Raw genomic sequence first — 56,148 nt, 5'->3', positions numbered from 1 at the left:
CGCCGGATGCTTCACCACACCGGTGCTGATGCCGCAGCTGCGCAGCGACAGCCCGGACACCGGTCTGCTCACCCGCTGCTGGGACTTCGTGGAGCGCATCGTGGACCACCCCTCGCAGCACGTCGGCGGCGCCGTCTACTTCGAGGTGCTGGATCAGCTCCTGATCGACAGCGGCCTGGTGGAGGCCGCCTGGCCCTACATGAAGGAACGGACCCGGGCCCGCACGCTGCTGATGCTCGACGACTTCGACGTCCGCCTGCCCGGGATCAACCGGCGCTAGCCGGACCGCGTCCCTCCCGCGCCCCCGCCGACCCGGCGGGGGCGCTTTCTCATTCCATCAAGAAGGCGCACAAACAAACATTCTCCATAGGGAACTGTGTTGACGGCGAACAGTCAAGTGTCTCGGTAGACATCCTATGTGTGGGGCGGTGATCGTGCGCGAACCCTTGACTGCCCTGGGTGATGAGTGCAAGCTCTCCCTCGGTTCTTCGAGGATTCGTCCTATCTATCCAGTCACTGCTTGCTTGTTCGCTGCCCTCTTCCGGAGCGTTCCGGCGGCACATAAGTCAACACGGCAAGGAGAACTCGTGAACGGCACGAAAAGGAAACCGCTTCGGCGTCTGGTCGCCGGCATGGCGGTCGCCGCCCTGGCGCTGCTGGGACTGCTGACCGGCGGCACCGCCCAGGCCGCGACCCCGACGCCCAAGGCCGCCTCGGGCACCGGCCAGTTCCGCGGAGTGAACTGGGCGGACCCCCGCGACAACTTCATCACCGGCCCGAACATCCCCGTCGGCCTGTCGGAGTCGGACGACTACGCCACCGTGTACACGAAGTCCACGGCCATCCTCAAGGGCTTCCAGGGCCTGGGCGCCAACACCGTCCGCATGGGGTTCAACGCGGCGACCACCTCGGGAAGCTGGTGGGGCAGCTACACCGCGACGCTGGACGCGGCCACCGCGCTGGGCATGAAGGTCATCGTCGCGCCCTGGCTGCAGAACGGGAAGGTCGGTGACACCGCGTCCTTCTACCGGATGTGGGACACGATGATCGGCAAGTACGGCTCGAAGAGCAACTTCTACTTCGACATCATGAACGAGCCGTGGGCGTACAGCGCCACCGACCTCACCGACTTCGAGGCCGACTGGCTGGCGCACTACCCCGGGCTGCCCCGCGACCACGTGATCGTCCCCGGCCTGTGGGGCGACGCGAGCCTGTGCTCCGTGGGCTCCGACTCACGGCTGTCCGGCACCCTGCTCTCCCTCCACGCGTACAGCATGTTCGGGGTCTCCCACGACACCGAGGCCGACTGGGTCAAGGAGTTCACCGGCAACCTGTGCGGCTACGCCGACCGTGCCGTGGTGACCGAGTTCGGCGCCCCGATGACCACCGGCGTCGACTACAACGGCCCCAAGGACGGCACCAACAACATCTCCTTCCTCTACGCCGTCACCGACACCGCGCGCAGCCTCGGGATCGGCACCGTCCTGTGGACCGGCGTCAAGGAGACCGACCAGACCCAGGGCCCCGGGCCCTGCGACAACGCCTCCTGCGCCATCACCTCCCTGAAGGGCAGCGGCACCAACCTGTCCCTGACCCTCACCAGCCAGTCCGGCCTCGACCGCCTCCAGTGGGGCTGGGGCACCGGCAGCAACCCGGGCGGCGGAAGCGGCGCCGGCGCCGTCCTGCGCGGCGCCGCCTCCAACCGCTGCCTGGACGTGCCCGGCGTGAGCACCACCAACGGTGTGCAGACCCAGATCTGGGACTGCACCGGCGGCACCAACCAGCAGTGGAACCTCACCTCCGCCAAGGAGCTGCGCGTCTACGGCAACAAGTGCCTGGACGCCGACGGCTGGGGGAGCACCCCGGGGACGAAGGTCGTCATCTGGGACTGCACCGGTGGCGCCAACCAGCAGTGGAACCTCAACAGCGACGGCACCGTCACCAGCGTCCAGTCCGGGCTGTGCCTGGACGTCAAGAACGCCTCCACCGCCAACAGCGCCCTCGTCCAGCTGTGGACCTGCAACGGCGGCGGCAACCAGAAGTGGACCCGTAAGTAACCCGCAAGCAGTCCGAGAACTCGGGGAGTCGGCAACGTGGAAGAAGGGTTCATGCGGAGACGAGTGAACAGGGCGGCCGCCACCGGAGCCGCGGCCCTCGCCGGCCTCGGGATGTCGCTCGTCCCGATCACCCCGGCGGCCGCCGCCACCGGACCGCGGGACGGTCATGTGTACGCGCTGACCGCGGCGCACAGCGGCAAGAACGCGCAGGTCGCGTCGGGCTCCCAGGCCGACGCGGCCGAGGTGGTGCAGCAGACCGCCTCCGGCGGCCCGAGCCAGCTGTGGCAGGCCGTCGCCCGCGCGGACGGGTCCTTCTCGCTGGTGAACGTCAACAGCGGCAAGTGCATGGACGTGAAGGGCGCCTCCACCGCCGCGGAGGCGCACGTCATCCAGTGGCCGTGCACCGGCGGCGACAACCAGCGCTGGACCTTCAGCGGTTCGGCGATGGTCTCCGTGCACAGCGGGATGTGCCTCGACGTCCCCGGCGCCTCCACGGCGGACGGCACCTCCCTCATCCAGTGGCCGTGCGGCAGCAGCCCCAACCAGCAGTGGGGTCTCACCGAGCGCCCCCGGGTCGCGGCCTTCGGCCCCGGGATGACCGCCGGCGGCGACACCTTCTCCGAGCAGACCCTGCGGATGGTCGTCCACACCAGCGTCGCCGGTGCCGGTGTGCGGATTCGCGTGTCCAACCTGCGCGGCACCACCGCGCTGTCCGTCGGCGCCGTCGACGTGGCCGTGCGGGCCGGCGGCGCGGCCGCGGTACCCGGCACCCACCACACCGTGACCTTCGGCGGATCCGGCAGCCCGACCGTCGCCGCCGGAGCGGAACTCACCAGCGATGTCATCCCGATGTCGGTGACGGCGGGGCAGGACCTCCTGGTGAGTCTGTACCTGCCGGGCACGACCGGCGCCTCCACCTTCCACCGTGACGCCTTCCAGACGTCGTACCGCTCGGCGGCGGGCTCCGGCAACCACGCCGGAGAGGACGGGGCCGGCAACTTCGGCACCTCGATGTGGAGTTGGTACTACGTCTCGGGCGTGGACGTCGTACCGGCCGCCGTGACCACCGGGACCGTGGTGGCCTTCGGCGACTCCATAACCGACGGGTCGACCACCACGACCGACGCCAACCGGCGCTGGCCGGACTACCTGGCCGCGCGGCTGCGGTCGGAGAGCGGCGGCCAACGGCTCGCCGTCGCGGACGCGGGCATCGGGGGCAACATGGTGCTCCGCCCGACCGGCTGGGACCCGCAGGGGCCGGCCGCCGTGGACCGGTTCGCGCACGACGCCCTCGGCCAGCCGGGCGTACGGGACGTGATCTTCATGGAGGGGATCAACGACATCAACAACGGTTCCTCCGTCACCGCCGACCAGCTGATCGGCGGCTACCGGAACATCATCGCGCAGGCCCACGCGGCCGGCGTGCGGATCATCGGCGGCACCATGCTGCCCAACTCCACGCAGGACGGCACCAGGGCCGGCATCCGCGCCGCGGTGAACAACTGGATCCGCACCAGCGGGGCGTTCGACGCGGTCGTCGACTTCGACGCGGTCGTGCGGGACCCGGACAACCCCGCCCGGCTGCTCCCGGCCTACGACAGCGGTGACCACCTGCACCCCAACGACGCCGGAATGCAGGTCATGGCGAACGCCGTCGACCTGTCCGCGCTGCGGTAGGCACCCTTCCCCCTGCCCGCCCGGTCAGCCGTCAGCCGTCGACCGCGGCCACCGGATCGTCGCAGAGGCTGGCGGCCAGCCACTGCTCCACCGCCGTGATGTGGACGGTCGCCGCGGCGGTGGCCAGCAGGGCGTCGCGGGACTGGAGCGCGTGGAGGATCTGCTCGTGGTCCTCGTGTGCGCTGCTCAGGGCGTCGCCGGTCTGGCTGCCGCGGACGATGCGGACACGCTGGGTGCGGGTGGAGAGAACCTGGAGCAGCATCGACAGCACGGGGTTGCCGACCGCTTCGACGATCCGGAGGTGGAAGGCGATGTCGTGGGCGACGAACTCCTCCACGGTGGCGACGGTACGGGACCGCTTGAGGATGTCGCGCAGCTCCCGCAGGTCCTCCGGCGTGAGCAGGGCGGCGGCCAGCCCGGTCGCCTGCGGTTCCAGCAGCCGTCGCACCTGGAGCAGTTGCAGGGCCGTGTGGCCCTGGGAGACGTCGGCGGCGAAGGAGAGGCTCTCCAGCAGGAGGTGGGGCTCCAGGCTGGAGACGTACGTGCCGTCGCCCTGCCGGGTGATCAGGATGTGCATGGCGGTCAGCGCCCGGACCGCCTCGCGCAGGGAGTTGCGGGACAGCCCGAGCTGTCCGGCGAGGACCTCCTCCCTCGGGAGCCGGGAGCCGGGGGCGAGTTCGCCGGCGACGATCATCGCCTTGATCTTGTCGATCGCCTCGTCCGTCAGGGCCACGGGGGTGCCTCTATTCCTGCTTCTCGCCGGACGCGAAGCGGGAGATGACCAGGGCGACGATGATGATGGCCCCGTTGAGGAACTGGTTCCACAACGGGGGAACGCCCGCCAGGGTCATGACGTTCACGACGAGCTGGAGGGTGAGGACGCCGGTGAGGGCGCCGAAGACGGAGCCCTTGCCGCCGTTGAGGCTGACGCCGCCGATGACGGTCGCGGCGAAGACCTGGAAGATCCAGCCGCTGCCCTGGGTGGCGGAGATCGAGCCGTAGTGGCCGCTGTAGAGGATGCCGGCGAACGCGGCGAGGACGCTGCCGAGGACGAGGACGGTCCACACGATGCGGTCGACGCGGATGCCCGCCGTACGGGCGGCCTCCGCGTTGCCGCCGATCGCGTACAGCGCCCGGCCGTGCCTGAGCCAGGCCAGAGCGCTGCCGCCGAGGGCGAAGAGCACGGCGCACACCCAGATGGCGGCGGGCATGCCCAGCCAGGACGCCTTGCCCAGGTAGGTGAAGGAGGACGGCAGTTCCACGATGGACTGCCCCTGCGAGAGCGCGACCTGGAGGCCGCGGAGCATGGTCAGGGCGCCGAGGGTGACGATGAAGCCGTTGAGGCGCAGCTTGAGGATGAGGAAGCCGTTGACGGCACCGATGACCGCGCCGACCAGCAGGCAGAGGGGGATCGCCGTCCACTCGGGCAGGAGACCGAGCCCGTTGAACCGGCCGCCGCTGCTGGGCAGGACGATCCATACGGCGATGACGGGAGCCACGCCGATGGTGGACTCCAGCGACAGGTCCATCCGCCCGCAGACCAGGATGAACGTGGTGGCGAGCACCAGCAGGCTCAGTTCGGTGGACTGCTGGGCCACGCCGATGAGGTTGTCGGCGGTCAGGAAGGCCGGGGAGACGATGAACCCGATCAGGCCGAGGACCAGGATCGCCGGAACCAGGGACAGTTCACGCAGGCGTCCGAGGTCGACCCGGCGGCGCGTGGCGTCCGCGGCGGCCGGCTCGGCCTTGCTCACTGCGGGCTCGGTGAGATCTGAGGTGGCGGACATGACTACCTTCCGTGCTCGTCTGCGCCGGTCGGGGCGGGTACGGCGGGTACGGCGGATGCGGGGGGCGCGGTGGCGGGGGACGCGCCGGCGGGAGCCGTGTCGCCGCTGACGCCCTCGATGGCGGCGACGACGGCCTCGTCCTTCCAGCCGCCGGCGAACTCGGCGACCACGCGCCCGTGGAACATGACGACGACCCGGTCGCAGGCCTTCAGGTCGTCCAGTTCGTCGGAGACGATCAGCGCGGCCCTGCCGCCTTCCGCGACCTGCCGGATGCGGCCCAGCAGGAACTCCTTGGACTTGACGTCCACCCCGTTGGTGGGGCGGATGGCCACCAGGACGTGCGGGTCGGTGGCCAGGGCCCGGGCGACGACGACCTTCTGCTGGTTGCCGCCGGAGAGGGCGGAGACCGGGGTGGCCGGTCCCGGGGTCTTGATGTCGAGGTCCCGGATCATGCGCCCGGCGAACGCCCTGGTGCGGGCCGGCAGCACCGTGCCGAACGGACCGAGCTGGTCGGTGACGGTGAGCGTGGCGTTCTCCGCCACGCTGCGGTTGTTCACCAGTCCCTGGAGGTGGCGGTCCTCGGGCACCAGGCCGACGCCGGCGGTGAGCGCCGACGGCACACTGCCGGTGCGTACGTTCCTGCCGCCGACCGTGATCCGGCCGGCCCCGGCCCGGTGCAGACCGGCGATCGCCTCGCCCACCTGCACGTTGCCGCTGGCGGTGGCGCCCGCGAGCCCGACGACCTCTCCGGAGCGCACCGAGAGGGAGACGTCCTGGCAGACGCCGGGCAGGGTCAGGCCGTCGACCGCGAGCAGTTCCGTGGCCCCGGCCCGCGACGGCGGAGGAGCGCCGGTGGTGGCGTCGGCCGTGGCGGCCGACTCGCCGGTCATGGCCTCCACCAGCGCGCGGTGGCCGAGTTCGGCGACGGGCGCGGTGAGGATGTGGCCCGCGTCGCGGTAGACGGTGACCGTGGTGCACAGGTCGTACACCTCTTGCAGGTGGTGCGAGATGAACAGGAAGGCCACGCCCTGGCGTTGGAGGTCGCGGAGCTTGCCGAAGAGCCGGGTGATGCCGCGGGCGTCGAGTTTCGCGGTCGGCTCGTCGAGGATGATGAACCGCGCGCCGAACGACAGGGCCCGGGCGATCTCCACGAACTGCCGCTGCTCGACGGTGAGTTCCCGGGCCCGGACGGCGGGGTCGACGGCCACGCCGTACTCGCCGAGCAACTCCTCCGCCCGGCGGCGCAGTTGCCGCCAGCGGATGGGTCGTACCGTCCCGGCGCTCTGCCGGTTCAGGAAGAGGTTCTCGGCGACGGTCAGTTCGCCGATGATGGTGGAGCGCTGGTAGACGCAGGCGACCTTGGAGCGCCAGGCGTCGATGTCGCCGACGGCGGGCGCCGGTTCGCCGGAGAAGCGCAGGGTTCCGGTGTCGGGCTGCTGGAGGCCGGTGAGGATGGACACCAGCGTCGACTTGCCGGCGCCGTTGCGCCCGACCAGGGCGTGCGACTCGCCGGAGGCGACGGTGATACGGGCGTCGCGCAGGGCGACGGTCGCGCCGAATCGCTTGCTGATGCCGGTCGCCTCGGCCACGGGGGCCGCGCTGCCGGGACCGGTCGCCGGGGCGGTCGCGGTGTCCGCCATGGTGGTTACCGTCCTTCGGGTACGGAGACTGGAGACGGGGGCCGCGGGCGGGTGCCCGCGTCGCAGGGGCGGTGCGGCCCCCGGTGCGGCGGGCCGGACCTGCGGCTCGTCAGCCGACGTTGTTGCCCCACAGGGTCTTGTCGTCCACGTTGGCCTTGGTCACCAGGGGTGCGGGGAGCTGGTCCTCCAGGCCGTTGGGCAGCTTGATGATGGTGGAGTCGTGGTCGGTCGCGCCCGGCTTGAAGGTCCGGCCCTCGGTCGCGGCCTTGGCGTAGTACAGCGCGTACTTGGCGTAGAGGTCGGCGGGCTGGGAGACGGTGGCGTCGATCTGGCCCTTGCGGATCGCGTCGAACTCCTGCGGGATGCCGTCGTTGGAGACGATCGAGATGTGCCCCTTCTGGCCGACGGGCTTGAGCAGGCCCTTCTGCTGGAGCAGCGCCAGGGTCGGCTGCAGGAACACGCCGCCGGCCTGCATGTAGAGGCCGTTCAGGTCGGGGTGCTGGGCGAGCAGCGACTGCAGCTTGGCGGAGGCCACGTCGCCCTTCCAGTCGGTGGGCAGCTCGAAGACCCTGATGTTCGGGTACTTCTGCTTCATGCACCGCGCGAACGCCTCCGAGCGGTCGCGTCCGTTGATGGAGTCCAGCGAGCCCTGGAACTCGGCGACCTTGCCCTTGCCGCCGAGCTGCTTGCCGAGGAACTCGCAGGCCTTGGTGCCGTACGCCCGGTTGTCGGCGCGGACGACCATGTAGACGTCGCCCTTCTCGGGCCGGGTGTCGACGCTGACCACGGGGATCTTCTTCGACGCGAGCGTGTCGAGCGTGGAGGCGATGGCGCCGGTGTCCTGGGGGGCCATGACCACGGCCTTGGCGCCGGTGTTCTGGAACACCTGGACGTTGGCGACCAGCTTGCCGACGTCGTTCTGCGAGTTGCTCACCGGCAGGGCGTTGATGCCGTCCGACTTGATGTCCTTGTCCAGGTACTGGGCGTAGGAGTTCCAGAAGTCGGAGTCGGAGCGCGGCAGGTCGATGCCGATGGCGGGCTTGTCGCCGCCGGAGGCGACCGAGGTGGTGCTCTGGCGGTTGCAGGCGGTGGCGAGGGCCAGGACGGCGAGGACGGCGGTGGCGGCCGCGGCGGTGGAGCGGGTGCGAGCGAGGTTCATGGCCGGGTTCTCTCCTTAGCCAGGGGCGCGGGGCCGCAGGGCGACGGTGGGGAGGGCGTACCCGCCTGCGGGGGAGGGGCGAGGTCGCCGGGCGGGCAGTCGCCGGTCCGGCGCGCGGGACGCGCGGACCGTGCCCTGGGAGGTGGGTGTGCGGGCAGCCGGAGACCGAGGATGCGAGGCGGAGCGACCGCACGGACGGGTCCCGAACGGCCCACGGGAGGGTGCAATCATTCCTCCGATGTATCTCGGACGACGAGGACGTTACGACGGTGTTGCCGCCGTTGACAAGAGTGTGGGGCGGGGGATTTCCCGGTCAGCGCCTGACCTCGGAGCGGTGCTGGAGTCGTCCTCAAGCCGTCCCTGGATCGGGCGAAGGGCCGGGCGGGCAAATACGTCCGAGGAATCCATTGCCAGGCGCGACCTCTGCCTCTAAGGTCGCCATGCCGCCATTCATCCGATGACTGGCCGGACCGTTCGGAGGCCTCACTCGTGCGCATCGGGCGCGTCCCAGGCGGCCCGGCCCTCCCGGCGGCCACCTCCCAGACGAAACCCGTACGGCAAGGGAGCCCCAGTGAAACTGCTACGAGTCGGCGCCCCCGGTGAGGAGCGGCCGGCGGTCCGCACCGACGACGGCCGACTGCTGGACCTGTCCTCCGTGACCCCGGACATCGACGGCGTCTTCCTCGCCTCCGGGGGAGTCGACCGGGCCCGCGCGGCCGTCACGGCCGGCGAGCTGCCCGAACTCGACCCGGACGGGCTGCGGTTGGGCCCACCCGTCACACGCCCCGGGAAGATCGTCTGCGTCGGGCTGAACTACCGCGACCACGCGGCCGAGACGGGCGCGGCGATCCCCACGCGCCCGGTGGTGTTCCTGAAGGACCCGGGCACGGTCGTCGGCCCCTACGACGACGTCCTGATCCCACGGGGATCGGTGAAGACCGACTGGGAGGTCGAACTCGCGGTCGTCATCGGACAGCGGGCCCGCTACCTCGACGGACCCCGCGCCGCGCGGGACGTGATCGCCGGGTACGCCATCAGCCACGACGTCTCCGAACGCGAGTTCCAGCTGGAGTACTCCGCGCAGTGGGACCTGGGCAAGTCCTGCGAGACCTTCAACCCGCTCGGCCCCTGGCTGGTCACCGCCGACGAGGTCGGCGACCCGCAGGACCTCGGCCTGCACCTGAGCGTCAACGGCGTGAAGCGGCAGGACGGCCACACCGGCGACATGGTCTTCCCGGTCGACCACCTCGTGTCCTACCTGAGCCGGTACATGGTCCTGGAACCGGGCGACCTGATCAACACCGGTACGCCCGCGGGCGTCGCCCTGGGTCTGCCCGGCACCCCCTACCTGCGCTGCGGCGACACCGTCGAGCTCTCCGTCGACGGTCTCGGCAGCCAGCGCCAGACCTTCGCCCAAGCGTGAAAGGCAGTACGACCTTGACTGCTACACCGCCCCGGATCACCACCGTCGACACCTGCGACATCCGCTTCCCCACCTCGCGGGAACTGGACGGCTCCGACGCGATGAACCCGGACCCCGACTACTCCGCCGCCTACGTCGTGCTGGGCACCGACGCCGGCGACGGACACGAGGGCCACGGCTTCACCTTCACCATCGGACGCGGGAACGACGTCCAGGTCGCCGCGATCGACGCACTGCGGCCGCACCTCGTCGGCCGCTCCCTGGAGGAGCTGTGCGCCGACCCGGGCTCGGTCCACCGCGACCTGATCGGGGACAGCCAACTGCGCTGGCTGGGACCCGAGAAGGGCGTGATGCACATGGCCATCGGTGCCGTCGTCAACGCGGTCTGGGACCTCGCCGCCAAGCGGGCCGGACAACCCCTGTGGCGGCTGCTCGCCCACGCCGACCCCGAATGGCTGGTCTCCCAGGTCGACTTCCGCTACATCGCCGACGTCCTCACCCCCGAGGACGCCCTCCGGCTGCTGCGCGAGGGCCGCGCGGGACTCGCGGAGCGCGAGGCCGTCCTGCTGGAGCGCGGCTACCCCGGGTACACCACCTCGCCGGGCTGGCTCGGCTACTCCGACGAGAAGCTGACCCGGCTGGCCGAGCAGGCCGTCGCCGACGGCTTCACCCAGATCAAGCTCAAGGTCGGCGCCGACCTCGCCGACGACGTCCGCCGTCTGCGCACCGCCCGCATCGCCGTCGGCGAGGACATCCGCATCGCCATCGACGCCAACCAGCGCTGGAACGTGGACGAGGCCGTCGAGTGGACCAACGCGCTCGCCGAGTTCGACCCGTACTGGATCGAGGAACCCACCAGCCCCGACGACGTGCTCGGCCACGCCGCCGTCCGCCGGGGCGTCGCCCCCGTGCGGGTCGCCACCGGCGAACACGTGCAGAACCGCGTCGTCTTCAAGCAGCTCCTCCAGGCCGGCGCCATCGACGTCCTCCAGATCGACGCGGCCCGGGTCGGCGGCGTCAACGAGAACCTCGCGATCCTGCTGCTTGCCGCCAAGTTCGGGGTGCCGGTGTGCCCGCACGCCGGCGGCGTGGGCCTGTGCGAGCTGGTGCAGCACCTGTCGATGTTCGACTACCTGGCGCTGTCCGGCACCACCGAGAACCGCGTCATCGAGTACGTCGACCACCTCCACCAGCACTTCGTCACGCCCGTGGTGATCCGCGACGGCCACTACGCCGCGCCGCTCGCACCCGGCTTCTCCGCCACCATGCGGGAGGAGTCCATCGCCGAGTACCGCTACCCGGACGGCAAGTTCTGGGTGGCCGACCGCACCGCAGAGGAGGACGTGGCATGACCGGGCTGTCGGGACTCAGGGCCGTCGTCACCGGGGGCGCGTCCGGCATCGGGCTGGCCACGGCCCGCGCACTGGCCGCCCAGGGCACGAAGGTGGCCGTCCTCGACCTCGATCCGGGCGCCGCGACCGAGCCGCTGCTCGGCCTGCGGGCCGACGTCACGGACGACACCTCGGTACGGGCCGCCGTGGCAGCGGCCGCCGAGCGGTTCGGCGGACTGGACATCGTCGTGAACAACGCGGGCATCGGCGCCGTCGGCACCGTCGAGGACAACCCCGACGAGCAGTGGCACCGCGTGCTGGACGTCAACGTCCTCGGCATGGTGCGCACCACCAGGGCCGCCCTGCCCCACCTGCGGCGCTCGGCCCACGCCGCGGTCGTCAACACCTGCTCCATCGCGGCCACCGCGGGCCTGCCGCAGCGCGCCCTGTACAGCGCCAGCAAGGGCGCCGTGTACTCCCTGACCCTCGCCATGGCCGCCGACCACGTCCGCGAGGGCATCCGCGTCAACTGCGTCACCCCCGGTACGGCCGACACCCCGTGGGTCTCCCGGCTGCTGGACGCGGCGGACGACCCCGAGGCCGAACGCGCCGCCCTCAACGCGCGGCAACCGCAGGGACGCCTGGTCACCGCGGACGAGGTCGCCGCGGCCATCGTCTACCTGGCGAGCCCGGCCGCGGCGTCCGTCACCGGCACCGCCCTCGCGGTGGACGGAGGCATGCAGGGCCTGCGGCTGCGTCCGGTGGACCGGTCGTGAGGACCGTGAACCCGGGCGGGAGCGCCGTACCGGTCTCCCGGCTGGCGCTGGGCTGCGCCGCCCTCGGCAACCTCTTCCACCCGGTCACCGACGAGGCCGCCCACGCCACGGTGGAGGCCGCCTGGGAGGCGGGCGTCCGCACCTTCGACACCGCGCCCCACTACGGTCTCGGCCTGTCCGAACGGCGGCTCGGCGCCGCGCTGCGCGACCGCCCGCGCGAGTCCTACACCCTCTCCACCAAGGTGGGCCGGCTCCTCGCCCCGGACCCGGACGGCGGGGCCGGGGACGACCTCGCCCACGGCTTCGCCGTCCCGGCCACCCACCGCCGCGTCTGGGACTTCAGCGCCGACGGCGTGCTGCGCTCCCTGGAGGCCAGCCTGGACCGCCTCGGCCTCGACCGCGTCGACGTGGCCCTGCTGCACGACCCGGACGACCATGCCGAGCAGGCGCTGCGCGAGGCCTACCCGGCGCTGGAGCGGCTGCGCGCCGAAGGCGTGGTCGGGGCGATCGGCGTAGGGATGAACCAGTCCGCGCTGCCCGCCCGGTTCCTGCGCGAGACCGACATCGACGTGGTCCTGCTGGCCGGCCGCTACACCCTCCTGGAGCAGGACGGGCTCACCGAACTGCTCCCCGAGGCGGCCACCCGCGGCCGGAGCGTGGTCATCGGAGGGGTGTTCAACTCCGGCCTGCTGACGGCCCCGAGCCCCGACGCCACCTACGACTACGCGCCCGCCCCGCGGCCGGTCCTCGACCGGGCGCTGCGGCTGCGGGCGGTCTGCGAACGCCACGGTGTCCCGCTGCGCGCCGCCGCGCTGCGCTTCCCGTTCGGCCATCCCGCGGTCGCGAGCGTCCTGACCGGCGCGCGGTCCCCCGAGGAGGTACGCGACACGGTGGCCCAGCTGCGGCGCCCGATCCCGGACGCCCTGTGGGCCGAGCTGCGCGCCGAAGGCCTGCTGGCCGCGGACACGCCCACCCCCACCCCCACCCCCGCCGCACCGGCCGGAGCGGCCCCGCCGTCGAAGGAACCGTCATGAGAGTCGCCCTGCACACCCGGGTTCGCGCCGACCGCGTCGAGGAGTACGAGGCCGCGCACCGTGAGGTGCCCGAGGAACTCACCGCCGCCATCCGCGCCGCCGGGGTGACGCGGTGGACGATCTGGCGCAGCGGCACCGACCTGTTCCACCTGCTGGAGGTCGAGGACTACCAGGCGATGATCGCCGAACTCGGCAGGCTGCCCGTCAACATCGCCTGGCAGGCCCGGATGGCCGACCTGCTCGACGTCGTCCACGACTACTCCGCGCAGGGCGGGGACGCGTCGCTGCCGGTGGTGTGGGAACTGTGACCGCGGCCGAGGCCGGCCCCGGCATCGTGGACGCCCACCACCACGTGTGGGAGCTGTCCGTCCGCGACCAGGACTGGATCAGCGGACACGAACTCGCGCCGCTGCGGCGTGACTTCACCCTCGCCGACCTGGAACCCGAGGCCCGCGCGGCCGGTGTCACCGCCACCGTGCTGGTGCAGACGATCACCGTGCCGGAGGAGACGCCGGAGTTCCTGGCCCTGGCCGCGCGCAGCGACCTGGTCGCCGGCGTCGTCGGCTGGACCGACCTGACCGCCCCCGACGTCGCGGAGACCCTCGCCGGGCTGCGCGCGGGCCCCGGAGGGGAGCACCTGGTGGGCATCCGCCACCAGGTACAGGGCGAGCCGGACCCCCGCTGGATCGTGCGCCCCGAGGTCCTGCGCGGCCTGAGCGCGGTCGCCGAGGCGGGACTCGTCTACGACCTCGTGGTGAAGCCCCGCCAACTCGCCGCCGCCGTCGAGGCCGCACAGCGCCTGCCCGGCCTCACCTTCGTCCTCGACCACCTCGGCAAGCCGCCCATCGCGTCCGGTGAGCTCGCCCCCTGGGCGGGGCTGGTCCGGCGCCTGGCCGCCCTCCCCAACACCGTGTGCAAGCTCTCCGGCATGGTCACCGAAGCCGACTGGGACTTCTGGACCGTCGCGGCCCTCGCACCGTACGCCGACACCGTGCTCGACGCCTTCGGCCCCGGGCGGCTGATGTTCGGCTCGGACTGGCCCGTCTGCCGGCTCGCCGCCGGCTACGCCGAAGTCGTGTCCGTGGCACGCGCGTTGACGGCCGGGCTCGACGCGGCCGAGTGCCACGACCTCTTCACCGGCACGGCCGTGCGCACGTACGGCCTGCCCGTCACCGCACGGGCGGCCCCGTCGAGGCACTCGTCGTGAACGCCCCGGCCCGTGACGGCCGGATCGGTACCCCGCACTGACCCCGGCCACCGCCCCTTGGACGTGGCACCGCCGGAGCCCGCCCCCGAAGGGAGAGGGCCCCGGCGGTGCTCACCGGGTCGGAGGGTTACGGCAGGGGCGGGTAGGCGTTCTGCATCAGCTGCTGGAACTGGGCGGAGAACCAGTGCCCGGCCAGCGGCGCGTTCGGCAGGGCGCCGGTGGGGTTGTTGCCGTTGCGGGCGTTGCCACCGTAGGTGGGGTCGCACATGCGGTCGAAGCCCTTGCCCTCGTCGTTGGAGACGGCGGAGCTGGAACCGTCGGACTCACCCGGGGGCTTGACCCAGACGTAGGCGTCGATACCGGCGGCCGGGGCCGCGGTGGGACGTTCACCGAGACCGGCGCCGCTCTGGTTGCACCAGTTGCCGGCGTGGATGCGCCGGTCGATACGGCTGCCGTTGACGTAGTCGTCGACGGAGGTCAGGGGGCCCGGCTTGGTGGGCCGGGCGGAGCCGCCCCAGCCGTCGCGGGAGGTGTCGATCAGCATGCCGAGACCGGAGTTGAACCCGGCCGCGACCAGCTTGTCCCGCAGCGCGAGGGCGAAGGACTGCTCGTCCACGTACTGGTTCCAGTCCACCCACTTCGACTGGCGCACGGTCTGGCCGTTGACGGTGTCGGTGATCTTGAAGTTCGGTTCCTTGACGGGGCTGTAGTTGGCGGTGTTGACGATGAACCCGGCCACGTCGTTCACGCTCGCGCCGTTGGTCGTGGCGACCTTGGCGAACTCCTGGACGGCCGGGGCGAAGTTGCTGTCCCAGCCGAGCCAGCCGTGGTGGCCGGCGTCGATGTAGTTGTAGACGTTGGGGATGGCGCCGAGCTTGTCCAGGGCGTAGGAGACGCCCTTCTCGTAGTTGCCGTTGCTCTTCATGGTCACGCAGGCGTCGGTGGTGGTGTTGGTGCCGCCGGCGTTGGTGACCAGGTTGGGCAGCGAGTCCGGCTCGATGACGGTGGCGATCCGCAGGCCCGCGTACTTGGGGTCGGAGATGATCGAGGCGATCGGGTCGATGTACTGGCTCTTGTACTTGTCGAGGTCGTTGGGGCCGAGTTCGCCGTTGGAGGCGAGCGCGGCGCAGTCACGCCCGGGCAGGTCGTAGATGACGAGCTGCACGACCAGGTCGCCGGAGCCCTTCTGCTTCAGGGCCTCGTCGAGGTGGGCGCGCAGCCCCATGCCACCGCTCACGCCGTTGATCGCGGCGATGCGGTCGAGCCAGACGGCGGTGGGCTGGTTGGAGATGCGGCTGCCGCCCGGTTCGGCGGCGGCCTTCGCCGACCACTCGGGGTTCACGTACACCTTGGCGCCGACGTAGGGGTTGTCGACCCGGCTGCCGTCGCCGCCGCCCGTGCCACCGCCGGTGCTGCCTCCCGTACCGCCGCCGGTGCTGCCGCCCGTGCCGCCACCGGTATCGCCGCCGGTGCTACCACCGGTGCCACCGCCCGTGCCCCCGCCGGTTCCGCCGCCCGTGCCGCCGCCGTCGACGTTGCAGGTGACGCCGTCGAGGGTGAAGGTCGCCGGGACGGCGTTGGTCCCGCTGTAGGAGCCGTTGAAGCCGAAGCTGACCGAACCGCCGGACGGCAGGGAGCCGTTGTAGCTCTCGTTGGTCGCCGTGACGGCGGCACCGCTCTGCGCGATCTTGGCGTTCCAGCCGTTGGTGACCTGCTGGTTGCCGGCGAACGACCACTTCAGCGACCAAGCCGACTTGGCGGCGCCGTTGTTGGTGATCGTGACGGCCGTGGTGAAGCCGGTGTCCCACTGGTTCTGCACCTTGTAGTCCACCGAGCAGGGGACCGAGGCGGTCGCGGCGCCGGCCGGGGACGTCAGGAGCGCTGTCCCCGAGGTGCCGGCGACCAGCGCCAGCGCGGCCACGAGTGACAATCTGGTACGACTCATGAGTGCGGGTTCCTTCTCCTTCGGAGGGTGATCAGGGGATGCGGGCGCGCAGACGGTCGCGCGGGCCCGTGCCGTAAGCGGCGGATGTGCCGTCGTAGGCGGGGATCGGGGACGGCCCCGAGGAGCAGTCCCGGGTGTTCCGGGTCCGGCCCGGACCGGACGGGTCCCGGTCGCCGGACCACTTCACGACAGGCCGACGGCACCGTGCGGGCAGGGGTTCCGCCCGCCTCTCCGACGACGCGCGTGGCGACCGGGGGGAGGGGTGCGTTCCGGCAGCCCGCGCCCAAGAGGAGCGCGAGCGCTTCGGCATCGCCTGGAAGTACTGAACGCGGGGGGTGTCGCATGAGCGAGTCCTTGCAGCGTGGCGCGCCGTGACGGACGCGTCGACTGATGGAACCGCTCCCACTGGTGCGAACGAAGCTAGCGCCAACCCGGGTGGTTTCCCAGGGGCGTTGCATAACTTTCTTCGACAGGTTCGGCTCGCATCGATTCAAGTTCTCAACTGTCTTGACGTAAACACCGCCCATCCCCACTATGGGAGCGCTCCCACTGGTTCAAGCCTTGTCCCCCACCGAGCCGCACGTCGCAAGGAGGACCAGCACCATGGATCCCGGACGCAAGCGCAGAGCCGTTCGGCGGCTGTGGACCGCCGTCGCGGCCACGTTCGCGCTACCCCTGTCGATGCTCGCCGCAAGTCCAACTCCCGCACAGGCGGCGGGCGTTCAGTGCAGTGTCGACTACAAGACCAATGACTGGGGCTCCGGCTTCACCGCCGACCTCACGATCACCAACCGCGGTACCGACACGATCAACGGCTGGACGCTGACGTACGCCTACAGCGGCAACCAGAAGCTGAGCAACGGGTGGAACGGCACCTGGTCGCAGTCGGGGCAGACGGTCACCGTGAAGGACGCCGGCTACAACGGCACGATCGCGGCGGGCGCCGCGGTCTCCACCGGCGCCCAGTTCGGCTACAGCGGGACCAACACCGCCCCCACGAGCTTCGCGATCAACGGCACCCCCTGCACGGGCGCGCACCAGCCGCCGGTGGCGGTGCTGACCAGTCCGAAGCCGGGCGCGGTGTACTCGCAGGGTGACGCGGTGCCGCTGGCGGCGACGGCGGCGGCCGCCGACAACGCCTCGATCAGCAAGGTGGAGTTCTACGACGACACCACCCTGCTCGGCACCGACACCAGCGCGCCCTACTCGCTGTCGGCCTCCAGCCTGTCCGTGGGGAGTCATTCGCTGGTGGCGAAGGCGTACGACAGCCTGGGCGCGTCCGCCACCTCCACCCCGGTCGGCATCACGGTGGCCTCCGGTCCCGCGCTGGTCGCCTCACCGAGTCAACTGGGCGTGCAGCAGGGAAAGTCGGGCACCTTCACGGTGAAGCTGTCGACACAGCCGAGCGCGAACGTGACGGTGAGCACGGCCCGTACGGACGGCAACACCGGCCTGACGGTCACGGGCGGCTCCTCGCTGACGTTCAGCCCGTCGAACTGGAACACCCCGCAGACGGTGACCGTGACAGCCGACTCCTCGGGGACGGGGGCGGCGACGTTCACCGCGACGGCCACGGGCTACGCGAAGGCCGCCGTGACGGTGACGGAGCTGGCCGCGCAGAAGGCGTACGACGCGCGGTTCCTGGACCTGTACGGGAAGATCACCGACCCGGCGAACGGCTACTTCTCTCCCGAGGGGATTCCGTACCACTCGGTGGAGACGCTGATCGTGGAGGCGCCGGACCAGGGGCATGAGACGACGTCGGAGGCGTACAGCTATCTGCTGTGGCTGCAGGCGATGTACGGCAAGGTCACCGGTGACTGGTCGAAGTTCAACGGTGCGTGGGCGCTGATGGAGAAGTACATGATCCCCACGCATGCCGACCAGCCGACGAACTCCTTCTACAACGCCTCCAAGCCGGCCACCTACGCCCCCGAGGCGGACACGCCGAACGAGTACCCCACCAAGCTCGACCCCTCCGTACCGGTGGGTTCGGACCCGCTCGCGGGTGAGCTGAAGTCGACGTACAACACCGACGACGTCTACGGCATGCACTGGCTGGAGGACGTCGACAACGTCTACGGCTACGGTGACACCCCCGGCGGCACCTGCGAGGGCGGGCCGAGCGCGAAGGGCCCGTCGTACATCAACACCTTCCAGCGCGGCCCGCAGGAATCGGTGTGGGAGACCGTCCCGCAGCCGACCTGTGACGCCTTCAAGTACGGCGGGAAGAACGGCTACCTGGACCTGTTCACCGGCGACAACTCCTACGCCAAGCAGTGGAAGTACACCGACGCCCCCGACGCCGACGCCCGCGCCATCCAGGCCGCCTACTGGGCCGACCTGTGGGCGAAGCAGCAGGGCAAGAGCGCGGACGTGTCCGCGACGGTGGGCAAGGCCGCGAAGATGGGCGACTACCTGCGCTACGCCATGTACGACAAGTACTTCAAGAAGATCGGCAACTGCGTGGGTGCCTCCGCGTGCCCGGCCGGTACCGGCAAGGACGCCTCGCACTACCTGCTGTCCTGGTACTACGCCTGGGGCGGCTCCAACGACACCAGCGGCGGCTGGGCCTGGCGGATCGGCTCCAGCTACGCCCACAGCGGCTACCAGAACCCCCTCACCGCCTACGCCCTGTCCTCCTCCGCCGACCTCAAGCCCAAGTCGGCCAGCGGCGCGACGGACTGGAGCACGTCGCTGCAGCGGCAACTGGAGTTCTACCAGTGGCTGCAGTCCTCCGAAGGTGCGATCGCGGGCGGCGCGACCAACAGCTGGGCCGGCCGCTACGCCACCCCGCCCGCCGGTACGCCGACGTTCTACGGCATGTACTACGACGAGGCCCCCGTCTACCACGACCCGCCCTCCAACCAGTGGTTCGGGTTCCAGGCGTGGTCGATGGAGCGCGTCGCCGAGCTGTACCAGCAGACCGGCAACGCGCAGGCCAAGGCGGTGCTCGACAAGTGGGTGAAGTGGGCGCTGTCCAAGACCACGATCAACCCCGACGGCACCTACCAGATCCCCTCCACCCTGAAGTGGTCCGGAAAGCCCGACACCTGGAACCCCACCAGCCCCGGCACCAACAGCGGGCTCCACGTGACGGTCGCCGACTACACCAACGACGTCGGCGTGGCCGCCGCCTACGCCAAGACCCTCACCTACTACGCCGCCAAGTCCGGTGACGCGACGGCGAAGTCCACGGCGAAGGCGCTGCTGGACGGCATGTGGAACAACTACCGGGACAGCCTGGGCATCGCCGTCCCCGAGACCCGCACCGACTACAGCCGGTTCGGCGACAGCGTCTACGTCCCCAGCGGCTGGAGCGGCACCATGCCCAACGGCGACACCATCAACTCCTCCTCCACCTTCTCCTCCCTGCGCTCCTTCTATAAGAGCGACCCCAACTGGTCCAAGGTCGAGGCCTATCTGAAGGGTGGCGCGGCCCCCGTGTTCACCTACCACCGCTTCTGGGCGGAGGCCGACATCGCCCTCGCCATGGGCTCGTACGCGGAGCTACTCGAATAGGCCCCCGCTGAGGCCCGCGTACGTGACCCCGTCGCAGGGAGACGGGGTCACCCGCCGGGCGGTCCCGAGGCCGCTCAGGGACCGCCCGGCGCCTGGCAGGGGCGCGAGCGTCACGCCCCTGCGGAACCCACCGGTTTGGGAGCGCTCCCAAAACGATCGCTCCCCTCACCGTCCCCCACATCCCCAGCAGAGGAACCCATGCAACAGTCGAAGCGAAGGGGCGGGGTGCGAGTGCTGCTCGGCGCCCTGCTCGCACCACTCGTCGCGCTGGCGGCACTGCTCACCGCCGCCCCGGCCTCGCACGCCGACACGACCATCTGCGAGGAGTTCGGCTCGACCACGATCCAGGGCCGGTACGTCGTCCAGAACAACCGCTGGGGCACCAGCGCCAACCAGTGCATCTCGGTCAACGACTCCGGCTTCCGGATCGTCCAGGCCGACGGCTCGGTGCCGACCAGCGGCGCCCCGAAGTCCTACCCGTCCGTCTTCAACGGGTGCCACTACACGAACTGTTCGCCGGGCACCAACCTGCCGGCGCGGCTGAGTTCGATCTCCAGCGCGCCCACCGGCATCTCCTACAGCTATGTGAGCGGCGCGGTCTACGACGCCGCGTACGACATCTGGCTGGACCCGACGCCCCGCACCGACGGCGTGAACCGCACCGAGATCATGATCTGGTTCAACCACGTCGGAGGCGTGCAGCCGGTCGGCTCGCCCACCGGCAACGCCACGGTGGCCGGGCGCTCCTGGCAGGTGTGGTCCGGCAACAACGGCACCAACGACGTGCTGTCCTTCGTGGCGCCGTCGACCATCGACAGCTGGAACTTCGACGTGATGGACTTCGCCCGCGTGGCCGTCTCCCGGGGGCTGGCGCAGAACGACTGGTACCTGACGAGTGTTCAGGCGGGCTTCGAACCCTGGCAGAACGGCGTGGGGCTGGCGGTGACGTCCTTCTCCTCGTCCGTCAACCTCGGTGGCGGCACCCCGGGCAACCCGGGCGGCGGCTCGGGCGGTCCGTCGGCGTGCAAGGTGGCCTACGGCACGAACGTGTGGCAGGGCGGCTTCACCGCCGACGTCACCGTGACCAACGCCAGTTCGTCGCCCGTCGACGGCTGGAAGCTGGGGTTCACCCTGCCCGCCGGGCAGAAGATCACCAGTGCCTGGAGCGCGAACGTCTCTCCCTCGTCGGGCGCGGTGACGGCCGGCGGGATGCCGTACAACGCGTCCATCGCACCGGGCGGTCAGGTGTCCTTCGGGTTCCAGGGCACCTACGACGGCACCTTCGCCAAGCCGTCCGGGTTCAGCCTGAACGGTACGGCCTGCGCCACCGCGTGACCGCGTGGACACCGGCGGTCTGACCCCGGGTGTCCACGCTCCGGACCCACCCGACTGACTGGCTGTTCAGTCGGGTGGGTCCGGCCTCTTCCCGGGTGCGGCCGGCCGAACAGGCGCGGAAGCCGAGTGCCCCGTGCCCCGGGCCCGTAAGATCGGTGATCTCACGGGTGGGGGAGGTGGTCATGGCCAGGCGACGTCCTGGGGCGCCGACGCTGGAAGAGGTGGCCGCGCACGCCGGGGTGGGGCGGGGCACGGTCTCCCGGGTCATCAACAACGCGGCCGGTGTGAAGGAGTCGACACGCCGGGCCGTGCAGCGGGCCATCGAGGAGCTGGGGTACGTGCCCAACCTCGCCGCCCGCTCCCTGGCCGGCCGACGGGGCGACGCCGTGGCCCTCGTCCTGACCGAGCCGGACTGGAGGCAGTTCGCGGAGCCGTTCTTCTCGGAGATCGTCCGCTCCCTCGGCGACGCGCTCGCGGACACCGGCATGCAGCTGATGCTGACCCTGGTCCCCTCGGAGACCGAACGGCAGCGCTTCCTGGAGTACGCGCGCGGCGGCCGGGTCGACGGGGTCCTGCTCATGTCCGTCCACGCGGACGACCGGCTGCCGGACATGCTCGCCGAGGCCCGGTTGCCGACCGTCATGCTGGGCCGCCGCTCGGGCGACGAGTACGTCAGCTACGTGGACGCGGACAACCTGGGCGGCGCCCGGAGCGCCGTGTCCCACCTGCTGCGGCAGGGGCGCCGGACGATCGCCACCATCACCGGGCCGCTGGACATGTACGTCGCGCAGTGCCGGCTGCGCGGCTACCAGGACGCCCTGGAACTGGCCGGCCTGAAGGGCGCACGGTCCCTGGTCGCCGAGAGCGACTTCACGGGGGAGGGCGGGCGCCGCGCCATGCTGGAACTCCTCGAGCGGCACCCGGAGATCGACGGCGTCCTGGCCGCGTCGGACACCTCGGCGGCGGGCGCGCTGAAGGCGCTGCGCGCGGCGGGGCGGCGGGTGCCGCAGGACGTCGCCGTGATCGGCTTCGACGACTTCCCGCTGGCCCAGCAGACCGAGCCGCACCTGACCACCGTGCGCCAACCGGTGGAGGAGATGGGGCGGGCCATGGTCAGACTCCTGCTGGAGGAGATGGAGGAACCGTCCGTGGCCTGGCGCCATGTCATCCTCCGCACGGAACTGGTGGTCCGCGAGTCGTCCTGACGTTTCCCGCGGGGATTGCTCTTCAGTGGCCCTTGCCGAAGAGCCAGCGGTCCTACCCCCTCGTCGCGCCGGGGTCCGGTGCCAGAATGGCGGCGGCAGCAGGCTAGGGGGGAAGGCGACCGGTGCCGGACGGGGAAGCGGGGTTCCGCGTCGGGCGCTCGGATGAGGCAGACACAACAACGGCCAGAGGAGTGAGCGGTGGGCAAGGCTCTGATCATCTGTGTGTCGGTGTCGCACGGGAACACGCGCAGGGTCGCCGAGACGATGGGGGAGGTGCTGGGGGCACCCGTGGTCGAGCCGGAAGAGGTCCGGGACCTGGCGGGCTACGACCTCGTCGGCTTCGGCTCGGGGATCTTCCTGCAGAGGTTCCACCCGCGCCTGCGCGCGTTCGCCTCCGCCCTCCCGCACCAGCGGGGCCGGGCGTTCGTGTTCGCGACAAGCGGTCTTCCCGCCCCTCGTACCGGTCCGATGGCGCGACTGCTGCGGGACAAGGGCTTCGAGGTGGCGGACACGTTCTCCTGCCGCGGCTTCGACACCTGGGCCCCGTTCAAGCTCGTCGGCGGGATCCGCAGGGGCCGCCCCGACCACACGGACCTCGCAGCGGCGCGGGCCTTCGCCGAGAAGCTCCAAGGCACCCCCTGAGCTGACTGCCGGTCAGGGGGCCGCGGGGATCCGCCGCGCTCACCGGTCGAACAGTGCCTCCTGTTCGCCCTCCCGTTGTCGCCGTACGCGCCGGTTGCGTGCGCCCACCACCACGGCTGTCGCCGCCGCCGTCGCGCCGAGGGCGGCCGGGACCATCCAGCCTCGGTCGAGGACGTGCCCGAGGGCGTGGTCGAGGGAGAGGCGGCCGGGGCCGGTGACGGCGAGGCCGGCCGCGGCCAGGCCCAGGCTCGCCGCGTGCTCGTAGCCGCCCTCCTGGGCGAAGAAGCCGTTCGGCGTGTGCACCGCGGCGGCCCCCGTCATCGCGCCGGCCGCCGCCGCGCCCGCGCCCGGGGTGGCCAGGCCCAGGGCCAGCAGCAGGCCGCCGCCCGCCTCCGCGAGGCCCGCGGCCGTCGCGCTCGCCTTGCCCGGCGTGTAGCCGACGGACTCCATGAACCGGCCGGTGCCCTCGATGCCGTGCCCGCCGAACCAGCCGAACAGCTTCTGCGCGCCGTGCGCCGCCAGCACCCCGCCGGTGCCCAGCCGGAGCAGCAGCAGGCCGAGATCGCGTCGGTCGTAACAGGTCACGGTGACTCCCCAGCGGACAGGCGGACAGGCGGACGGGTCCCCCCGGAGTTCCCACCCTCGCACCGCCGACGCCACCCGGCCCCTCGTGGCTGCCGTTCGAGTGGCGGGACCGACGAGCGGAGCGGCTCATCGGATTTTCATGGAGCGGCAAATTCCGTGCCGTATCGGCCTCCGCTCGCGAAACCCCTGCTCGAAGCGGTGTACGGTCCCCGGGTGCGCGAATGTTCCCGGCTCAGCCGGCGTGCCGTCCTCGGGCTGACGGCCGCCGCCCTTCCCCTGTCCACGGCCACAAAGGCCGCCGCGGCGACCGTCATCGGCGGCGAGCGGCTGGCCCGCACCGGCGTCCAGGCGCGCGGTGCCTCCGGTCTGCCCAGGAAGCTCACCGCCCGCTCGTGGCTGGTCGCCGACTGCGTGACCGGGGAGGTGCTGGCGTCGTTCAACGCGCACCAGCGCCTCGCGCCGGCGTCCACCCTGAAGATGCTGTTCGCGGACACCGTGCTGAAGAAGTTCGACCGCGCCGAGCGGTACACGGTCACCGACGCCGACCTCGCCGACGTCCCGGCCGGCTCCAGCCTCGTCGGCGTCAAGCCCGGCATCACCTACACCGTCGAGCAGCTGTGGCAGGGCGTGTTCCTGCGCTCCGGCAACGACGCCGTGCACGTGCTGTCCCACATGAACGGCGGCATCGCGAAGACCGTCGCCGAGATGCAGGCCAAGGCCCAGGACCTGCAGGCCCTGGACACCCATGTGGTCAGCCCCGACGGCTTCGACCACAAGGGGCAGCTCTCCTCGGCGTACGACCTCTCGCTCTTCGGCCGCCAGGGCCTGAAGGACGCCGACTTCCGCGGTTACTGCGGCACGCGGACCGCCGACTTCCCGGCGGGCGGCAAGAAGACCTTCCAGATCCAGAACACCGACCGCCTGCTGACCGGGGCGTGGGGGCTGAAGACATACGACGGCCTGATCGGTGTCAAGAACGGCTACACCAGCCACGCCGGCAACACCTTCACCGGCGCGGCCACCCGGGGCGGCCGCACCCTGCTGGTCACCGTGATGCACCCCGAATCCGGCGGCAACGCGGTCTACGAGCACACCGCCGCGCTGCTCGACTGGGGCTTCACCCACGGGCGTACGGCGCAGCCCGTGGGCCTGCTGGTCGAACCGCTCAGCGAGGGCGGCGCGAGCGCGAGCCCGGCACCCGGGCACAAGCCCGTCCAGGCGGCGGCCGGCGCACCGGGCCCGGCGGCGTCCGGTGACGGCCCGGCCTGGGAGGTCGCGGCGGGCGCCACCGGTGCCCTCGCGGCACTGGGCCTGGGCGCCTGGACCCTGCGCCGCCGCCGCACCCGAACGACCCCGGCCCCGGAAGCCCCCGAACCGAAGCCCCGCGCCCCCCGGAGCACCGGCGGCCGGCACCGCCCCTGAGCGAGGCCGCGGCGCCGGACCTGTGCGCACCGCCGTGCCGGCCGGTGCGATGCCGTACGGCCCCGGGCCCCCGGCCCCGGTACCGGCTCCACCCCCGGCCCCCCGCTACCCCCGCCCGATATACGGCATCGTCGTAGCCAGCACCGTCGCGAACTGCACGTTCGCCTCCAGGGGCAGCTCCGCCATGTGCCGTACGGTGCGGGCCACGTCGGCCGCGTTCATCACCGGTTCCGGGATCACCTCGCCGTTCGGCTGGAGGGCGCCGGCGCGCATGCGGGCCGTCATGTCGGTGGCCGCGTTGCCGATGTCCAGCTGTCCGACCGCGATCCGGTACGGCCGGCCGTCCAGCGAGAGCGACTTGGTCAGGCCGGTCAGCGCGTGCTTGGTGACGGTGTAGGCGACCGAGTGCGGGCGGGGCGTGTGCGCCGAGATCGAACCGTTGTTGATGATCCGGCCGCCCTGCGGGTCCTGCTCCTTCATCCGCCGGTACGCCGCCCGCGCGCACAGGAACGCCCCGTTGAGGTTGACGTCCACCACGTGCCGCCAGTCCTCGTACGACAGCTCCTCGACCGGGACCTCGCGGGGACCGTTGATCCCCGCGTTGTTGAACAGCAGGTCCACCCGCCCGAACCGCTCCACGGTCGCCGCGAACAGCGCGTCCACGTCCTCCGGGCGGGACACGTCGGTGGGCACGGCGAGCGAGGCCGCCCCCGGCACCAGTGCCGCGGTCCCGGCGAGCGGCTCGGCGCGCCGGCCGGCCAGCGCCACCGACCAGCCGGCCCGCAGCAGCTCCACTGAGACGGCCCGCCCGATGCCGGAGCCCGCGCCCGTCACCACCGCGATCTTCGAGTTCCTGTCGTTCATGGCACCGCAGCGTAGGCGGAACCTCCGCCATGCGGAACACGATGTCCGCCATACGGCTACACGGGCCTACGGCTACACGGGCATACGGTTACACGGCGGCCGGGACCGCCTCCCCGGGATAGCGCACCCCGATCCGCTCCCGCACCGCGTCCAGCGTGCGCATCACCGCGAGCGTCCCCTCCAGCGGCACCAGCGGCGACTCCTTCTCACCCGCCCGCACCGCCCGCATGACCTCCACCGCCTCGTGCCGCAGGCTGGTGCGCGGCCCGTCGGCGGGGTCGGCGGCGAACTCCTCGGGGTCACGGCCGTCGCGGTGCAGCACGAACCGGTCCGGGTGGAAGAACCCGGCCGGCAGATCGATCCGCCCGCGCGTGCCGGTCACCGACGCGGTGACCGGCGTACCGCCGACGATCGAGCAGTGCAGCGAGGCCAGCGCCCCGCCGTCCCAGGACAACAGCGCGCCCGTCTGCACGTCCACGCCCTCCGCCGACAGCACCGCGCGCGCGGCGATACCGTCCGGCTCGCCCAGCAGCAGGTGCGCGAACGACACCGGGTACACCCCGAGGTCCAGCAGCGCCCCGCCGCCCAGTGCCGGATCCCGCAGCCGGTGCGCGGCCGGGAAGGGACCCGCCAGCCCGAAGTCGGCCTGGACGGTGCGCACCTCGCCGATCGCCCCGTCGTCCACCAGCGCCTTCAGCCGCCGTACCAGCGGGTTGCAGTACATCCACATCGCCTCCATCAGGAAGCGGTCGTGCTCCCGCGCCAGCGCGACGAGTTCCGCCGCCTCGCGCAGGTTCAGCGTGAACGGCTTCTCGCACAGCACGTTCCGGCCCGCCTCCAGGCACAGCCCGGCCACCGCCCGGTGCGCCGAGTGCGGGGTGGCGACGTACACGACATCGATGTCCGGGTCGGCGGCCAGCGACTCCCAGTCGCCGTACGCCCGCCGCACCCCGAACCGCTCCGCGAACGCCTCCGCCGACTCCCGCCGGCGCGAGGCCACCGCCACGATCTCCGCGTCCGGGAGATCGACCAGGTCCGCCGCGAACGCCGCCGCGATCCCGCCGGTCGCCAGGATCCCCCACCGCACGTTCCGCTCCGCCATCCCGCCCCGCCCTCGCTCGTGTGTGCCTCGGCAGTGTGTACGAGCTGAGAGCATAGGTGCCGGTCGGGTCGGCGACACCGATGTCCGACCCCGAGGTCCGACACCGATGTCCGAGAGGGCAGGAGCAGCAGGGAGGGGCACATGCCGGAGCACACGGCGGTACCGACACCGGATCAGCACCACCCGTCACCCTCCGCACCGCCCCCGGCCCGCGTCCCGCGCCGCACCGGCCCGCTCGTCACCTTCCTGCTGGGCGGCCTCACCGCGACGACCCCGCTGGCCATGGACATGTACCTCCCGTCCCTGCCCGGGGTCACCCGCTCGCTGGACGCCCCCGCCGTCACCGTCCAGCTCACCCTCACCGCCTGCATGGCCGGACTCGCGCTCGGCCAGCTGGTCGTGGGCCCCATGAGCGACCGCTGGGGCCGGCGCCGGCCGCTGCTCACCGGACTCGCCGTCTACCTCGTCGCCACCGCCCTGTGCGCCCTCGCGCCCACCGTCGAGACGCTGATGGCCTTCCGGCTGGTGCAGGGCCTCGCCGGCGCGGCCGGAGTGGTCATCGCCCGGGCCGTCGTACGCGACCTGTACGACGGGGTCGCCATGGCCCGCTTCTTCTCCACCCTGATGCTGATATCCGGCGCCGCGCCCATCGTCGCGCCGCTCGTCGGCGGGCAGATCCTGCGGGTGACGGACTGGCGGGGCGTCTTCGTCGTCCTCACGGCGGTCGGCGTGCTGCTCGCCGCCCTGGTCTGGGCCCGGCTGCCCGAGACCCTGCCGCCCGAGCGGAGGCACCGCGGGGGAGTGGGCGAGGCCCTGCGCGCGATGCGCGGCCTGCTCGGCGACCGGCCCTTCGCCGGCTACACCCTCGCCGGCGGCTTCGCCTTCGCCGCGCTGTTCGCCTACGTCAGCGCCTCCCCGTTCGTGATCCAGGAGATCTACGGCGCCTCCCCGCAGACCTTCAGCCTGCTGTTCGGACTCAACTCCGTCGGCCTGGTGGTCGCAGGCCAGATCAACGGCAAGGTGCTGGTCGGCCGGGTCAGCCTGGACAAGGTGCTCGCCGCCGGGCTCACCGTGATCGTGCTGGCCGCGACCGCCCTGCTGCTGATGGCCACCGGCGCCCTCGGCGACACCGGGCTGGTGCCCGTCGCCGCCGCCCTGTTCGTCCTGATGTCCGCCATGGGCGTCACCCTGCCCAACGCCCAGTCCCTCGCCCTGCTGCGCACCCGGCACGCGGCCGGCTCCGCCTCCGCGCTGCTCGGCACCTCCTCCTTCCTCGTCGGCGCGGTCGCGTCCCCGCTCGTCGGCGTCGCCGGGGAGCACACCGCCGTCCCGATGGCCGTCGTCCAACTGACGGGAGCACTGGTAGCGGTGGCCTGCTTCGTGGGACTGTGCCGTCCCTGGACGGCACGGGAGACCCCCCGTGCCGGGTCGGAGGGAGACGCGAGCTGACCGCACCGAGACTGCGCACCGGCACACCGCAGCGGGCCGGACTCGACCCCGTCGCGCTCGGGCACCTGGTCGAGGAGGCGCACACCCTCACCGCCGGCGACCACCCCTGGGCGCCCGGAGCCGTCGTGCTGGCCGGCCGCGGCCCGGTGATCGCCGTCGTCGAGGCCACGGGCTGGGCGGTGCGCTACGCCTCCTACGACCCCGAGACCGGCACCGGTGTCGAACTGCCGCCCGCCGCCCGCGTCCCGGCCACCCTCGCCACCCCCTTCGACCTGGCCTCCCTCACCAAGCTGTTCACGTCCGTCGCCGCCGTGCAGCAGATCGAGCGCGGCACCCTCGGCATGGACGCCCAGGTCGGCGACTACCTGCCCGACTTCCACGCCGCCGCCGAGCACGGCGTCACCGTGCGGCAGCTGCTCACCCACACCTCCGGGCTGCGCCCCGAACTCCCCCTGTACGACTGCCCCGACGACGCCACCCGCCTGGACCTGCTGCGCGCCGAGGCCCCGTCCGCCGAGCCCGGCCGGCACCGCTACTCCGACCTCAACATGCTGCTGCTCCAGGCCGTCCTGGAACGCGTCACCGGCCGCACCCTCGACGTCCTCGTCCGGGACGGCATCACCCGGCCGCTCGGCATGACCGCCACCGCGTTCGGGCCCTGCCCCGGCGCCGCGGCCACCGAGGACCAGCGGCGGCCCTGGGCCAAGGCCGACCGGGGCATGCTGCGGGGCGTGGTCCACGACGAGAACGCCTGGGCGCTCGGCGGGGTCGCCGGCCACGCCGGCCTGTTCTCCACCGCGCCCGACCTGGCCGTCTTCTGCCGGGCCCTGCTCGCAGGCGGCTCCTACGGCCCCGCGCGCATCCTCGGCCCCGACTTCGTGGAGCTGATGTTCACCCCGCCGGGGCTGGGCTTCGCCGTGGACCAGCCCTGGTTCATGGGCGAGCTGGCGGGCCGCGGCGCGGCCGGCCACACCGGGTTCACCGGCACCTCCCTGGTCCTCGACCCGGCCACGGACACCTTCCTGATCCTGCTGGCCAACACGGTCCACCCCCGGCGCCGCCCCCCGGACAGCACCCCCAGGGCGGCCCTGGCCACCCACCTGTCCAAGGCGGTCGTCTGATCCCGCCCAGGACCCGGCGCCGGCGCCGGGCGCCATAGAATCAGCGGGTGAACGACCCCCTGCGCACCGCCCTGGCCGAGCTGCTGGACGGTCTGCCGCCCACGGAGGTGACCGCCGCCGTGGACCGCCTGATCGGCCACTACCGCGGCGAGACCCCGACCCACGCCCCGATCCTGCGCGACCGCGCCGACGTCGCCGCGTACGCCGCCTACCGCATGCCGGCCACCTTCGCGGCGGTCCGCTCCGCGCTGGAGGCGTTCGCCGCGACCGTCCCCGACTGGGCCCCCGTCAGCCACGTCGACGTCGGCGGCGGCACCGGCGCCGCCACCTGGGCCGTGGCGCAGACCTGGCCCGGCGAGCGCGGCGTCACCGTGCTGGACTGGGCCGAGCCCGCCCTCACCCTCGGCCGGCAGCTCGCCGCCGGCCACCCGGACCTGGCCGGCGCCCGCTGGCAGCGCGCCCGGATCGGGGCGGACCTGGCCCTGGAGGACACCGACCTGGTCACGGTGTCGTACGTCCTCAACGAACTGGCCGAGCCCGACCGCGCCGCCCTCGTCGACGCCGCCGCCGGCGCCGCGCGGACCGTCGTGCTCGTCGAGGCCGGCACCCCGGCCGGCTACCAGCGGATCATCGAGGCCCGCGACCGGCTGATCCGGGCCGGTTTCCGGGTCGCCGCCCCCTGCCCGCACAGCGCCGCCTGCCCCATCGCGCCCGGCACCGACTGGTGCCACTTCTCCGCCCGGGTCGGCCGCTCCTCCCTGCACCGCCAGGTCAAGGGCGGCTCGCTGGCGTACGAGGACGAGAAGTTCAGCTACGTCGCCGCGACCCGGCTGCCCGCCGAACCGGCCCCCGCCCGGGTGGTCCGCCGCCCGCAGATCCGCAAGGGCCAGGTGCTGCTCGACCTGTGCGAGAGCGAGGAGCGACTGCACCGCACGACGGTCACCAAGCGCCACGGCGACCTGTACAAGGCGGCCCGGGACGCCGACTGGGGCGACGCCTGGCCGCCGTACGACTCCGTGTCGTAGCCCACGACTCCGTGTCGTGGCCCACGGCCGCGGCTTGTTACTTTCGACCCCATGGTCGACAAGCCCGCCCCCGACGCCACCCGCCGCAGCGAGAAGTCCCGCAGGGCGATCTACGCCGCCGCCCTCGCCCTGGTCGGCGAGGTCGGCTATCCGAAGACCACCGTCGAGGCGATCGCCGCCCGCGCCGGCGTCGGCAAGCAGACCATCTACCGCTGGTGGTCCTCCAAGGCGGACGTCCTGCTGGAGGCGTTCCAGGACCTCGCCGAGCAGGCGGCCCAGGCGGCGGGACACGCGCCGGGCGCTATCCCGGACACCGGCGACCTCGCCGCCGACCTCAAGGCGGTGCTGCGGGCCACGGTGGACGAGCTGCTCGACCCGCGCTTCGAGGCGCCGTCGCGGGCACTGGCCGCCGAGGGGCTCGTCAACGACCAGCTCGGCCGCGAGTTCGTGAGCACCCTCCTCGAACCCCAGCTCCAGCTGTACGTGGCCCGGCTGCGCTCCGCACAGGACGCCGGGCACGTACGGCCCGACATCGACCCCCGGATCGCCCTGGAGCTGTTCGTCTCGCCGCTCGCCCAGCGCTGGCTGCAAGGGACCGGACCGATCTCGTACGACTACACGGACACCCTGGTCGAGTACGCCCTGCACGGAATCGCGCCCCGCTGACCACCGCCCGCCCCCCCGTTCCGTCGGTTTTCGGACCCCCGAAGCACGTGAAGATGGGACGATAGGGCATGCTGTCCGCACCACAGCGAGGCGAGGGGATAGATGAGCGCGACGTTCGGCGGCCGGTCCGGCCGGCAGGGCAAACTCTCCCAGTGGCTGCTCGGACGCCGCCCGAAGGAGGCCGCCGCCGACGACAGCCGTGAGGACCTGCTGCTCGCCGCCGCCGGCGCGGGACTGCCCCTCGCCCCCGCCGCCCACCCCACCGACGGCTACCGCTGTTCCTGCGACCGCGTGGGCTGTCCCACCCCGGCCCGGCACCCGGTGTCGTTCGCCTGGCAGACGCAGTCCACCACCGACCCCGCCCAGATCGAGCGCTGGGCCAGGCACCAGCCGCAGGCCAACTTCATCACCGCCACCGGCATGGTCCACGACGTGCTGGACGTGCCCTTGGCGGCCGGCCGGGAGGCCATGGAGCGGCTGCTCGGCTCCGGCGTCGAGGTCGGACCGGTCGCCGAGAGCGACGACGGACGCATGCTGTTCTTCACCCTCACCCGGGGCACCCCCGAGGACGAGGACGAGTGGTGGCCGTGCGAACTGGACTGCCACCCCGAGACGATGGACGAGCACCCCGGCCTGCGCTGGCACTGCCGGGGCTCCTACGTGCTCGTACCGCCCGCCCGGCTGCCCGGCGACGAGGGGCAGCGGGTGCGCTGGCTGCGCGGCCCGGAGCACGCGCTGCCCGACCCGCTCAGCCTGCTGGAGGTGCTCACCGACGCCTGCGCCCGGCACGTGGGCACCGAGGCCGGCCCCCAGGGCGCGGCCTGGCCCCTGCACCGCTGACGGCCCTGCACCGCTGACGCCCCTGCACCGCTGACGGACCCGGCGCCGCTGACGGACCCGGCACCACTGGCGCACCCGGCGCCACCGGCCGGCCCCGCCTGCTACTCGCCCTGCGCGGCCGTCAGGCCCTGCACCCGCCCGAGCATCCGCACCGGACCGCTGCCGGCCGGGTCGAGCACGGCCTCGTTGGCGACCGACTCCAGCGTCAGGGACTGCTTCACCTCGCCCTTGACCAGGGCCTGCACGTCCTTGCTCGGGACGGACACGGTGCCACCGGTGTAGGCGGTCCGCTTCTCGTAGTGGTGCGTGGTGAAGAACACCAGCGCCCCGCCGTCCGCCGTGCGCAGCGCGAGCGGCGCGTAGGCGCCGTGGGTGAGGGGTTCGTCGATGAACTGCCGGACCAGGCCCGGCTTCCTGGCCGCCTTCCCGCGGTCCGCGCGCAGTCCGCTGGTGTCGGGGCCGTCCGCGAAGGTCTGCCCGCCGTTCTTCAGGTACGTGGCGTACGCCCGGCTCAACTCGTCGGGCCGGACGGCCTGCCGGGCGCTGTCGGCCGGTACGGCCTCGGCCCAGCCGTCCGCGTCCTTGGCGAACTCCGGTACGGTGCCGGGCGCCATCAGCGTCAGATAGCCCACCCGCCACCGCTCGCCGAGGTCGGCGCGGGTGAACACCAGCACCCAGCGGAAGTTGCCGCCCTTGTTGCCCCGCCCGTCGGCGACGAACCAGCGCGGCCAGCCGGCCTTCGCCGGGATCGTGTACTTCACGTCCGTCAGCTTCAGCGGGGTGTGGTCCCGGTTCCCGGAGGGGCTGTTGACGTGCCCGGCCCGCAGCCGGGCGGAGTCGATGTCGGCGACGGCACCGGTGACGTAGGGCGCGTCCAGGGAGCTGTCGTAGGCCTTGTCGGCCCTGTTGTACGCGGTCGTGAACGCGGTGAGTGCCTTGGCGGCCTCGGCACGGGTGGTCGCGGGGAGCACGACACGCTCCCCGTGCACCACCACGCATCCGCTCGCGGTCAGCGACAAAGCGGTCAGCGAGGCCGCTATGAGTGCGTTCCGGTCACGCCTGCGAGGCCGTCGAGGGCCGCGTTCCCTGGTCATCGGGCTCCTTCACCTTCCCCTTTCCGGAGGCGAACCCTACCGGGGAGAGGAACAGCGCGAGCACCGGGACCAGATACAGCGCCCACACCCAGACCTGGACGACCGTCGGATCGGGCTGGAAGTTGAAGACGCCCTTGAGCAGGGTGCCGTACCAGCTGTCCGGCGCGACGGTGTCGCTGATGTCGAAGGCCAGTTTGTTGATGCCCGGGATCCAGCCGGCCTCCTGCAGGTCGTGGAAGCCGTACGCGAGCACGCCGGCGGCGACCACGACCAGCATGCCGCCGGTCCAGGTGAAGAACTTGGCCAGGTTGATCTTCAGGGCGCCCCGGTAGAACAGCCAGCCCAGGAACACCGCGGTGGCGATGCCGAGGACGACCCCGACCAGCGGGCGCGGGGTGCCGTCGGAGGCCGCGTGCACCGACGCCCACACGAACAGCGCGGTCTCCAGGCCCTCCCGGCCGACCGCGAGGAACGCGGTGGCGACCAGCGCGCCCGTGCCGAGCGCGAGGGCCGCGTCCAGCCTGCCGTGCAGCTCCGCCTTCAGGTGCCGGGCGGTGCGCCGCATCCAGAACACCATCCAGGTCACCAGGCCCACGGCGATGATCGACAGGGAGCCGCCGAGGGCCTCCTGCGCCTCGAACGTCATCTCCTGCGAGCCGAACTCCAGGGCGCAGCCGAAGCCGAGCGCCAGCGCGATGGCGCCGGCGATACCGATCCAGATCGGCCTGATGGCGTCCCTGCGGCCGGTCTTGACCAGGTAGGCGATCAGGATGCAGACGACGAGCGACGCCTCCAGGCCCTCGCGCAGACCGATCAGGTAGTTGGAGAACACGGACTACGCCTCCTTCGAGAACAGCGTCCGGCCCCACCAGTCGCCGGTGTCCCGGACGCCGGGCGGGATCGCGAAGACCGCCGAACCCACGTGCTGGATGTACTCGTTGAGCGCGTCGTGCGCGGAGAGGCTGCGCTGGAGCGGGATGAACCCCTTGCGTACGTCCCGCTGGTAGGCGAGGAAGAACAGTCCCGCGTCCAGCCGGCCGAGGCCGTCGGTGCCGTCGGTGAAGGAGTAGCCCCGGCGCAGGATGGTGATCCCGTTGTTGGAGTCGGGGTGCGCGAGCCGCACGTGCGCGTCCGGCTTCATCGCCTTCAGGAACGGCGCGTCGTGCTCCTTGGCCTTGCCGACCGGGGCGCCCTCGCGCTTGTCCCGGCCGAACACGTCCTCCTGCTCCTGCAGGGAGGCGCGGTCCCAGGTCTCGATGTTCATCCGGATGCGCCGGGCGACCAGGTACGACCCTCCGGTCATCCAGTCCGGTCCGTCCTCGCCGCCGACCCACACGAACTTCCTCAGCCGGTCGGTCTCGGTGCCCGCGATGTTGCGGGTGCCGTCCTTGAAGCCCATCAGGTTGCGCGGGGTCTGCGCGCCCGGGGTGGTGGAGGAGGTCTTGCCGAAGCCGAGCTGGGACCAGCGGACGGCGACCTTGCCGAAGCCGATGCGGGCGAGGTTGCGGATGGCGTGCACGGCGACCTGCGGGTCGTCGGAGCAGGCCTGGACGCACAGGTCGCCGCCGGTGCGGGAACCGTCCAGGTTGTCGCCGGGGAACGCGGGCAGGTCGACCAGGGCCGCGGGCCGCCGGTCGGCGAGCCCGAACCGGTCGAACAGCGACGGCCCGAACCCGATGGTCAGGGTCAGCCGGGACGGCTTGAGCCCGAGCGCCTCGCCGGTGTCGTCCGGCGGGGCCTCGGCGAGCCCGCCGTAGGCGCCCTCGCCGACCGGCTTGCCCGCGGTCATCCGGCGGGCCGCCGCGGTCCAGTCCTTCAGCATCTGCACGAAGGCGTCGCGGTCCTCGGTCTTCACGTCGAACGCGGCGAAGTGCAGTCGGTCCTGCACCGGGGTCGCGATGCCGGCCTGGTGGGCGCCGTGGAACTCCACCGCGCCACCGGTGTCGGCGGCGGCCGGGTCCATGTCGTCGCCCGCCTGGGTCATCGCCACGGCCCCGCCGGCCACGGCGGCCCCGAGCGCGAGCCCGGCACCGCCCCAGCCGATCAGCGCGCGACGCGACGGGGCGGCCTGGGTCCCCTGGGCCTGCTGGGTCTCGGTCATCAGCTTGTCCCCCCTGCTCACTTCACGACCGCGGCGGCGAGCTTGGACAGCGGCTCGGCGAGCGCGTTCACCGCGTCCGACAGCTCCTTGCGCTGGTCCTTGGTGACCTTGTCGTAGGAGACGAAGTCGTACGAGGACTTGTCCGAGCGGTAGCCGTCCAGCAGCGTGTTCAGGGCGGTGAACTGCTTGTCCAGCTCCTTGGTCAGCGCCGGGTCGTTCTTCGCGGCGACCGGCTTCAGCAGCTCGTACGCCTTCTGGGCGCCCTCGACGTTGCCCTTGAAGTCGATCAGGTCGCTGTGGGCGTAGCGGTCCTCCTCGCCGGTGACCTTGCCGGTGGCGACCTCGTCCAGCAGCTCCTTGGCACCGTTGGCCATGGAGGTCGGGGTGATCTCGGCCTTGCCGACCCGGCCCTGCCAGTCCTTGAGGTCCGTCAGCAGCCGACCGGCGAGGGCCTTCTCCTGGGCGCCGATCTTCTTGTCCTGCCACAGGGCCTTCTCCAGCCGGTGCCAGCCGGTCCACTTCTGGCCGGCCTCCAGGCCGTCGGCGCGGGCGTCGACCTTCGGGTCGATGTCACCGAAGGACTCGGCGACCGGCTCGGTGCGCTCCCAGCCGAGGCGGGAGAGGCCGTAGGCCTTCTTCGCGGCGTCCAGGTCGCCGGCCTGGACCGCCTTCACGAAGGTCTCGGCCTTCGGCAGGGTCTGGTCGGCCTGGTCCTGGGCGTACTGGCGGTACTGGGCGACGGCCTGGTCCAGCCTCGGGTCGCGCTTGGCCGTGCCGCCGGCGCCGGTCACGGTGAGCTTCTGCCGGACGCCGTGGCCCTTCATGCCGGGCCGGCAGGCGATCTCGTAGGAGCCGGCCTTCACCTCGGCGGTGAGCGTGTACTTGGTGCCGGGGCCGATGTTCTCCTTCTCGGAGACGATCCGGTCGTCCGGGAACAGGATCTCGACCTCGGTGGCCTTCGAGCCCTTGTTCTCGATCTTCAGGGTGACCTGGCCGGCCGGCACGGAGGTGCCGGAGGTCTCGCACCGGGAGTCGGCGGCCGTGACCTGGATGGCGTCGCCGTCCTTGGCGTCGCTCTTCGCGGTGCAGGCCGAGAGGGCGGTCAGAGCCGCCGCCGTGGCGGCGGCGGTGACGGTCAGTCGGGCGGCGCGCATGCAGGCTCCAAGCGGATTCCGGTCTGGTGAGGCTGCCCTAACTTACATGAGGCTAACCTCACCCTTATCCCCGGGTGCCGTGATTCAGCTCTCACGGGAAGCGCACAGGCACGGCTTGATCGCGATGTCCCAAAAGAGACGGCGACACACGGCAAAGGCGCTGCCAGGCAGCGGCCGGACGTGCGGGCGGGCCCCGTCCGGCCGCGGTGCTTCAATGTGCCCGTGACTGACTACGACGTACTCCGCGTCTTCTGCGGGCCGGACGGCGGCTACGGCAACGAGCTGGGCGTCGTCCGCGACGGCTCGGTGCTGCCCGAGCGGAGCGACCGCCAGGAGCTGGCGGCCAAACTCGGCTTCAGCGAGACCGTGTTCGTGGACGACCCCGAGCGCGGAGTGATCGACATCTACACGCCCACCCTGCGCCTGCCCTTCGCCGGCCACCCCTGCGTGGGCGCGGCCTGGCTGCTGGACGTGCCCGAACTGGTCACCCCCGCCGGGACGGTGGGAACCCGGCTGGACGGCGAGTTCAGCTGGATCGAGGCCCGCGCCGAGTGGGCGCCGCCGCGCACCCTGCGCCGGTACCCGAGCGCCGCCGAGGTGGACGCGCTGGAGGTGCCGCCGCCCGGGGAGTGGCTCTACGCCTGGGCCTGGGAGGACGAGGCCGCCGGACGGGTGCGGGCCCGCGCCTTCCCCGGCCGCGGCGACGGGATCGACGAGGACGAGGCCACCGGCGCGGCCGCCCTGCTCCTCACCGACCGGCTGGGCCGGGCCCTGAACATCACCCAGGGCCGGGGCTCGCAGATCCTCACCGCGCCCCAGCCGCACGGCTGGATCGAGGTCGGCGGCCGGGTCCACCTGGAGCGCTGAGACGCCCGCACGTCCGGGTGAGGACCCGCGCCCCCGTTCGAGTGGATCCGCGTGTGCGTGCGAAGGCGAACGGGGACCTCTGCGCATGACCACTCCGCCTCCCTGAGAGGAGCACCATGCGCATCAGATCAGTCCTGGCAGCGACGGTCCTCGGCGCCGCCCTCGTCGCCACCGGCGCGACGACGGCCGGCGCGGCCGGCTACGACGTCCGCGGCGGCAACGACGGCGGCGACGAAGGCGCCGTCTGCAGCCCGTACGCCGGCGACCTCACCTCGCTGGAGAACCACATCTCCTGGTCCGGCGCCCACTGCAGCGACTACCTGCGCTGACGCGAACCGGGTCCCCGGCGCCCGGGCGGCGCGGGGGACCCGGTCGTCAGGACCGGGTCAGGGCAGGGTGAGGATGTCCGCGCCGGTGTCCGTGACCACCAGGGTGTGCTCGAACTGCGCGGTCCGCTTGCGGTCCTTCGTCACGACCGTCCAGCCGTCGTCCCACATGTCGTACTCGTGGGTGCCGAGCGTCAGCATCGGCTCGATCGTGAACGTCATCCCCGGCTGCATCACCGTCGTCGCGTGCGGGCTGTCGTAGTGCGGGACGATCAGGCCGGAGTGGAACGAGGTGCTGATGCCGTGCCCGGTGAAGTCCCGGACGACGCCGTAGCCGAAGCGCTTGGCGTACGACTCGATGACCCGCCCGATGATGTTGATCTGCCGGCCCGGCTTCACGGCCTTGATCGCCCGGTTCAGCGCCTCCCGCGTGCGCTCCACCAGCAGCCGCGACTCCTCGTCCACGTCGCCGACCAGGTAGGTGGCGTTGTTGTCGCCGTGCACCCCGCCGATGTACGCCGTCACGTCCAGGTTGACGATGTCGCCGTCCCTGAGGACCGTCGAGTCCGGGATGCCGTGGCAGATGACCTCGTTGACCGACGTGCACAGCGACTTCGGGAAGCCGCGGTAGCCCAGCGTGGACGGGTACGCCCCGTGGTCGCACATGTAGTCGTGGGCGACCTTGTCCAGCTGGTCCGTGGTGACCCCGGGCGCGATGATCTTCGCGGCCTCCGCCATCGCCCGCGCGGCGATACGGCCGGCGGTCCGCATCGCCTCGATCGTCTCGGGGGTCTGCACCTCCGGCCCGGTGTACGGCGCCGGCGCGGGCCTGCCGACGTACTCGGGGCGGCGGATGTTTCCGGGGACCGGACGGGTGGGGGACAGCTCCCCTGGTACGAGCAGCGACTGGCCAGACATGCCAGCGAGTCTAACCAGCGGACATGGGGGAACATGTCGGTGGCGAGAGGAGCTGCCCATGGCCCTGTTCAAGAAGCGCACCGCCGGCAAACCGGGGGAGTGGTACTACTGCCTGGAGCACCAGAAGGTCGAGGAGGGCCCGGACTGCCCGGGCAAGGACCGCTTCGGGCCGTACGCCTCCCGCGAGGAGGCCCGGCACGCGATGGAGACCGCCGCCGAGCGCAACCTCCAGTGGGAGAACGACCCGCGCTGGCACGACGCGCCGTCCGGCGGCGGCACCGACGAGGGCTGATCACCAAGGCGCCGGCGGGGGCGCCGTCAGGGTCTCCGTCAGGCGGGCCAGCCTGTCCCGGAAGCCCCGGCGCGCCCTCGGGGAGCCCCCGTTCTCCCCGGCCGCCGCGCTGACCAGGTGCTGGACGGTGTCCAGGTCCAGCTCCGCCCCCGCCGGCACGGCCAGCGTGTCGTGCGCCATCGCCGCCAGCTCGCCGCCGCCCGCGCCCAGCGCCAGCACCGTCACCCCGGCCCGCCGGGCGTCGTGCACCCGCTCCAGCAGCGCGGCGGGTTCCTCCGGTGCCACCACCAGCAGGGTCTCGCCTCGCCGCGCCGCCGCGAGCCGGCCCGGACCGACGGCCAGGTGGGGCGGGTCGCAGCGGCGCGCGTGATGCCGTACCAGCGTCGGCGCCAGCTCGGGCGTGCCCGACCACGCGGCCTCGTCCACCAGGTGCGCGGCCAGGTGCCAGGGCTCGTGCTGCGGAGTGCCCACCAGCAGCAGCCCGCCCCCGTGCGCCACCACCGACCCGCGCAGCACCCCCGCGAACCTCCGGGTGGCCCCCAGCCACTCGGTCCCGGCGAGCACTTCGCGCAGCAACGCGACCCGTACGGCGTCCATGGGACCGGATGCTGCCGCACCCCGTCTCCCGTGGCCCGCGGTTCCCCCCGGATTCGCCCGACGGGGGGACGGCGACCCGACGACCGACCGGGCCGGCGCCCCCCGCGCCGGGCGCCCGCGCACCGGCCGCCTGAGCCCGTACGCGCGCGGCGGCGGACGTAGAGTCGGGCCATGACCTCTAGCGACAGCGCACAGAAGGCCCCCGCCAAGGACCCCTGGGACCTGCCCGACGTCTCCGGGTACGTCGTCGGCGTGCTCGGCGGCACCGGGCCGCAGGGCAAGGGCCTCGCCTACCGGCTCGCCCGGGCCGGCCAGAAGGTGATCATCGGCTCCCGTGCCGCCGAGCGCGCGCGGGCCGCCGCCGACGAGCTCGGCCACGGCGTCGAGGGCGCCGACAACGCCGAGACCGCGCGCCGCAGCGACATCGTGATCGTCGCCGTACCGTGGGAGGGCCACGGCGCCACCCTGGAGTCCCTGCGCGACGAACTGGCCGGCAAGCTCGTCGTGGACTGCGTCAACCCGCTCGGCTTCGACAAGAAGGGCGCCTACGCGCTCAAGCCGGAGGAGGGCAGCGCCGCCGAGCAGGCCGCCGCCCTGCTGCCGGACTCCCGGGTCGCCGCCGCCTTCCACCACCTGTCGGCCGTCCTGCTCCAGGACCCGGAGACCGAGCGGATCGACACCGACGTGATGGTCCTCGGCGAGGAGCGCGCCGACGTGGAGATCGTGCAGGCCCTCGCCGGGCGTATCCCCGGCATGCGCGGCGTCTTCGCGGGCCGGCTGCGCAACGCCCACCAGGTCGAGTCCCTGGTCGCCAACCTGATCTCCGTCAACCGCCGGTACAAGGCACACGCCGGGCTGCGCGTCACCGACGTGTGAGCCGGGGCCCGGCCATGGGGGACACTGGAGACCCACAGCAGTGTCCCCCGTCCCATCCCGACAGGATCCGGAGCCGACCGCATGCCCCGCATCGCCCTCTACACCCTCGTCGTCTGCGTCCTCGCCGTGGCCGCCGCCGTCGTCTCCTTCGTGCAGGGCAGCTGGCTGGGGATCGTCTGGGTGCTGCTGGCCGGCCTGTCCTCCAACATGACCTGGTACTACGTCAAGCGCGACCGGGCCGCCGGCGGGCCGGACCGCTCCGTCACGAGCTGAGCGAGCAGATCTCCGGGGTGTCCTGCCAGAAGCGGTACTCCGCCTGGCCGCAGTAGCGCGCGTAGTCGTCGACGTGCAGCGCCCGCAGGACCGCGTCGATCACGTCGAAGAACACGCCGTTCACCGACGGCAGCCACAGCAGCGCGAACACGAACAGCAGCCCGAACGGCGCGAACGGCTCCACCTGCCGCTTCACCTTGTACGACAGCCACGGCTCGATCACCCCGTAGCCGTCCAGGCCCGGCACCGGCAGGAAGTTCAGCAGCGCCGCCGTCACCTGGAGCAGCGCCAGGAACGCCAGCGCGAACCGGAAGTCCGCCGGCACACCGTCCAGCGCGCCCAGCCAGAACGGGGCCGTGCACACCGCCGCGAACAGCACGTTCGTCAGCGGGCCCGCCGCCGAGATCAGGCTGTGCCGCCAGCGGCCCCGGATCCGGTCGCGCTCGATGAACACCGCACCGCCCGGCAGACCGATCCCACCCATGATCACGAACAGCACGGGGAGCACGATGCTCAGCAGCGCGTGCGTGTACTTCAGCGGGTTCAGCGTGAGATAGCCCTTCGCGCCCACCGTGATGTCCCCGCTGTGCAGGGCGGTGCGCGCGTGCGCGTACTCGTGCAGGCACAGGGAGACGATCCAGGCCGCGGTCACGAACAGGAACACCGCGATGCCCGGCCGCGCGGCGAACCCGGACCAGGTCGCCCAGCCGGTCACCGCCGTCACGGCCAGGATGCCGACGAACACGGGGCTGATCTGCCGGTCGCCGTGGCGGGTGGTGGCGGTGGTCATGGGCTGGCTCCTGTACGGCCGGGATGGTCGAGGACTGCGACCGTACCGGCCGCCGACGCGAGGGGAAAACGTCTCGCGGTGGCCGTCCGGTTCCAGCAGGGTGGGGGAGTGGCACGGATGAGGGTGTTCTACGAGGACTGGCAGATGGAGTGCTGCGGCACGCCGTTCGCCGTCGGGGACGAGGTCGGCTGGCGGCTGGTGGCCGTCGACGCCGGGGCCCCGCAGGGCGAGTACTACGGCGCCGGGACGTGGGTGGAGAACCACGGCGGACCCGGCCACGAGACCACCGGGCGGGTCCGCGGCATCCACCTGGTGCACCAGGAGTACCTGGCCCACCACGATCCGCGCGCCGTCGAGCCGCCCCCCGCGCGGCCGGGCGAGGTGGTCCTCATGGCCGCCGGGCGCCGTTTGGAGGCGGTGCCCGGCGCGCATACCCTGGAGCCCGTCGACGGCTGCCCGAAGTGGTTCGACCCGTTCGAGGACGAGGAGCAGCCGCCGCGGCAGGTGCCCTTCCGGGTCCGCCGTGCCGTCGGCGTCCTCGTCACCCTGGACGTCCCGGACGATCCGGATGTCCCGGATGTTCCCGACGGCACACCGCGGCAGCCCCGCGACCCCCGCTGACCGCTCCGGAGACAATGACCCCCGTGCGATACCGGCTGCTCGGCACCACCCAGGCCATCCGCCCCGACGGCACGCCCGTCCCCGTCGGCGGGGCGCGGCTGCGTGCCCTGCTGAGCGTTCTCGCCCTCCGGGCCGGACGCACCGTGCCGGCGGGTGTGCTGGTGGACGAGGTGTGGGGCGCCGACCCGCCCGCCGACGCCACCGGTGCGCTCCAGGCACTCGTCGGCCGGCTCCGCCGGGCCCTCGGCGCCGACGCCGTCGCCTCCGCCGACGGCGGCTACCGGCTCACCGCCGCACCCGACGACATCGACCTCACCCGTTTCGACCGGCTGACCGGCGACGGCCTCACCGCCCTCGCCGACGGCGACCCGGCCAAGGCCGCCGCCGTCCTCGACGAGGCCCTCGCCCTGTGGCACGGCCCCGCCCTCGCCGACCTGCCCGACCGCACCGCCGAGGCGGCCCGCTGGGAGACCCGCCGCCTCGACGCCCGGCGCGCCCGGCACACCGCCGCCCTCGCCCTCGGCCAGGCCGAACGGGCGCTGCCCGAGCTGACCGCCCTGTGCGACGACCACCCGCTGGACGAACCCCTCCAGGCGCTGCGGCTGCGCGCCCTGCGCGACACCGGCCGCCCCGCCCAGGCGCTCGCCGCCTACGAGGACGTACGGCGCCTGCTCGCGGACCGGCTCGGCGCCGACCCCGGCCCCGAACTGCGCGCCCTGCACGCCGAGCTGCTGCGCGAGGAAAGCGCCGAGCAGCCGCCCGCGGCCCGCACCGGCAACCTGCCCGCCCGGCTGACCTCCTTCGTCGGCCGGGAAGCCGACATCCGGGCCATCGGCGCCGACCTCGCCGCGGCCCGCCTGGTCACCCTGCTCGGACCCGGCGGCGCCGGCAAGACCCGGCTGTCCCAGGAGGCCGCCGAGGCGGTACGGCACACCGCCCGGGACGGCGTCTGGCTCGCCGAGCTGGCCCCCGTGGACGACCCCGACGCCGTACCGCAGGCCGTGCTCACCGCGATCGGCGCCCGCGAGACCGTGCTGCACGGCGCCGGCGTGGAGGGCATGCGCGCCGTCACCGACCGGCACGACAACCCCCTCGAACGGCTCGTGGAGCACTGCGCTCGGCGCCGCATGCTGATCATCCTCGACAACTGCGAGCACGTCGTGGACGCCGCCGCCCACCTCACCGAGCGGCTGCTGGCCCGCTGCCCCGAGCTGACCGTCCTCGCCACCAGCCGCGAACCCCTCGGCGTGCCGGGCGAGTTGGTGCGGCCCGTGGAGCCGCTGCCCGAACCGGTCGCGCTGCGGCTGCTCGCCGACCGGGGCGCGGCGGCCCGGCCCGGCTTCCGGACCGAGGACGACCCCGAGGCGTGCGCCGAGATCTGCCGCCGGCTGGACGGACTGCCCCTCGCCATCGAGCTGGCGGCGGCCCGGCTGCGCATGCTGACGCCCCGCCAGATAGCGGACCGGCTGGACGACCGCTTCCGGCTGCTCACCTCCGGCAGCCGCACCGTGCTGCCCCGCCAGCAGACCCTCAGGGCCGTCGTGGACTGGTCCTGGGACCTGCTGGACGCCGGTGAACGGGACGTCCTCGCCCGGCTGTCGGTGTTCGCCGGCGGCTGCGACCTGGCCGCCGCCGAGGCCGTGTGCGGGCCGGCCGCCCTGGACGCGCTCGGCTCCCTGGTCGACAAGTCCCTGGTGGTGGCCGCCCCCACCGCCGACGGCGGCATGCGCTACCGGTTGCTGGAGACCGTCGCCGAGTACGCCGGCGAACGCCTCGCCGAGTCCGGCCGGCGTACCGAGGCCGAGCGCGCCCACCTGACCCACTACCGCGAACTCGCCCGCACCACCGACCCGTTGCTGCGCGGCGCCGGGCAGCTCGCCGCCATCGACCGGTTCCAGCTGGAGTACGAGAACCTGCGCACCGCCCTGCGGCACGCCGTCGCCGAACGCGACGAACAGGAGGCGCTCTGCCTGGTCCTCTCCCTGCTCTGGTTCTGGCAGATACGCGACCAGCGCATCGAGACCCGCACCTGGTGCCGGGAGGTCATGGCCCTCGGCCCCGACCCGTTCCGCGAGCCGGTCCGCCCCGCCGCACCGGTGTGGCAGCGCTGCACCGACACCCCGCCGCCGTACACCGGCGAGATCCTCGCCGAGGCCCGGCGCGGGGTCCACCTGGCCCATCTGGCCTGCATGGACACCGAGATCGACCGCTGGCAGACGCCCGAGGCACAGGCGAAGCTCCGCGCGGTCGCCGCGACCTACGAGCCCGGCCTGCCGCAGATCTGCCGGCCACCGGGCATCCTGTGGTTCTTCGCCGCGCTGCTCACCGGCGGCGCCGACCGGCTGCGCACCATCGCCGACGCCTGCGTGCGCACCTGCCGGGACACCCCCGGCTACGAGTGGGAGCTGGCCGGCGCCCTCCAACTGCGCGCCAACCTGCTCGCCAACCGCGCCGACTGGGCCGGCGACGCCACCCGCGACGCCGACGAGGCCCTGGGGATCTACCGCCGCCTCGGCGACGTCTGGGGCGCCACCGAGGCCCTGTCCGCGCGCGGTGAGGCCCGGGAACGCAAGGGCGACCACCACGGGGCCGCCGCCGACTACCGGGCCGCCATCGAACACGCCGAGCGCCTCGGCGCCCGCGCCCAGGTCGCCGTGCTGCACTCCCGGCTCGGCGGCACCCTGCTGGAGGCGGGCGAGAGCGAACACGGCGAACGGATGCTGCGGGACGTCATCGCCGGCCAGGACAACACCCACACCGAGGCCATGCCCGCCGCCCGGCTCTTCCTCGCCGGCTGGCTCAGCCTGACCGGCCGGGTCGGGGAGGCCCGCGAACACCTGCGGCTGCTGCGCGAGGAGGCCCGCATCGCGCACTTCGTCGTCTTCGACGCCGTGATCCTGTGCCAGGAGGCCTGGCTCAGCGCCGTGGAGGAGCGCACCGAGGAGGCCCTCGACCAGGCCCGCGAGGCGCTGCGCCTCGCCGCCGACCCGCTGAGCCAGGCCATCGCCCCGCACCTGCACTCCGTCGTCCTCGCCGTCGCCGCGATGGCCCTCGCCCGGGTCGACGGCCGCGCCGCCGACGCCGCCCGCTGCCTGGGCGCCGCCGCCGCGCTGCTGCCGGCCGGCCATGTGCCCTCCGGGGTGGAGCTGCGGGCCCGCGACCTGACCGAGGCGCGGATCCGGGAGGGGCTGGACGCGCGGTCGTACCAGGCCGCGTACGCCGAGGGCGGCGGCCTCTCCCTCGCGGAGGCCGCCGCCCTGTTCTGACCGTCCTGTTCTGCATCGGCCTGTTCTGACCGTCCTGCTCTGACCGGCCTGGCGTCAGCTCTTGGTGCGGAACTTGTGGATCGCCACCGGCGCCATGACCGCGGTCAGGCCCACCGACCAGATCAGCGTCACCCACAGGTCGTGCGCGACCGGGCCGCCCTGCATCAGACCGCGCGCGGTGTCGGCCAGCGCGGAGAGCGGGTTGTAGTCGGTGAACGACTGCAGCCAGCCCGGCATCGACGCGGTCGGCGCGAAGATCGACGAGCCGAACTGCAGCGGCATCAGCACCAGGAAGCCCATCGCCTGCACCGACTGCGCGTTCTTCATGATCACGCCGAGGGTCAGGAACACCCACATCAGCGCCGAGCCGAACACCGCGGACAGGCCCACGGAGGCCAGCAGACCGGTCCAGCTGTCGATGTCGTAGCCCACGAGGAGGGCCACCACCAGCAGCACCACGGTCGCGAACAGCATCCGCATCAGCTCCACCGCGATCTTCGCGAAGAGGACGGAGCCGCGGCCGATCGGCAGGGACCGGAAGCGGTCCATGACACCGGAGTTGAAGTCCTGGTTGAAGCCGGTGCCCACCCCCTGGGCCATGTTCATGCCCATCATGGCCATGAGCCCGGGCACCACGTACTGCACGTACTGGTCCTGGCCGCCGCCCAGCGACTTCCCGATGGAGCCGCCGAAGACGTACACGAACAGCAGGGTGAAGACGACCGGGAACAGGATCGCGTCGAACATCGATTCCGGGTCCTGCCGGATCCACAGCAGGTTGCGGCGGATCAGCGCACCGGTGTGCCGCAGGTGGGCCCGCACCGGGATGGGCGTGTCGGCCTGGGCCGCGGCGGCGCGGGCCGGGGTGATCGAAGGGGCGCCGAGCGCCTCGTCCAGGGTGGCGGTGGGTGACGGGTGGGCGCTCATGCGGCGACCTCTTCGCGGGTGTCGGCGGGCACGGCGTCCTGCGGGGCACTGGCACGGTGGCCGGTGAGGGACAGGAACACCTCGTCCAGGCTGGGCAGTTCGGTGGTGATGGAGGAGATGGTGATACCGCGCGCGGTGACCGCGCCGACCACCGCGGTCAGCTGCTCGTCGCTCAGGACCGGCACCAGCAGGGTCCCGGTCTCGTGGTCCACGGTGGTGGACGCGAGCCCGGTGATGCCCAGGTCGTCCAGCATCCCGGCGAGCGGGCGCAGCTGGAGCGGGTCGACCGGGCGCACACGCAGGGAGCGTCCGCCGACGCGGGCCTTCAGCTCCTCGATCCCGCCCTTCGCGATGACCTTGCCCCGGTCCACCACGGTCAGCTCGGAGGCGAGCTGCTCGGCCTCCTCCATGTACTGGGTGGTGAGCAGCACGGTGACGCCGTCGCCGACCATCGCCTTGACCTCGTCCCACACCTCGTTGCGGGTGCGGGGGTCCAGGCCGGTGGTGGGCTCGTCCAGGTACAGCACGGCCGGACGGCCGATCATGGAGGCGGCCAGGTCCAGGCGCCGCCGCATACCGCCGGAGTACGTGCTCACGGGCCGCCGGGCCGCCTCCGTCAGCGAGAACCGCTCCAGCAGCTCGGCGGCGCGGGCGCGGGCGTCCCTGCGGGACAGGTCCAGCAGGCGGCCGATCAGGTACAGGTTCTCCCAGCCCGGCAGCTTCTCGTCCACCGAGGCGTACTGGCCGGTGAGACCGATGACCCGGCGCAGCCGGCGGGGCTGGCGTACGACGTCGTAGCCGGCCACGGTGGCCTGCCCGGCGTCGGGGGTGATCAGGGTGGACAGGATGCGTACGAGGGTGGTCTTGCCGGCGCCGTTCGGCCCGAGCACACCCATCACGGTGCCCTCGCGCACGTCCAGGTCGACGCCGTCCAGTGCCTTGGTCTCGCCGTAGTGCTTGACCAGTCCCCGTACGGTCACGGCGGAGCGGCCGCCGGCGGGGGTGTCGTCGATGCGTGTCATGCCGATGACAGTGCCAGCCCCCACCGACAAACGGCCGACAGCCGCCCGACACCCCGCCGACACGCCTGTCGGTGCCCCGACACGGGGGCAGCCCGCCGACGGGGGACGATCGGCGGGCTGCCCGTGGTGCCGCAGTGGTTCGGTGACTCGGTGACCGAGGCGCTCAGTGACCGAGGCGCTCAGTGACCGAGCTGCTCAGTGGCTGAGGCGCTCAGTGGCTGAGGCGCTCAGTGACCGAGGCGCTCAGTGACTGAGTCGCTCAATGGCTGAGGCGATCAGTGACCGAGGCGATCAGCGAGGGAGTGGCTCAGTGGACGGAGTGCTCCTCCAGCGGGAACGTCCCGCCGACGACGTCCTCCGCGAACGCCCTGGCCGCGTCGCCCATGACGGCGCGCAGGTCGGCGTACTTCTTGACGAACTTCGGCACCCGCCCGGACGTCAGCCCCAGCATGTCGGTCCACACCAGCACCTGCGCGTCCGTCTCCGGCCCCGCCCCGATGCCCACGGTCGGGATGTGCAGCACCCGCGTCACCTCGGCCGCCAGCTCCGCCGGCACCAGCTCCAGCACCACCGCGAACGCCCCCGCGTCCTGCACGGCCTTGGCGTCGCGGAGCAGCTGCTGCGCGGCCTCCTCGCCGCGCCCCTGGACGCGGTAGCCCATCGCGTTGACGGACTGCGGGGTCAGCCCGATGTGGGCCATGACCGGGATGCCGGACTCCACCAGCAGCCGGATCTGTTCGTGCGAGCGCTCGCCGCCCTCCAGCTTGACCGCGCCGACCCCGGCCTCCTTCACCAGCCGGGTCGCCGAGCGCAGCGCCTGCACCGGGCCCTCCTGATAGGAGCCGAAGGGGAGGTCGCCGACGATCAGGGCGCGCCGCGTGCCGCGTACGACGGCGGCCGACAGCATCGTCATCTCGTCGAGGGTGACGGGCACGGTGGTCTCGTACCCGAGGTGGCAGTTGCCCGCCGAGTCGCCGACCAGGATCACCGGGATCCCGGCCTCGTCGAAGACGGACGCGGTCATCGCGTCGTAGGCGGTGAGCATGGGCCACTTCTCGCCCCGCTCCTTGGCGAGCGTGATGTCGCGGACGGTGATGCGGCGAGTGCCCTTCCCCCCGTACAGCGCCTTGCTGCCGTCGGACGGAGTGTTCTGGGCAGCCGAAAGCTGCGTCATGGCAACGGCTCCTTCAGTCATCTCGAGGCGCCCTGACGGCGTCCCCGGATCGACTCCATGGTGGCACCTCGTGCCAGTCACGGCCAGAGGGGCCCCGTGTGAGCCGAGCCGCGTAAGGTCTTCGTAAAGAAAATAAGATACGAGACGGTTCCGTATCGAAATGATCGTAGGGTCGGACCCATGACAAGTCCCGTCCCTGCCTCCCGAATACCGGAAGCGGTGCACCGGCGCCGCTGGGCGATCCTCGGTGTGCTGATGCTGAGCCTGCTCATCGTGGTGCTCGACAACTCGATCCTGAACGTCGCCATCAAGACCATCGCCACCCCCGCGCCGACCGGCCTCGGCGCCACCCAGAGCGAGATCGAGTGGGCGATCAACGCCTACACCCTCGTCTTCGCCGGCCTGCTGTTCACCGCCGGACTCGTCGGCGACCGGGTCGGCCGCAAGAAGGTGCTGCTCGGCGGCATCGCCGTGTTCGGCATCGGCTCCGCGCTCGCCGCCGAGTCCGGCTCGCCGGCCCAGCTGATCGCCTACCGCGCGCTGATGGCCCTCGGCGCCGCCTTCGTCATGCCCGCCACCCTCGCCGTCCTCATGAACGTCTTCGAGCGCGAGGAGCAGCCCAAGGCCATCGGCATCTGGGCCGGCGGCGTCGGCCTCGCCATCGCCATCGGCCCGATCACCGGCGGCGCGCTCCTGGACCACTTCTGGTGGGGCTCGGTCTTCTTCGTCAACGTGCCCATCGTGATTCTCGCGCTGGTCCTGATGGTCTGGCTGGTGCCCGACTCCCGCGACCCGCGCCCCGGCCGCCTCGACCCGGTCGGCGTGGTGCTGTCCGTCGTCGGCCTGGTGCTGCTGGTCTACGGCATCATCAAGGGCGGCGAGCTGGCCGACTTCACCGACGCCAAGGTGCTGGCCACCATCCTCGCCGGGCTCGCCGTGCTGGCCGGCTTCGTCGTCTTCGAGAAGCGCAGCGACCACCCGTCGCTGGACGTCACCTACTTCCGGAACAAGGTCTTCTCGGCCGCCATGAGCGCCATCGCGCTGGTCTTCTTCGCGCTGATGGGCGTCACGTTCTTCAGCGTCTTCTACACCCAGAGCGTGCGCGGCTACACGCCGCTGCAGTCCGGCCTGCTGATGCTGCCGCTGGCCGCCGCCCAGATGATCTTCGCGCCGCGTGCCCGGCTGGTCGTCGCGCGGTTCGGCAACAAGGCCACCACCACCGCCGGACTGGTGCTGATCGCGGCGACCCTGGCCGTCTTCGCCACCTTCGAGGTCGACACCCCGATCTGGCTGCTGGAGGTCGTCTTCTTCCTCATGGGCACCGGCATGGCGCACATCATGACGCCGACCTCCGTCGTCATCATGCAGGCCCTGCCCCGCGAGAAGGCCGGCTCCGCCTCCGCGCTCAGCAACACCTTCCGCCAGGTCGGCGGCGCCCTCGGCATCGCCGTCCTCGGCTCGGTGCTCGCCGCCTCCTACCGCGACGGCATCGAGGGCAAGCTCGGCCCGCTGCCGCCGGCCCTGCGCGACACCGCCGCCCAGTCCGTCGAGGCCACCCTCGGCATCGCCGAGAAGCTCGGCCCGCGCGGCCAGGCCCTGGTCGCCCCGGCGAACGACGCCTTCCTGCACGCCATGCACACCACCGCCCTGTGCGGTACGGGCGTCGCGCTGATCGGCGCCGTGGTGACCGCCCTGTTCCTGCCGGGCAAGCCGCCGGCCGGCCAGCGCGACGACGCCGAACCGGAGTTGGTGGCGGCCGCGGAATGACCGGACCCGCCCTGGCGGGCGGCTCCACGGGGGAAGGAGGGTGCTGCGGGACAATTCCCGTGGCGCAGTGAGAGGACGGAAACGACGTGACCCTTGCCGACAGCCGGCCACGGCCGGACGGACCCGCCCGGGGCCGGCCGCGCAGCGAAGCCGTGGAACGGGCCATCCTGGAAGGCGTGATGAGGCTCCTGGAGGAGGGCGTGCCCCTCGCCGAGCTGTCCATCGAGCGCGTCGCGCGCACGGCCGGGGTCGGCAAGGCCACCATCTACCGCCGCTGGAGCGGCAAGGAGGAGCTGTTCGTCGACGTCGTACGCGCCGCCGAACCCCCCGACCCCGAACTCCCCGGCACCAGCCTGCGCGACGACCTCGTCGTCCTGCTGGAAGCCCTGCGCCGGCGCGGCCTGGTGAGCCGCTCCTCGGCGATCCTGCACAACGTGTACGCCCAGATGAAGTCCTCCCCCCGGGTCTGGGCGGCCTACCACGCGAACGTCATAGAGCCCCGGCGCGTCCTCGCCCTGGAAGTGCTGCGCCGGGCGCGGGAGAACGGCGAGATCCGGGCGGACGTCGACCTGGACCTCGTCAACGACATGTTCGTCGGCCCCATGCTCGTCCGCTCCGTCATGCGCCCCGAGGCCGACCTGCCCGAGGGCCTGGCGGAGCAGATCGTCGACACGCTCCTGGAGGGCCTACGACCCGTCAGGTCGACAGCCTCGTAGCACTCGTGTGCGTGTTTCGTCACAGAACGCGCCGTCCGCGGGGTAACCGGAACCCGTGGCCCCGGCTCGTTCGTCCTCGTCTTCCGTACGGCCGTCATGGGACGGCGGGAACGAGCCGATCATCCCCTAGGGTCGTCAGGAGCAGGGGGGCGAACGGTGTGCACGGCAGGCAGTGAGGCAGACGGTATGGCGCAGCAGGCGTACATGACGGAGACGGCGGGCGACGGCTCGGGGCCCGAGCGGCCATCATCCCGGCTTCGGCGCCTCACACAACGCCTGTTCTCCGGCTGGCGGAACGATCCACGGATCTGGCGGCGCGGCCTGGTCCTCGCCGTACTGGCCCTGCTGCTCGCCCTGGTGATGCTGGTGCACGCCCACATCCCCAACGCGGTGGGCAATCTCGGCTCGCTCATCGAGACGTTCCTGCCCTGGCTGGGGCTGGCCGTCCCCGTGCTCCTGGTGCTCGCCCTGGTCCGCAGGTCGGCGACCGCGCTGCTCGCGCTCCTCCTCCCGGCGATCGTCTGGCTGAACCTCTTCGGCGGCCTGCTCACCGACAAGACGGGCAGCGGCGGCGACCTCGTGGTGGCCACCCACAACGTCAACGCCGACAACCCCGACCCGGCCGCGACCGCCACCGACGTGGCCTCCTCCGGAGCCGACGTGCTGGCCCTGGAGGAGCTGCCCGCCTCCGCCGTACCCGTCTACGAGAAGGCGCTCGCGCCGACGTACCGGTTCCACGCGGTGGCCGGCACGGTCGGCCTGTGGAGCAAGTACCCGATGACCGGGGTCGAGGCCGTCGACATCAAGCTGGGCTGGACGCGGGCGATGCGGGCCACCGTCGCCACGCCCCGCGGCCCGGTCGCGGTCTACGTCGCCCACCTGCCCTCGGTGCGGGTGAAGATGGAGGCCGGCTTCACCGCCCGGCAGCGGGACAAGAGCGCCGACGCGCTCGGTGAGGCGATCGCCGACGAGCCCCTGAAGCGGGTCGTGCTGCTCGGCGACCTCAACGGCACGATGAACGACCGCTCGCTCAACGCCGTCACCTCCCAGCTGCGCTCCACGCAGGGCGCGGCGGGCAGCGGCTTCGGGTTCAGCTGGCCGGCGTCGTTCCCGATGGCGCGCATCGACCAGATCATGGTCCGGGGCGCGGAGCCGGAGAGCAGCTGGACGCTGCCCCGCACGAACAGCGACCACCTGCCGGTGGCGGCCCGTGTGAAGCTCGACACAGGCTCGTAACCCAGTGGAATAGCGGACCTGAGCGTATTTGTTCCGTACGGGAACATACTGCGAGACTCGAACCTGTACGCACACCGCTCTGAAAGGTCCCTCATGCCCCTGGCCCTGCTCGCCCTCGCCGTGGGCGCCTTCGGCATCGGCACGACCGAGTTCGTGATGATGGGGCTCCTGCCCGATGTCGCGGACGACCTGCACATCTCGATCCCCACCGCCGGGCACCTGGTCTCGGCCTACGCGCTGGGCGTCGTCATCGGCGCCCCGCTGCTGGCCGCGCTGACCGCGCGCATGTCCCGCCGGACCGTGCTCATCTCCCTGATGGCCCTGTTCGTGGTGGGCAACACCCTCTCGGCGTTCGCCCCCGGCAACGGCTCGCTGCTGGCCGCCCGCTTCCTGAGCGGGCTGCCGCACGGCGCGTTCTTCGGCGTCGGCGCGGTCGTCGCCACCGGAATGGTCCCGGCGGAGCGCAGGGCGCGCTCGGTGTCCCTGATGTTCCTCGGCCTGACCGTCGCCAACATCGCCGGCGTCCCCGCCGCCACCCTCATGGGCCAGCACCTCGGCTGGCGCGCCACGTTCCTCGGGGTCGGCGCGATCGGCCTGGCCGCCATCGCCGCCCTCGCCCTGCTCATCCCGCACGACCGCGAGCACGCGGCCGAGTCGGCGGGCCTGCGCGGCGAGCTGGCCGCCCTGCGCTCGCTGCCCGTCTGGCTGGCCCTCGGTACGACGGTGGCGGGCTTCGGCGCCCTCTTCGCGGCCTACAGCTACATCACCCCGATGCTCACGGACGCCGCCGGCTACGCGGAGACGAACGTGACCCTGCTGCTCGCCCTCTTCGGCGTCGGCGCCACGGCCGGCAACCTGCTGGGCGGCCGCCTCGCGGACCACTCGCTGCGCGGCACCCTGTTCGGCGGACTCACCGCGCTGGTCCTCGTCCTGCTGCTCTTCCCGCTGCTGATGCGCGCGGAGTGGAGCGCGGCCCTCGGCGTGGCCCTGCTGGGCATGGCCGCGTTCGTCACCGGCTCCCCGCTCCAGCTGATGGTGATGGAGAAGGCCGCCGCGGCCCCCTCCCTCGCCTCCTCCGCCAACCAGGCGGCCTTCAACCTGGCCAACGCCGGCGGCGCCTGGATCGGCGGCCTCGCCCTGGCCGCCGGCTTCGGTACGACCTCGCCGGCCCTCGCGGGCGCGGCCCTGGCGGTCCTGGGCCTCGCCGTGGCGACAGCGGCCTACACGGTGGACCGCCGCCGCGCCACCCCGACCTCCGGCCGGGTGATCACGTCCCACGTCCCCCAGGAGACGGAGCCCCTGCACCGGTAGCCCGGTGTGGAGGGCCGGACGGCCCGGACAGGGGGGCGGTGGGCGGACTCCTTCGCACACGCCGACCGCCCGGCCCACCGACGTGCGTCTTCGCGGGGACCGGGCGGAACGGATCCGCTCATCGGGCAGTCACCTGCGGGCCCTACCTCGGGTCCTGCTGGAACTTCGCCGTCGACCACTTGTAGCCGAGGGCCGTCAGGGCCACGCACCAGGCCACCGCCAGCCAGGCGTTGTCGCCGATCCCGGTGCCCAGGAGGAGGCCCCGCAGCGTCTCGATGGCCGGGGTGAACGGCTGGTACTCGGCGACCGGCCGGAACCAGCCGGGCAGGGCGTCCAGTGGGACGAAGGCGCTGGACAGCAGCGGCAGCAGGATCAGCGGCATCGCGTTGTTGCTCGCGGCCTCGGCGTTCGGGCTGACCAGGCCCATGCCGACCGCGATCCAGGTGAGCGCCGTGGCGAAGAGCACCAGCAGGCCGAACGCCGCCAGCCACTCCAGGGCGGTGGCGTCGGTGGAACGGAACCCGATCGCCACCGCGACGGCGCCGACCAGCACCACGCTCGCGACCGACTGCAGCACGCTGCCGATCACATGCCCGACGATCACCGAGCCGCGGTGGATCGCCATCGTGCGGAAGCGGGCGATGATGCCCTCGGCCATGTCGGTCGAGACGGACACCGCGGTGCCGATCGTGGTGCTGCCGATGGTCATCAGCAGCAGGCCCGGGACGATGTACGCGATGTATCTGGCCCGGTCCGGGGTGCCGCCGCCGATGCCCGCGCTCATGGTGTCGCCGAAGACGTAGACGAAGAGCAGCAGCAGCATGATCGGCGTCAGCAGCAGGTTCAGCGTGAGCGACGGGTAGCGCCGGGCGTGCAGGAGGTTGCGGCGCAGCATCGTCACCGAGTCCCGTACGGCGAGGGAGAGCCGGGCCGGGCGGGCGGGGGCGCTGGACGTGCTCATCGGGCGGTCTCCTTCGACGGGTGCGACGGGTGCGGCTGCTGGTGGGGGAGCTTCGCGCCGCCGGTCAGCGCGAAGAAGACGTCGTCGAGGTCGGGGGTGTGCACGGTCAGCTCGTCCGCCTCGATGCCGGCCGAGTCCAGCCGGTCGAGCAGGGAGCGCAGCTCGCGCTGGCTGCCGTCGCCCGGGACGCGCAGGGCGAGGGACGCGTCGTCCCGGGACGCCTCGCCGAGCGCGGTGGCGGCGCCCTGGTACGCGGCCGGGTCGGTGAAGCGGAGCCGGACGTGCCCGCCGGGCACGATCCGCTTCAGCTCCTCGGCGGTGCCCTCGGCGGCGATCGTGCCGTCGTGGAGCACGGCGATGCGGTCGGCGAGTTCGTCGGCCTCCTCCAGGTACTGCGTGGTGAGGAAGACGGTGACGCCGTCGGCGACCAGCTCGCGGATGATCTGCCACATGGTGTGACGGCTGCGCGGGTCGAGGCCGGTGGTCGGCTCGTCCAGGAAGATGATCCGCGGGCCCCCGACCAGGGTCATGGCGATGTCCAGCCGGCGCTTCATGCCGCCGGAGTAGGTGGCGGCGGGCTTCCGCGCGGCCTCGGTGAGGTCGAAGCGTTCCAGCAGCTCGGCGGTGACCCGCCGGCGTTCGCCCTTGGACAGGTGGTGCAGGTCCGCCATGAGGAGCATGTTCTCCTCGCCGGTGATCAGCCCGTCGACGGCGGAGAACTGCCCGGTGACACCGATCGCGGCGCGTACCGCACGGGGGTCGGTGGCGAGGTCGTGGCCGCCCACGCGGATCCCGCCGGAGGAGGGGTCGGGCGAGACCAGCGTGGACAGGATCTTGACGGCGGTGGTCTTGCCGGCGCCGTTCGGGCCGAGCAGGGAGAAGATCGTGCCTTCCGGTACGGCCAGGTCGACTCCGTCGAGGACGGTCCTGTCGCCGTAGGACTTGCGCAGCCCGGTCGCCGCGATGGCCAGGTCGGTCATGGGGAGTGCTCCTGATCTCAGAGGCTGCGGGCGGTGATGTCACCGTGGGCGGTGGTGGCGCGGATGGCGAGTGCGGTGGTGCCGTCGTTCCTGAGGGCGTTGTCGACGCGGCCGTAACCGGTGCCGGCGTCCAGGGCGGCGGAGACCCCGCGGGCCGCGGCGATGGAGATGTCCCCGGACTCGGTGCGCAGCACGACCGTGCCGCGCCCGGCCTCGGCGATGCGGATGTCGCCCCGTGTGGTGCTGATCTCGGCCGAGCCGCCCAGCCGGCCGACCTCGACGTCGCCGTCGACCGCGGTGAGGCGGACGGTGGCGGCTTCGTCGATCTTGATCCGCTGGTAGGCGCCGTCGAAGGCGAGGTCGCCGAGGCGGCCGACCCCGCGCAGCTCGCAGGCGGACGCCCTGGCCTCGACGTGCGAGCCGACGGGCAGCTGGACGGTCACCTCGACGGCCCCGGAGGCGCCGAAGAGCTGGTTCTTCGCGGCCGGGGCCGCGATCCGCAGGACGCCGTCGGCGTAGGCGACCTCGATCTGCTCGGCCGCCTTCACGTCGCGGCTCCTGGCGGCGTCCGCGGGCAGGATCTCGACCGTGGTGTCGGTCCGGTCCGCGGCGATGAACCGGACGCGCCCGGCGGGGATGTCGAGGACGGCGGAGACCGGGGCGGGGGTGGCGAACTTCTGCATCGTGCGCTCCTTCGAACTTCTGTTTCCGATGAAGGAAACGCTACGTTGCGTTCCTGATGTCGGCAACAGTCTTGTTGCGTTGAACTCATGTAAATGCAGGTCAGTTGAGGGAAATCGTTGCAACGGGTCAGATGGTAACGCAACGACCTCCTCTCTTGTCGTTGCAATGAAATGAGGGTGAACGCTAAGGTGTGATGCCGCAGACCGAGTGAAGGAGGCCGTGATGCCGGGAGGCAGGCTCAGCCAGCAGGAACGTCAGCAGATCGCGCTGGGACTGGCCGACGGGCTCCCCTACGCGGAGATCGCCAGACGGCTCGACCGTCCGACCTCGACCGTCACGCGCGAGGTCATGCGCAACGGTGGCCCCACCGCCTACCGCGCC

General features: G+C 72.3%; 52 protein-coding genes (2 of these 52 cut by a window edge). 31 read left to right on the top strand and 21 right to left on the bottom strand.

Translation table 11 applies throughout. The annotated features are described in order from the left end of the window. The 3 genes from ACZ3ZD_RS05220 to ACZ3ZD_RS05210 form a co-directional block, all read left to right on the top strand. A protein-coding gene (locus ACZ3ZD_RS05220) for a hypothetical protein (protein WP_467393714.1) crosses the window boundary here: on the top strand, positions 1-280 show its 3' portion. Its footprint begins 176 nt before the window's first position; only the last 280 of its 456 coding nucleotides appear in the window; the start codon falls outside the window, past its left edge; its stop codon occupies positions 278-280. A gap of 307 nt (positions 281-587) precedes the next feature. After that, positions 588-2,057 (top strand): ricin-type beta-trefoil lectin domain protein, encoded by a 1,470-nt coding sequence (locus ACZ3ZD_RS05215; RefSeq protein WP_467393712.1) that lies wholly within the window; start codon positions 588-590, stop codon positions 2,055-2,057. Between the two features lie 51 nt (positions 2,058-2,108). Continuing rightward, the gene (locus ACZ3ZD_RS05210) at positions 2,109-3,734 is read left to right on the top strand and encodes an RICIN domain-containing protein (RefSeq protein ID WP_467393710.1); all 1,626 of its coding nucleotides are present in this window, start codon (positions 2,109-2,111) and stop codon (positions 3,732-3,734) included. A gap of 31 nt (positions 3,735-3,765) precedes the next feature. On the opposite strand, the gene ACZ3ZD_RS05205 is transcribed toward ACZ3ZD_RS05210, so the two are convergent. The 4 genes from ACZ3ZD_RS05205 to ACZ3ZD_RS05190 all read right to left on the bottom strand — a co-directional run bounded on the left by ACZ3ZD_RS05205 (position 3,766) and on the right by ACZ3ZD_RS05190 (position 8,320). Beyond that, positions 3,766-4,467 carry a FadR/GntR family transcriptional regulator gene (locus ACZ3ZD_RS05205; RefSeq protein WP_467393708.1) on the bottom strand — a complete coding sequence of 234 codons (702 nt, stop codon included), beginning with the start codon at positions 4,465-4,467 and terminating at the stop codon, positions 3,766-3,768. Positions 4,468-4,477: 10 nt separating this feature from the next. Then, positions 4,478-5,521, bottom strand: a complete 1,044-nt coding sequence (locus ACZ3ZD_RS05200) for an ABC transporter permease (protein WP_467393706.1) — start codon at positions 5,519-5,521, stop codon at positions 4,478-4,480. A gap of 2 nt (positions 5,522-5,523) precedes the next feature. Further along, positions 5,524-7,161 carry a sugar ABC transporter ATP-binding protein gene (locus ACZ3ZD_RS05195; RefSeq protein ID WP_467393704.1) on the bottom strand — a complete coding sequence of 546 codons (1,638 nt, stop codon included), beginning with the start codon at positions 7,159-7,161 and terminating at the stop codon, positions 5,524-5,526. 109 nt (positions 7,162-7,270) lie between these two features. Beyond that, entirely contained in the window at positions 7,271-8,320 is a 1,050-nt protein-coding gene (locus ACZ3ZD_RS05190) for a sugar ABC transporter substrate-binding protein (RefSeq protein WP_467393702.1), read from the bottom strand. A gap of 571 nt (positions 8,321-8,891) precedes the next feature. On the opposite strand from ACZ3ZD_RS05190, the gene ACZ3ZD_RS05185 reads away from it, so the two are divergent. The 6 genes from ACZ3ZD_RS05185 to ACZ3ZD_RS05160 are packed head-to-tail and all read left to right on the top strand — an operon-like array spanning position 8,892 to position 14,091. After that, entirely contained in the window at positions 8,892-9,743 is an 852-nt protein-coding gene (locus ACZ3ZD_RS05185) for a fumarylacetoacetate hydrolase family protein (protein WP_467393700.1), read from the top strand. A gap of 14 nt (positions 9,744-9,757) precedes the next feature. Continuing rightward, a complete protein-coding gene (locus tag ACZ3ZD_RS05180) occupies positions 9,758-11,095 on the top strand; it encodes an L-fuconate dehydratase (protein WP_467393698.1) in 1,338 nt (445 codons plus the stop codon). Continuing rightward, positions 11,092-11,850 (top strand): SDR family NAD(P)-dependent oxidoreductase, encoded by a 759-nt coding sequence (locus ACZ3ZD_RS05175; RefSeq protein ID WP_467393696.1) that lies wholly within the window; start codon positions 11,092-11,094, stop codon positions 11,848-11,850. The genes ACZ3ZD_RS05180 and ACZ3ZD_RS05175 overlap by 4 nt, the downstream gene beginning before the upstream one ends. Continuing rightward, positions 11,847-12,884 carry an aldo/keto reductase gene (locus ACZ3ZD_RS05170; RefSeq protein ID WP_467393694.1) on the top strand — a complete coding sequence of 346 codons (1,038 nt, stop codon included), beginning with the start codon at positions 11,847-11,849 and terminating at the stop codon, positions 12,882-12,884. The genes ACZ3ZD_RS05175 and ACZ3ZD_RS05170 overlap by 4 nt, the downstream gene beginning before the upstream one ends. Next, positions 12,881-13,192 carry an L-rhamnose mutarotase gene (locus tag ACZ3ZD_RS05165; RefSeq protein WP_467393692.1) on the top strand — a complete coding sequence of 104 codons (312 nt, stop codon included), beginning with the start codon at positions 12,881-12,883 and terminating at the stop codon, positions 13,190-13,192. The genes ACZ3ZD_RS05170 and ACZ3ZD_RS05165 overlap by 4 nt, the downstream gene beginning before the upstream one ends. Then, positions 13,189-14,091: an amidohydrolase family protein gene (locus ACZ3ZD_RS05160; protein ID WP_467393690.1), complete on the top strand. Its 903-nt coding sequence runs from the start codon at positions 13,189-13,191 to the stop codon at positions 14,089-14,091. Before ACZ3ZD_RS05165 ends, ACZ3ZD_RS05160 begins: the two co-directional genes overlap by 4 nt. Before the next feature lie 127 nt (positions 14,092-14,218). Here ACZ3ZD_RS05160 and ACZ3ZD_RS05155 read toward each other — a convergent pair whose 3' ends face one another. Then, positions 14,219-16,036, bottom strand: coding sequence for a glycoside hydrolase family 6 protein (locus tag ACZ3ZD_RS05155; RefSeq protein ID WP_467393688.1), 1,818 nt, complete (start codon positions 16,034-16,036; stop codon positions 14,219-14,221). Between the two features lie 603 nt (positions 16,037-16,639). On the opposite strand from ACZ3ZD_RS05155, the gene ACZ3ZD_RS05150 reads away from it, so the two are divergent. From ACZ3ZD_RS05150 to ACZ3ZD_RS05135, 4 genes are all read left to right on the top strand, one after another. Further along, positions 16,640-19,558 (top strand): glycoside hydrolase family 48 protein, encoded by a 2,919-nt coding sequence (locus tag ACZ3ZD_RS05150; protein ID WP_467393686.1) that lies wholly within the window; start codon positions 16,640-16,642, stop codon positions 19,556-19,558. Positions 19,559-19,756: 198 nt separating this feature from the next. Beyond that, positions 19,757-20,893, top strand: a complete 1,137-nt coding sequence (locus ACZ3ZD_RS05145) for a glycoside hydrolase family 12 protein (RefSeq protein ID WP_467393685.1) — start codon at positions 19,757-19,759, stop codon at positions 20,891-20,893. Positions 20,894-21,075: 182 nt separating this feature from the next. After that, positions 21,076-22,098, top strand: a complete 1,023-nt coding sequence (locus tag ACZ3ZD_RS05140) for a LacI family DNA-binding transcriptional regulator (protein ID WP_467393684.1) — start codon at positions 21,076-21,078, stop codon at positions 22,096-22,098. Between the two features lie 198 nt (positions 22,099-22,296). Continuing rightward, complete coding sequence (locus ACZ3ZD_RS05135) at positions 22,297-22,740, top strand: flavodoxin family protein (protein ID WP_467393682.1); 444 nt, start codon at positions 22,297-22,299, stop codon at positions 22,738-22,740. Positions 22,741-22,779: 39 nt separating this feature from the next. Here the strand turns inward: ACZ3ZD_RS05135 and ACZ3ZD_RS05130 are convergent, their stop codons facing one another. Continuing rightward, positions 22,780-23,325, bottom strand: a complete 546-nt coding sequence (locus ACZ3ZD_RS05130) for a DoxX family membrane protein (RefSeq protein WP_467393680.1) — start codon at positions 23,323-23,325, stop codon at positions 22,780-22,782. Positions 23,326-23,538: 213 nt separating this feature from the next. On the opposite strand from ACZ3ZD_RS05130, the gene ACZ3ZD_RS05125 reads away from it, so the two are divergent. Further along, on the top strand, positions 23,539-24,747 hold the full coding sequence (locus ACZ3ZD_RS05125) for a D-alanyl-D-alanine carboxypeptidase family protein (RefSeq protein ID WP_467393678.1): 1,209 nt from the start codon (positions 23,539-23,541) through the stop codon (positions 24,745-24,747). A gap of 105 nt (positions 24,748-24,852) precedes the next feature. Here ACZ3ZD_RS05125 and ACZ3ZD_RS05120 read toward each other — a convergent pair whose 3' ends face one another. Next, positions 24,853-25,611, bottom strand: a complete 759-nt coding sequence (locus ACZ3ZD_RS05120) for an SDR family oxidoreductase (RefSeq protein ID WP_467393676.1) — start codon at positions 25,609-25,611, stop codon at positions 24,853-24,855. A gap of 88 nt (positions 25,612-25,699) precedes the next feature. Then, on the bottom strand, positions 25,700-26,713 hold the full coding sequence (locus ACZ3ZD_RS05115; protein ID WP_467393674.1) for a Gfo/Idh/MocA family protein: 1,014 nt from the start codon (positions 26,711-26,713) through the stop codon (positions 25,700-25,702). 141 nt (positions 26,714-26,854) lie between these two features. On the opposite strand from ACZ3ZD_RS05115, the gene ACZ3ZD_RS05110 reads away from it, so the two are divergent. The 5 genes from ACZ3ZD_RS05110 to ACZ3ZD_RS05090 all read left to right on the top strand — a co-directional run bounded on the left by ACZ3ZD_RS05110 (position 26,855) and on the right by ACZ3ZD_RS05090 (position 31,814). Next, a complete protein-coding gene (locus tag ACZ3ZD_RS05110; RefSeq protein WP_467393672.1) occupies positions 26,855-28,162 on the top strand; it encodes a multidrug effflux MFS transporter in 1,308 nt (435 codons plus the stop codon). Next, positions 28,102-29,283, top strand: a complete 1,182-nt coding sequence (locus tag ACZ3ZD_RS05105; RefSeq protein WP_467393670.1) for a serine hydrolase domain-containing protein — start codon at positions 28,102-28,104, stop codon at positions 29,281-29,283. The genes ACZ3ZD_RS05110 and ACZ3ZD_RS05105 overlap by 61 nt, the downstream gene beginning before the upstream one ends. A 47-nt stretch (positions 29,284-29,330) precedes the next feature. Beyond that, on the top strand, positions 29,331-30,308 hold the full coding sequence (locus tag ACZ3ZD_RS05100; RefSeq protein WP_467393668.1) for a small ribosomal subunit Rsm22 family protein: 978 nt from the start codon (positions 29,331-29,333) through the stop codon (positions 30,306-30,308). 51 nt (positions 30,309-30,359) lie between these two features. Continuing rightward, complete coding sequence (locus ACZ3ZD_RS05095) at positions 30,360-30,974, top strand: TetR/AcrR family transcriptional regulator (RefSeq protein WP_467393666.1); 615 nt, start codon at positions 30,360-30,362, stop codon at positions 30,972-30,974. Between the two features lie 102 nt (positions 30,975-31,076). Then, complete coding sequence (locus ACZ3ZD_RS05090; protein WP_467393664.1) at positions 31,077-31,814, top strand: bifunctional DNA primase/polymerase; 738 nt, start codon at positions 31,077-31,079, stop codon at positions 31,812-31,814. Positions 31,815-31,915: 101 nt separating this feature from the next. Here ACZ3ZD_RS05090 and ACZ3ZD_RS05085 read toward each other — a convergent pair whose 3' ends face one another. The 4 genes from ACZ3ZD_RS05085 to efeO are packed head-to-tail and all read right to left on the bottom strand — an operon-like array spanning position 31,916 to position 36,163. After that, a complete protein-coding gene (locus tag ACZ3ZD_RS05085; RefSeq protein ID WP_467393662.1) occupies positions 31,916-32,908 on the bottom strand; it encodes an SCO2278 family lipoprotein in 993 nt (330 codons plus the stop codon). Next, positions 32,868-33,740 carry an iron uptake transporter permease EfeU gene (gene efeU / locus ACZ3ZD_RS05080; RefSeq protein ID WP_467393660.1) on the bottom strand — a complete coding sequence of 291 codons (873 nt, stop codon included), beginning with the start codon at positions 33,738-33,740 and terminating at the stop codon, positions 32,868-32,870. The genes ACZ3ZD_RS05085 and efeU overlap by 41 nt, the downstream gene beginning before the upstream one ends. Positions 33,741-33,743: 3 nt before the next feature. Next, the gene (gene efeB / locus ACZ3ZD_RS05075) at positions 33,744-35,009 is read right to left on the bottom strand and encodes an iron uptake transporter deferrochelatase/peroxidase subunit (RefSeq protein WP_467393658.1); all 1,266 of its coding nucleotides are present in this window, start codon (positions 35,007-35,009) and stop codon (positions 33,744-33,746) included. Positions 35,010-35,026: 17 nt separating this feature from the next. After that, complete coding sequence (gene efeO / locus ACZ3ZD_RS05070) at positions 35,027-36,163, bottom strand: iron uptake system protein EfeO (protein ID WP_467393656.1); 1,137 nt, start codon at positions 36,161-36,163, stop codon at positions 35,027-35,029. 222 nt (positions 36,164-36,385) lie between these two features. Between efeO and ACZ3ZD_RS05065 the strand changes: the two genes are divergently transcribed. Then, positions 36,386-37,030: a PhzF family phenazine biosynthesis protein gene (locus ACZ3ZD_RS05065; RefSeq protein ID WP_467393654.1), complete on the top strand. Its 645-nt coding sequence runs from the start codon at positions 36,386-36,388 to the stop codon at positions 37,028-37,030. A gap of 116 nt (positions 37,031-37,146) precedes the next feature. Further along, a complete protein-coding gene (locus ACZ3ZD_RS05060; protein WP_467393652.1) occupies positions 37,147-37,359 on the top strand; it encodes a hypothetical protein in 213 nt (70 codons plus the stop codon). A gap of 57 nt (positions 37,360-37,416) precedes the next feature. On the opposite strand, the gene map is transcribed toward ACZ3ZD_RS05060, so the two are convergent. Continuing rightward, positions 37,417-38,274 carry a type I methionyl aminopeptidase gene (gene map, locus ACZ3ZD_RS05055; RefSeq protein WP_467393650.1) on the bottom strand — a complete coding sequence of 286 codons (858 nt, stop codon included), beginning with the start codon at positions 38,272-38,274 and terminating at the stop codon, positions 37,417-37,419. Between the two features lie 58 nt (positions 38,275-38,332). Between map and ACZ3ZD_RS05050 the strand changes: the two genes are divergently transcribed. Next, positions 38,333-38,566: a hypothetical protein gene (locus ACZ3ZD_RS05050; RefSeq protein WP_467393648.1), complete on the top strand. Its 234-nt coding sequence runs from the start codon at positions 38,333-38,335 to the stop codon at positions 38,564-38,566. Here the strand turns inward: ACZ3ZD_RS05050 and ACZ3ZD_RS05045 are convergent, their stop codons facing one another. Continuing rightward, positions 38,567-39,163 carry a hypothetical protein gene (locus ACZ3ZD_RS05045; RefSeq protein WP_467393646.1) on the bottom strand — a complete coding sequence of 199 codons (597 nt, stop codon included), beginning with the start codon at positions 39,161-39,163 and terminating at the stop codon, positions 38,567-38,569. It abuts the gene before it with no gap. Between the two features lie 171 nt (positions 39,164-39,334). Between ACZ3ZD_RS05045 and npdG the strand changes: the two genes are divergently transcribed. Continuing rightward, positions 39,335-40,039, top strand: coding sequence for an NADPH-dependent F420 reductase (gene npdG, locus ACZ3ZD_RS05040; RefSeq protein ID WP_467393644.1), 705 nt, complete (start codon positions 39,335-39,337; stop codon positions 40,037-40,039). Positions 40,040-40,120: 81 nt separating this feature from the next. Then, a complete protein-coding gene (locus tag ACZ3ZD_RS05035; protein WP_467393642.1) occupies positions 40,121-40,312 on the top strand; it encodes a hypothetical protein in 192 nt (63 codons plus the stop codon). On the opposite strand, the gene ACZ3ZD_RS05030 is transcribed toward ACZ3ZD_RS05035, so the two are convergent. Further along, complete coding sequence (locus ACZ3ZD_RS05030) at positions 40,302-41,102, bottom strand: site-2 protease family protein (protein WP_467393640.1); 801 nt, start codon at positions 41,100-41,102, stop codon at positions 40,302-40,304. The genes ACZ3ZD_RS05035 and ACZ3ZD_RS05030 overlap by 11 nt on opposite strands. Positions 41,103-41,219: 117 nt before the next feature. Between ACZ3ZD_RS05030 and ACZ3ZD_RS05025 the strand changes: the two genes are divergently transcribed. Together ACZ3ZD_RS05025 and ACZ3ZD_RS05020 are read left to right on the top strand one after the other, a co-directional pair. After that, positions 41,220-41,723 carry a DUF6578 domain-containing protein gene (locus ACZ3ZD_RS05025; protein ID WP_467393639.1) on the top strand — a complete coding sequence of 168 codons (504 nt, stop codon included), beginning with the start codon at positions 41,220-41,222 and terminating at the stop codon, positions 41,721-41,723. 14 nt (positions 41,724-41,737) lie between these two features. Continuing rightward, on the top strand, positions 41,738-44,989 hold the full coding sequence (locus ACZ3ZD_RS05020; RefSeq protein ID WP_467393637.1) for an AfsR/SARP family transcriptional regulator: 3,252 nt from the start codon (positions 41,738-41,740) through the stop codon (positions 44,987-44,989). Between the two features lie 54 nt (positions 44,990-45,043). Here the strand turns inward: ACZ3ZD_RS05020 and ACZ3ZD_RS05015 are convergent, their stop codons facing one another. The 3 genes from ACZ3ZD_RS05015 to panB all read right to left on the bottom strand — a co-directional run bounded on the left by ACZ3ZD_RS05015 (position 45,044) and on the right by panB (position 48,112). Further along, positions 45,044-45,916, bottom strand: coding sequence for an ABC transporter permease (locus ACZ3ZD_RS05015; RefSeq protein ID WP_467393635.1), 873 nt, complete (start codon positions 45,914-45,916; stop codon positions 45,044-45,046). Further along, the gene (locus ACZ3ZD_RS05010) at positions 45,913-46,938 is read right to left on the bottom strand and encodes an ATP-binding cassette domain-containing protein (RefSeq protein ID WP_467393633.1); all 1,026 of its coding nucleotides are present in this window, start codon (positions 46,936-46,938) and stop codon (positions 45,913-45,915) included. The genes ACZ3ZD_RS05015 and ACZ3ZD_RS05010 overlap by 4 nt, the downstream gene beginning before the upstream one ends. Positions 46,939-47,245: 307 nt before the next feature. Next, on the bottom strand, positions 47,246-48,112 hold the full coding sequence (gene panB, locus ACZ3ZD_RS05005; protein WP_467393631.1) for a 3-methyl-2-oxobutanoate hydroxymethyltransferase: 867 nt from the start codon (positions 48,110-48,112) through the stop codon (positions 47,246-47,248). A gap of 180 nt (positions 48,113-48,292) precedes the next feature. On the opposite strand from panB, the gene ACZ3ZD_RS05000 reads away from it, so the two are divergent. The 4 genes from ACZ3ZD_RS05000 to ACZ3ZD_RS04985 all read left to right on the top strand — a co-directional run bounded on the left by ACZ3ZD_RS05000 (position 48,293) and on the right by ACZ3ZD_RS04985 (position 53,142). Then, complete coding sequence (locus ACZ3ZD_RS05000; protein ID WP_467393629.1) at positions 48,293-49,879, top strand: MFS transporter; 1,587 nt, start codon at positions 48,293-48,295, stop codon at positions 49,877-49,879. 86 nt (positions 49,880-49,965) lie between these two features. Beyond that, the gene (locus ACZ3ZD_RS04995; protein WP_467393627.1) at positions 49,966-50,595 is read left to right on the top strand and encodes a TetR/AcrR family transcriptional regulator; all 630 of its coding nucleotides are present in this window, start codon (positions 49,966-49,968) and stop codon (positions 50,593-50,595) included. Between the two features lie 186 nt (positions 50,596-50,781). Next, a complete protein-coding gene (locus tag ACZ3ZD_RS04990) occupies positions 50,782-51,831 on the top strand; it encodes an endonuclease/exonuclease/phosphatase family protein (RefSeq protein ID WP_467393625.1) in 1,050 nt (349 codons plus the stop codon). A gap of 93 nt (positions 51,832-51,924) precedes the next feature. Further along, positions 51,925-53,142, top strand: a complete 1,218-nt coding sequence (locus ACZ3ZD_RS04985; RefSeq protein WP_467393623.1) for an MFS transporter — start codon at positions 51,925-51,927, stop codon at positions 53,140-53,142. Between the two features lie 142 nt (positions 53,143-53,284). Here the strand turns inward: ACZ3ZD_RS04985 and ACZ3ZD_RS04980 are convergent, their stop codons facing one another. From ACZ3ZD_RS04980 to ACZ3ZD_RS04970, 3 genes are read right to left on the bottom strand one after another with little or no spacing between them, the layout of a single operon-like run. Further along, entirely contained in the window at positions 53,285-54,103 is an 819-nt protein-coding gene (locus tag ACZ3ZD_RS04980; RefSeq protein WP_467393621.1) for an ABC transporter permease, read from the bottom strand. Further along, on the bottom strand, positions 54,100-55,083 hold the full coding sequence (locus ACZ3ZD_RS04975) for an ATP-binding cassette domain-containing protein (protein WP_467393619.1): 984 nt from the start codon (positions 55,081-55,083) through the stop codon (positions 54,100-54,102). Before ACZ3ZD_RS04975 ends, ACZ3ZD_RS04980 begins: the two co-directional genes overlap by 4 nt. 17 nt (positions 55,084-55,100) lie before the next feature. Next, positions 55,101-55,766: a DUF4097 family beta strand repeat-containing protein gene (locus ACZ3ZD_RS04970; RefSeq protein WP_467393617.1), complete on the bottom strand. Its 666-nt coding sequence runs from the start codon at positions 55,764-55,766 to the stop codon at positions 55,101-55,103. Positions 55,767-55,989: 223 nt separating this feature from the next. Between ACZ3ZD_RS04970 and ACZ3ZD_RS04965 the strand changes: the two genes are divergently transcribed. Beyond that, on the top strand, positions 55,990-56,148 hold the 5' end (the start) of the coding sequence (locus ACZ3ZD_RS04965) for a helix-turn-helix domain-containing protein (protein WP_467393615.1). The gene runs 585 nt beyond the window's last position; 159 of the gene's 744 nt are visible here — the first part of the coding sequence; its start codon is at positions 55,990-55,992; its stop codon lies off the right edge, out of view.

This window comes from Streptomyces sp. NPDC023481 (genome assembly GCF_055560195.1).
The sequence above is the reverse complement of the archived record's forward strand: the minus strand, read 5'-3'. Positions and strand labels throughout refer to the sequence as shown.

Coding starts and splice junctions, on each gene's coding strand:
- ACZ3ZD_RS05210 (WP_467393710.1), top strand. CDS start 2,109: ATGCGGAGACGAGTGAACAGGGCGGCCGCCACCGGAGCCGCGGCCCTC.
- ACZ3ZD_RS05200 (WP_467393706.1), bottom strand. CDS start 5,521: ATGTCCGCCACCTCAGATCTCACCGAGCCCGCAGTGAGCAAGGCCGAG.
- ACZ3ZD_RS05195 (WP_467393704.1), bottom strand. CDS start 7,161: ATGGCGGACACCGCGACCGCCCCGGCGACCGGTCCCGGCAGCGCGGCC.
- ACZ3ZD_RS05190 (WP_467393702.1), bottom strand. CDS start 8,320: ATGAACCTCGCTCGCACCCGCTCCACCGCCGCGGCCGCCACCGCCGTC.
- ACZ3ZD_RS05175 (WP_467393696.1), top strand. CDS start 11,092: ATGACCGGGCTGTCGGGACTCAGGGCCGTCGTCACCGGGGGCGCGTCC.
- ACZ3ZD_RS05165 (WP_467393692.1), top strand. CDS start 12,881: ATGAGAGTCGCCCTGCACACCCGGGTTCGCGCCGACCGCGTCGAGGAG.
- ACZ3ZD_RS05155 (WP_467393688.1), bottom strand. CDS start 16,036: ATGAGTCGTACCAGATTGTCACTCGTGGCCGCGCTGGCGCTGGTCGCC.
- ACZ3ZD_RS05150 (WP_467393686.1), top strand. CDS start 16,640: ATGGATCCCGGACGCAAGCGCAGAGCCGTTCGGCGGCTGTGGACCGCC.
- ACZ3ZD_RS05145 (WP_467393685.1), top strand. CDS start 19,757: ATGCAACAGTCGAAGCGAAGGGGCGGGGTGCGAGTGCTGCTCGGCGCC.
- ACZ3ZD_RS05140 (WP_467393684.1), top strand. CDS start 21,076: ATGGCCAGGCGACGTCCTGGGGCGCCGACGCTGGAAGAGGTGGCCGCG.
- ACZ3ZD_RS05120 (WP_467393676.1), bottom strand. CDS start 25,611: ATGAACGACAGGAACTCGAAGATCGCGGTGGTGACGGGCGCGGGCTCC.
- ACZ3ZD_RS05115 (WP_467393674.1), bottom strand. CDS start 26,713: ATGGCGGAGCGGAACGTGCGGTGGGGGATCCTGGCGACCGGCGGGATC.
- ACZ3ZD_RS05110 (WP_467393672.1), top strand. CDS start 26,855: ATGCCGGAGCACACGGCGGTACCGACACCGGATCAGCACCACCCGTCA.
- ACZ3ZD_RS05095 (WP_467393666.1), top strand. CDS start 30,360: ATGGTCGACAAGCCCGCCCCCGACGCCACCCGCCGCAGCGAGAAGTCC.
- ACZ3ZD_RS05090 (WP_467393664.1), top strand. CDS start 31,077: ATGAGCGCGACGTTCGGCGGCCGGTCCGGCCGGCAGGGCAAACTCTCC.
- ACZ3ZD_RS05085 (WP_467393662.1), bottom strand. CDS start 32,908: ATGACCAGGGAACGCGGCCCTCGACGGCCTCGCAGGCGTGACCGGAAC.
- efeB (WP_467393658.1), bottom strand. CDS start 35,009: ATGACCGAGACCCAGCAGGCCCAGGGGACCCAGGCCGCCCCGTCGCGT.
- efeO (WP_467393656.1), bottom strand. CDS start 36,163: ATGCGCGCCGCCCGACTGACCGTCACCGCCGCCGCCACGGCGGCGGCT.
- ACZ3ZD_RS05060 (WP_467393652.1), top strand. CDS start 37,147: ATGCGCATCAGATCAGTCCTGGCAGCGACGGTCCTCGGCGCCGCCCTC.
- map (WP_467393650.1), bottom strand. CDS start 38,274: ATGTCTGGCCAGTCGCTGCTCGTACCAGGGGAGCTGTCCCCCACCCGT.
- ACZ3ZD_RS05050 (WP_467393648.1), top strand. CDS start 38,333: ATGGCCCTGTTCAAGAAGCGCACCGCCGGCAAACCGGGGGAGTGGTAC.
- ACZ3ZD_RS05045 (WP_467393646.1), bottom strand. CDS start 39,163: ATGGACGCCGTACGGGTCGCGTTGCTGCGCGAAGTGCTCGCCGGGACC.
- npdG (WP_467393644.1), top strand. CDS start 39,335: ATGACCTCTAGCGACAGCGCACAGAAGGCCCCCGCCAAGGACCCCTGG.
- ACZ3ZD_RS05035 (WP_467393642.1), top strand. CDS start 40,121: ATGCCCCGCATCGCCCTCTACACCCTCGTCGTCTGCGTCCTCGCCGTG.
- ACZ3ZD_RS05030 (WP_467393640.1), bottom strand. CDS start 41,102: ATGACCACCGCCACCACCCGCCACGGCGACCGGCAGATCAGCCCCGTG.
- ACZ3ZD_RS05025 (WP_467393639.1), top strand. CDS start 41,220: ATGAGGGTGTTCTACGAGGACTGGCAGATGGAGTGCTGCGGCACGCCG.
- ACZ3ZD_RS05020 (WP_467393637.1), top strand. CDS start 41,738: ATGACCCCCGTGCGATACCGGCTGCTCGGCACCACCCAGGCCATCCGC.
- ACZ3ZD_RS05015 (WP_467393635.1), bottom strand. CDS start 45,916: ATGAGCGCCCACCCGTCACCCACCGCCACCCTGGACGAGGCGCTCGGC.
- ACZ3ZD_RS05010 (WP_467393633.1), bottom strand. CDS start 46,938: ATGACACGCATCGACGACACCCCCGCCGGCGGCCGCTCCGCCGTGACC.
- panB (WP_467393631.1), bottom strand. CDS start 48,112: ATGACGCAGCTTTCGGCTGCCCAGAACACTCCGTCCGACGGCAGCAAG.
- ACZ3ZD_RS05000 (WP_467393629.1), top strand. CDS start 48,293: ATGACAAGTCCCGTCCCTGCCTCCCGAATACCGGAAGCGGTGCACCGG.
- ACZ3ZD_RS04990 (WP_467393625.1), top strand. CDS start 50,782: ATGGCGCAGCAGGCGTACATGACGGAGACGGCGGGCGACGGCTCGGGG.
- ACZ3ZD_RS04985 (WP_467393623.1), top strand. CDS start 51,925: ATGCCCCTGGCCCTGCTCGCCCTCGCCGTGGGCGCCTTCGGCATCGGC.
- ACZ3ZD_RS04980 (WP_467393621.1), bottom strand. CDS start 54,103: ATGAGCACGTCCAGCGCCCCCGCCCGCCCGGCCCGGCTCTCCCTCGCC.
- ACZ3ZD_RS04975 (WP_467393619.1), bottom strand. CDS start 55,083: ATGACCGACCTGGCCATCGCGGCGACCGGGCTGCGCAAGTCCTACGGC.
- ACZ3ZD_RS04970 (WP_467393617.1), bottom strand. CDS start 55,766: ATGCAGAAGTTCGCCACCCCCGCCCCGGTCTCCGCCGTCCTCGACATC.